Source organism: Actinoplanes xinjiangensis (genome assembly GCF_003148685.1).
Taxonomy (GTDB): Bacteria; Actinomycetota; Actinomycetes; order Mycobacteriales; family Micromonosporaceae; genus Actinoplanes; species Actinoplanes xinjiangensis.
In genome coordinates this window covers 1-57,671 of record NZ_QGGR01000015.1, presented here as the reverse complement: position 1 = coordinate 57,671, position 57,671 = coordinate 1, and the positions used below count along the sequence as shown (strand labels likewise).

Sequence of the window (57,671 nt, the reverse complement as noted above, 5' to 3'; positions counted from 1 at the left end):
GGCGGGCAGGTCGATGACCGCCGACGCGACGGTGGCGAACACCTCCCGGGCCCGCCGTTCGGACATCAGCACCTGCTCCAGCGAGGAGAGCACCTGCTCGTCGGGCACCCCGGCCAGCACCAGGGCCCGCCAGGCGACCCGTAACTCGACGCCGAGGGCCGCCTCGTCGACGCCGTGCCCGCACACGTCGCCGACGATCACGTGCAACCGGTCGTCACCGATCTGCACCACGTCGTAGAAGTCGCCGCCGAGCAGTCCCATGGCCCGCCCGGAGCGGTAGAACGGCTCGACCGCGAGCCCGAAGTCGTCGCGTTTGAGTGGTTTCGGCAGCAGACCGCGTTCGAGGCGGGCGGATTCGGCCTCCCGCAGCTCCGCCTCCCGGAGCCGGCGGGCGTTCTCGAGAGCACGTTTCCGCTCCACCGCGTAGCGCAGCGACCGGATCAGCAGCACGCCGTCGACCTGGCCCTTGACCAGGTAGTCCTGGGCGCCCTCGGCGACCGCCTGGACGCCGAGGTGCTCGTCGGAGCGGCCGGTCAGCACGCAGACCGCGGCGCCACCGGCGACAGCGAGAAGGGTGCGCAGCCCGTCAATGCCCTCGGCGTCGGGCAGACCCAGGTCGAGAAGCACGCACTCGACGCCGACGAGCAGGCCGCGGGCCTCGCGCAGGCTGGTGGCGACGGTCAGCTCGAACGGGGCGCCGGCTTCGGTGAGCAGCTCACGCACCAGGAAGGCGTCACCCTCGTCGTCCTCGACGAGCAGGATCCGCAACCGTTCCAGCTGCTCCGTCGCGTATGTGCGGGGCGCGAGCGACCGCTCCGTCATTCCGATTCCCCACTCGACGCATAGGTGACCCGCAAATCGTGTACCACTACGCCGCGCTGCACAACTTCGGTCATCACGATGCACCTTCGTCGGAGGCGGCGACCCGTCGCGCGTGCTCGGCGATCACCTGACCGAGGATGCCGTGCAACTGCCCGCAGTCCCGGCAGTGCAGGTTCTCGTCGAGGTGGCGGCCACCGCATTTGGTGCAGTTGCCCCGGTCCTCCGGGTCTCGATAGGACTCCAGGGCCCGGCACAGCGCCCGGATCACATGGTCACTCAGGGTGAACACATCCTCGCCGAGCGCGGTGCGCACGCCGATGACGGCCACCGGAGCGACGTCCGGGTGAGGATTGTACGGCGACACCCGGTCGATGAACGCCCCGATGACGGCGGCTGGGTCAAGCGGCGTAGTCACCCGGACAACGCTATTGCACGGCCCGATGGATCTTCGGGGTACCCGCCGGGCATACCCGGACTGTTAGATGTCCCCATGCGTGACTCCGCTCCCCTCCGGCCGGCTCGCCGCGGTCTCGCCGCGGCGGCGGTCCTGGCCGTTCTCGCGCTGGCCGGGCTCGCCGCGATCCGATCGATTCAACCCCCCGCGGCGCGGGCGGAGACGGCCCCGGCGAGCGACTTCAGCGCGGAGCGGGCTTTTCAGACGGTACGCACGATCGCGTCCACCCCGCATCCGGCCGGGAGTCCCGCCAACGATCGGGTACGCGAGCACCTCATCGCGGCGCTGTCCGGGCTCGGCCTGTCGCCTGAGGTGCAGGACACGGTGTCGGTGCAGGGTGCCGGCCTGTCCTCGTCGGCGGGCGGGACGGGTCTGGCCCGGGTCCGCAACGTGGTCGCGGTGATTCCCGGCACGGCGTCCACCGGCCGGGTGTTCCTGATCGCGCACTACGACTCGGCGCAGGTCGCCCCGGGCGCCAACGACGACGGCTCGGGCACGTCGACGATCCTGGAGACGGCACGGGCGCTGACCTCCGGAGAGCGGCCCCGCAACGACGTGGTGCTGGTGCTGACCGACGCCGAGGAGGCCTGCCTCTGCGGGGCGAAGGCGTTCGTCGACCAGCATCCGCTGGCCCGGGAGGGCGGCGTGGCGCTGAACCTGGAGGCGCGGGGCAGCAGCGGCCCGGCGATCATGTTCGAGACGTCCGAGGGCAACCGGCGGCTGGTGGAGACGTACGCGAAGACGCCGTACCCGGTCGGGACGTCGTTCGCGGTGGAGATCTACCGGTTGCTGCCCAATGACACCGACTTCACCCCGTTCCGGGAGTCCCCGCTGTTCCAGGGCCTGAACACTGCCTACATCGACGGGGCGGCGGTCTATCACGCGCCGACCGACCGGCCGGAGACGATGGACCGGGACAGTCTTCAGCATCACGGGGACAACGCGCTCGCCCTGGCCCGCGAGTTCGGCGCACGGGACCTGCGGGAACTGAAGGGCGGCGGGGACGCCACCTACTTCCCGGTGCCGGGTCTGCTGGTGCGCTATCCGGGTGCGCTGGTGTGGCCGCTGGCGGTGCTGGCGCTGGTGGCGGTGGCCGCGCTGGGCTGGGTGGTGCGGCGCCGGCTGTTCTCCGCGATCGGGCTGGCCCTGCTGCCGATCATCGTGGCGCCGGCCCTGGCCCAGGGGCTGTGGGCACTGCTCGTCCTGGTCCGGCCGGAGTACGGCGGGATGCCGATCGACCCGTACCGTCCGATGTGGTATCGCCTCGCGGTGATCGCCCTGGCCGCCGCGACCGTCCTGGTCTGGTATGCCCTGCTGCGCCGCCGGATCGGCCCGGCGGCCCTGGCCGTCGGTGGCCTGACCTGGCTGGCCGTCCTCGGTGTGGCGCTGGCCGCGCTGGCACCGGGCGGCTCCTACCTGGCCGCGCTGCCGGCCCTGTCGGTCGCGGTGTCCGCCCTGCTCGCGACCCGGGCGAGCGGGAGAACCGGGCTCGCCGTCGCGATCCTGATCATCGGCGCGCTGACTCCGGTCGTCATCCTGCTGCCGACCGTGGTGATGCTCTTCCCGGCGCTCGGCATGCCGATGGCCGGCGTCGGTGCGTTCCTCACCGTCCTGCTCGGGCTGGCGCTGCTGCCGGTGCTCGACCTGATCCACCCGGCACCGAGCGGTGCTCGCGGAATGGACGCGCTCAAGGCCCGCCGTCTCGGCGCGCTGCCCACGCTGGCCGCGGCGGTGGCGGCGGTCGTGTGCACGGCGACCGGCCTGGCCGTCGACCGGTTCGACGAGGAGCACCCGTCGCTCACCCATCTGATGTACGCGCTGGACGCCGACAACGGCACGGCCCGCTGGCTGAGCGAGGAGGCCACACCGCAGGAGTGGACCGGGCGGTCGGTGAGCGGTGATCCGGTGACGGTCACCGACACCCTCCCGGCGTTCGGCGCGGAGAAGTTGCGCACCGGCCCGGCCCGTGCGGTGGCGCTGCCCGCGCCCACGCTCACCCTGGTCTCCGCGGAGACGTCCGGCGACCGGCGCACCATGAGACTGCTGCTCGACCCGCAGCGCACCGTCCGGTTCACCACGCTGCACGTGTCCGCGGAGGTCGTCTCGGCGACCGTCGGAGGCCGTACCCTCGCGGGTGGCCCCTCGGGGTGGGGTTTCGTCTTCCACGCGCCCGCCGAGACCGGCGTGGAGATCACCCTCACGGTCCGGGCGTCCGGCCCGGTCACCTTCCGGGTGATGGACGGCAGCGACGATCTGCCCGCGATCCCGGGCTTCCCACCCAGGCCTCCGGGGGTCGGTGTGCTCGGTTCGCACAGCAGCGAACTGGTCGCGGTCGCCAAGACCTACACCCTTTGAGGGGTACGGTCTACGCGTCCCGTTTCGGGCAGGATGTCATCATGGCGAAGCTTCTCTACTCGGTGACCATGTCGCTCGACGGCTTCATCGCCGGCCCGGGCGGCGACATGTCCTGGCTCACCCGCTTCCTCGGCCCGAACCCGACGGCCGAGGCCCTGGTCCCCCGGATCGGCGCGATGCTCGTCGGCAAGCGCACGTTCGGCGGCGACGACCCGAACCGGGGCACCGACAAGGAGGGCGCGATGTCGGGCGCCTGGCACGGCCCGGTGTTCGTGCTGACCCACAATCCGCCGCCGCAGCCGGTCCCGGACGTCACGTTCCTGTCCGACCTGCACGAGGCGGTCACCGCCGCGCGGAAGGCGGCCGGGGACCGCTATGTCAACGTGCTCGGCGCCGACGTGGCCCGGCAGGCGCTGGCCGCCGGGCTCCTCGACGAGATCCTGGTGTTCGTCGCCCCGGTGCTGCTCGGCGACGGCACCCGTCTCTACGACCTGCCGGGCGGTGCGGAAGTGACCCTGGAGCGACTCAGCAGCGCCGAGTCGCCCCTGGCCAATGCCCTCTGGTTCACCGTCGTCAGCGACAACGGCCGCGCAGACCGATAGGCGCAGGCCTCAGCAACCGCAGCCGCGCCGACCGGTGGGCGCGGGTTTCAGCGACCGCGGCCGCGTCGACCGGTCGGCGCGTCGAACCGGAAGTGGACGAAGAGCCGCCCCCAGTTGTCGCCGTCCTTCTCGACCCGGTGATAGAGCTGCTTGATCTCTTTCTGGTCGAGGAAGCGGATGACCTTCTTCTTCAGGGCGCCGCTGCCCTTACCGGGGATGATCTCGACGAGGGTGACCTTCTTCTGGATGGCCTCGTCGATGATCCCCCGGAGGGCGCGGTCGATCTCCTGACCCTTGTTGAAGATGTCGTGCAGGTCCAGCTTCAGCTTCACGATCGAGACCCTACGCCGCCCCGGACTTGCCGAGCCACGTCTCGACCCGGCGCAGCGCCTCCTGGTAGTCGGTCTGCGTCTTCATCGCCGCGGCCAGCCGCAGGTGCGGCAGTGCCTCACGAAAACGGCCGGCCCGCTCCAGGGTCCGGCCGAGCACGTGGTGCGCGTAGTGATCCGAAGGATCATGCTCGACCAGCACTCTGAGCTGGGCCTCGGCCCCGTTGAGCTGAGCCGAGTTGAAGTAGGCCCTCGCCAGCAACTGCCGGACCGCGGTGTTGTGCGGCTCCGCCTCGACTATCGGCTCGAGCAGTCGGGCGGCACCGAGCGGGTCGCCGGTCTCGAAGAAGAAGGTGGCCCTGCGGTAGTCCTCGAGAAGATCCATCGTGCAACTCCTCACCCTCGCGCCGCGCTTTGACCAACGCTCGCACAACATCGCCCGGACATCGAGTGTTCCCGCGATACGAGGTTGTCAACAACCCGGCTGGTCGTCACCGCTGTCTCGACGGCGTCGAGACAGCGGTGAGAACCAGCCGGGGGTTCAGCGGCGTAGCAGGAGTAGGGCCAGGCCGCCGGTGAGGAGGTAGCCGCCGATCGCGGCGAGCAGCATCGGGCTCAGGCCGCCGCCGGGCAGCTCGTCCGGGTCCGGCGCCCCGGCGGTCCAGCCGGCACGCTCCGGCCGGCGCGGCTCGGCCGGCTCGGCGCGCACCGACGGCGACAGCAGGATCATCACCATCAGGACCAGGGCGGACAACACCGCCAGAAGTCGACGCCCAAGCATCACATGCGCAGTATGTCCCTTTCGTTGACGATGCTCGTTGCGCCACTCCGCTCCCCCGGATCCTCATGCACCGGATTCACCGTGCCGAAAACCATGACGGACCCGGATGTGTACGAACTGTGCGGCCGGCGGGACGCGGCTGTGTCAGAGGCACAGCTGGTACACAGCAAACGGAAAGCCGGCGCTGAGCGTCAGGCACCACAGTGGGGACATGACGATGGCGAACACAGAACCCGGCACCGAGCTCCGCCGACCCGACGGGACCCCGGTGCGGGTGCTGGTGGTCGATGACGAACCGACCCTGGCCGAGCTGCTCTCGATGGCGCTGCGCTACGAGGGCTGGGACGTGAAGAGCGCCGGCGACGGCATGACCGCGGTCCGCACCGCCCGTGACTTCCGCCCGGACGCCGTCGTCCTCGACATGATGCTGCCCGACATCGACGGCCTGGAGGTGCTGCGCCGGCTGCGCGGCGAGTCTCCCGAGGTGCCGGTGCTCTTCCTGACCGCCAAGGACTCCGTGGAGGACCGGATCACCGGCCTGACCGCGGGCGGCGACGACTACGTGACCAAGCCGTTCAGCCTCGAAGAGGTGGTGGCCCGGCTGCGCGGCCTGATGCGGCGGATGGGGCACGCCCCGATGCGCACCGAGTCGCAGCTGGTCGTCGGCGACCTCACGCTGGACGAGGACTCGCACGAGGTGCGCCGCGCCGGCGACCTGATCACGCTGACCGCGACCGAGTTCGAACTGCTGCGCTACCTCATGCGTAACCCGCGCCGGGTGCTGAGCAAGCCGCAGATCCTCGACCGGGTCTGGAACTACGACTTCGGAGGGCAGGCGAACGTGGTCGAGCTCTACATCTCCTACCTGCGCAAGAAGATCGACGCCGGCCGGGCGCCGATGATCCACACCATGCGCGGCGCCGGTTACGTCCTGAAGCCGGCCGACTGACCATGCCCTCCGCCGCCTCGACCCGATCCCCCCGCCGCGCTCGCTGGCGTGACCCCGCGGGATGGCCGCTGCGCACCCGCATCGTCACCACCATGATCGCGCTGCTGGCGGTACTGGGCCTGGTCGTCGGCGGCACCGCCGAGCTGTATCTCTACCAATCGCTCCACCAGCAGGTCGATACCGACTTGGACGAACTGCTGAACCGGCTGAGAGGCGGGCCCAACGGCGGCAAGGGATTCAGCCCTCCGGACAGGCCGGAGAACGACCCGAACGGCGGCTCCTACATCAGTAAGCCGCCGAACAGTCTCCGCGAGAACTCGATCATCGTCTCGGTGAGCACCAGTGGATCAGCCACGGGCTTTCGGATCGTGGGAACGCAAGGCTCTCTGGACAACGATTTCGATGAGCTTACCGAATCCGCCATCGCCGCGATCCGAGCCGACGTGGTGCAGAACGGCGCGGCGGTCGATGTCGACCTCGGCGGCGACCTCCCCGAGTACCGGGTCAAGGCCGTGGTCAAGTCCGACGGCAGCATCCAGTACATCGGGCTCCCCTTGGATGCGGTCAACTCCACCCTGATCACTGTCGCGGCGTTCACCGGGTGCGTCGTCGCGGGGTCACTGTTGATCGCGGGCTGGGGTGGGGCGCTCATCGTCCGCCGTACCCTCAAGCCCTTGGATCGGGTCGCAGCGACCGCGACGCGCGTGTCGGAGCTGAAGCTCGACGCCGGTGAGGTGCGCCTCGCGCAGCGGGTCCCCGAGCCGGACACCGACCCGCGCACCGAGGTCGGCCAGGTCGGCGCCGCCCTGAACCGGATGCTCGATCACGTCGGCAACGCCCTGGAGGCCCGGCACGCGTCCGAGATGCAGGTCCGCCAGTTCGTCGCGGACGCCAGCCACGAGTTGCGCACCCCGCTGGCCGCCATCCGGGGGTACGCCGAGCTGAGCCGCCGCAGCCGCCAGGTCGTCCCGGACGAGATCGCGCACGTGCTGAACCGGGTCGAGTCCGAGGCGAAGCGGATGACCGCCCTGGTGGAGGACCTGCTGCTGCTGGCCCGCCTGGACGCCGGCCGCCCGCTCGCCCAGGACCCGGTCGATCTGACCATGCTGGCCGTCGACGCGACGAGTGACGCGCACGCCGCCGGCCCGGCCCACTACTGGCAGCTGGACCTGCCGGACGAGCCGGTGACCGTGATCGGCGACGGCGCCCGGCTGCATCAGGTGGTGGCGAACCTGCTGGCCAACGCACGTACGCACACCCCGGAGGGTTCGACCGTCACGGTCAAGGTGGGCGCGGTGCCGAATGCCGCCGTGATCCAGGTCGTCGACAACGGGCCGGGCATCCAGCCGGACGTGGTGCCGCGCATCTTCGAGCGGTTCGCCCGGGGGGACAGCTCACGCTCGCGGGCGGCCGGCAGCACCGGTCTGGGTCTGTCGATCGTGCATGCCGTGGTCACCTCGCACCGGGGCAAGGTGGGTGTGCAGAGCCGTCCCGGCCAGACGATCTTCACCGTGATGCTCCCGCTCGGGCCGCCACCTGTCGTCCCAACAGCTGAACAGGGACCACAGATGCTGCATTCGGTCGGCTGATGTCGCTATGCTGGCGGGCATGTCTCAGACGTGGTCCTTCTATTGGTTTACGAGGCCGGCTCAAGCCGGTGCCTCGGCCATGACCGCATGACCTGAGACACCCGCCAGAGCCGGCTGAGGCAGCGACGACGTCGCTGCCTTTTTGTTTGCCCCGAGCAAACCGGCTCTGACGCAGGGCCGGTCGAAGGAGAGAAATCACCATGACCGCCCCAGAGGTGCAGCGCGTCCGTGACCAGCGGATCGAGAAGGTCGTCCCGCTGATGAGCCCGGCGCTGCTGCACCACGAGCTGCCGCTGACGACCGAGTTGCACGACACCGTGCTGGCCGGCCGTAAGCAGGTCGAGGATGTGCTGAACGGCCGAGATCAGCGCCTGATCGTGGTCGTCGGCCCGTGTTCGGTGCACGATCCGAAGGCCGCCGGCGAGTACGCGGACCGGCTCAAGCTGGAGGCCGAACGGCTCAGCGAGGACCTGCTGATCGTGATGCGGGTGTACTTCGAGAAGCCGCGTTCCACGGTCGGGTGGAAGGGCCTGATCATGGACCCGGCGCTGGACGGCTCCGGTGACGTGGGTACCGGTCTGCGGATCGCCCGCAAGCTGCTGCTCGAGGTCGTCGCCCGGGGGCTGCCGGTGGCGGTGGAGTTCCTCGACCCGATCACCCCGCAGTACATCGCGGACACCGTCGCCTGGGGCGCGATCGGTGCCCGGACCGTCGAGTCGCAGGTGCACCGCCAGCTGTCGTCGGGCCTGTCGATGCCGATCGGCATGAAGAACCGCCCCGACGGCAGTGTCTCGACCGCGGTCGACGCGATCCAGGCGGCCGAGGCGACGCACGTCTTCCCCGGCATCGACTACTCGGGCACCCCGGCGATCCTGCACACCACCGGCAACCCGGACTGTCACCTGGTGCTGCGCGGCGGCGGGGGCAGGCCGAACTACAGCGCCGAGGACGTGGAGGCGTCGCTGGCGCTGCTGCGCAAGGCGGGCCTGCCGGAGCGACTGGTGATCGACTGCTCGCACGGCAACAGCAACAAGGACCACAAGCGCCAGCCGATCGTGGCCGACGACATCGCGCGGCAGATGGAGGCCGGGCAGCACGCGATCAGCGGCGTCATGCTGGAGAGCTTCCTCGAGCCCGGCCGGCAGGACCTGGGCGAGGAGCTGACCTACGGCCAGTCGGTCACCGACGCCTGCATGGGCTGGGACGCGACGGTGGGGGTGCTGGAGCGGCTGGCCGCGGCCGCCGCGAAGCGCCGCTCACTCTGACCGGCCGGCTTCCAGCGCTGTCTCGTCGTCACGGGGACAGCGCTGGAAGCCGACCGCTGCCGTAGGTGGGGCACTGACCGGTCTGTGCTGGTCAGCGGGGTGGCCGTACCCCATGAGGGTTTTCCGATGTGGAATGACAGGGCGTTTCGCGGGAGGCCGCGGCGGTTCGGCCGCCACGGCTGATCAACCGCGCCGTTATACCCGAAGTCAGGGGGTTTCCACAGGTCCTGTTGTCCGGAACGGAACGGACCGAAAATTCGGCACACGAAGACGTATCACAGCGGCAACTCACAGGTAACAATGGGCTCTGATCGGGATCGCCCCATCTCGATCCATGCTTCACCGGCGCGGCAGACCGGAAGGTAGCGGACATGCTCAGCAAAGAGGACACCCGGCGACTGGCCCAGCTCGAACGTCAGCTTCGACGTGACGACCCCGACTTCTGTGCCCGCATGGGCGGTGGCAACTTCAGCGTGTCATCAACCAGTCGCCCTCCGCTACCACTATTCATCCTCGCCGCTGTGATCACCGTGGCCGCGGTCGTCCTCGGCGTGGTGGGCTGGTGGATCGCCGCGTCGATCGTGAGCACCTGGGCGGTCATCACCTTCGCCACGGCGGTGTACCGCTGGCGCCGGCAGCGAGCCGAGACGGCGTACCGCCACTCCTGAGCCCCGGTCCGACCGGAACCCTCTCAGGAACTGGCCGCGGTCCGGGCCTCGAACCGCTGGACGATCTCGGCCAGAGCGCGAACCTGCCGTAGGACGGCTTCCGGGTCGGTGGAACGGTGCTGTTCACGGCCGATGTCCACGATCGCGTCGGAACGGACACCGACCTTGTGGAGTGGCCGGCGGTACAACGGCTGCTGGGTCGTCGCCCACTCGACGAACGTCCGGGACGGGTGCGGCAGGTAGACGATCCACGCCGTACCGGCCGATCCGGAGCCCGGCCGGCGGAAGTCGAAGACCACGAACTCCAGATCCTGGTAGGAGCCGCGCAGTACGGCGTACGCCCGCTGATCCGCACCGAAGTCCGGATTGTCCGCCCAGTCGGCGAGCAGCTCCCGGTCGACGTCGGCGAATCGCCAGCCGTGCCGGCGCGCCAGCTCGATCCGGTCGCCGACGCCGGTGACCGGGCGGACCGAACGGTCGGCGAAGAAGACGAGCCAGACACCGGCGGCGCCCAGCAGGCCACCGAGACCGAGAGTGAGCGGCGCGGCGGGGTGCCCTTCGGCGGTGGTCTGATCGAGGGTACGGGCAGCGCCGTCACCATCGGTGATGCACTTGTTGCCCGCGCGCATCTCGGCGGCCGCACAGCCCCCGGTGCCGTCGAGCAGGAGACCGATCCCGACCACGAGAACCGCGAGTCCGGCGAGAAGAACGATCCACGAGGATCGCACCGCCCGAGCGCCCATCCCCACACCTCCAGCCGGTGGTCAACATACCGGTAACGCCAGGTGGTACGGCCCGCGCGTACCCGTCGGCCGTATGCGTGGCGAAAGCGTTATCCGGGCGGACACGAAGGAGGCCCCCCGCCGTCCGGCGAGGGGCCTCTTTCTACTCTCTGTTACAGGACGATCCGCACGGTGTAGTAGGCGGCGGTGGAGCTGTTGCCCGCCTTGTCACCGGCCCAGTAGGTGATCTGGAGGGTGCCGCGGTCGACGCCGCTGATCGCCGTCCGCCAGTAGCCCTTGGCGTCCGGGGTGACGACCAGCACGGCCGCCTTGGCCGACGCCGTCTGCTTCGACGTCGCCCGGGTCCACTTTCCGGCGGAGTAGTAGTACCACTTGCCGGACCGCTCCTGGATCAGCTTGACCTTCACGGACGCGGCGCCGACACCCTTGTCGGAGACCGTTCCGCCGACGCTCTTCCAGGACGACTTCCACGCCTTGAACCACGGCACGTTGAGGTGGACCGTGGGCTTGTAGACGTCCTTGACGACCTCGACACTGCCGACCGTGCTCGTCCGGCCCGCGCCCGCCGCGTTCACCGGGGTGACCGTGACGGTGAATCGGCCCGCCTTGGCGTACGCATGCGTCACCTTGGCGTTGTTCGCGGACGTCCTGGTCGTGCTGCCGTCGCCCCAGTTCACCGAGAGCTCCGAGGCGCCGGTGACACCGGTGGCGCCCAGGGTGACCGACTGCGACACCCAGATCGACTTCTTGTCGAGGCGGAACGAGCCGGTCTGCGCCGTGACCACGACCGTGGACGCTCCGGAGAGCGTCGCCGGGCCGCTGTTGCCGGCCTCGTCGGTCAGTTTGACGCTGACCTGGTAGCTGCCCGCCGCGGCGTAGGTGTGCGCCGCGGTGGTGGCGCCGGCGGCCAGGGTCACGGCGGCGGTGCCGTCGCCCCAGTCGACCACCCGGGTGATCTTCGAGTTGTCGCTGACGTCGTCGTCGAGCGCGGTCTCGGTCAGCGTCACCGTCTGGCCCGGCCAGATCGCGGCCGTGTTCAGGGCGTAGCTGCCCGTCGGAGCGGCGGCGTCCAGCTTGCCGGCGATGGCCCGCGGTGCGGGGTCGGCGGTGATCGGGGTGTTCTGGGCGAAGTAGTTCACCAGCATCGTCAGGTCGTTGTCACCGGTGGTGACCACGCCGATCTTGCTGACCAGCGACGGGAAGTTGTCCCCGCCACCGGCGAGGAACGAGTTCGTCGTCACCCGGTAGTTGCCGTTCGGGTCGATCGTGACCCCGTTCAGCTTGATCGACGACGGGATGATCCGGCTGCCCTGCGGCTGGGCGGCGTCGAAGGAGTAGGTGAAGCCCTTCGAGACACCCAGGTGCAGGTACGGACGGGCGGCCCCGGTCGGCTGCCACTGCTCCTCCAGCGCACCCTTGATCTGCTTACCGGTCAGGGTTCGCGTCACCACGTCGTTGGAGAACGGCTGGACCGCGAAGGCCTGCGAGTAGGTGACCGTGCCGTCGGTGCCGTACTTGAGGTCGGCCCGCAGACCACCCGGGTTCATGAAGGCGATCTGAGCGCCGCCACGGCCCGCGTCCTTGGTCTGGTCCAGCTGGACGTCGGCGATGAGGTTGCCGAGTACCGACTCGGCGCCACGGTTCTCGCCGCCGGTGCTGGTGTAGGCCCGCAGAATGTCCGCGGTGATCTTGCCGAGCGGAGCCTTGCCCAGCTCGGTGGCGTTCGTCTTGGCCGCGGCCACGATGCCGGCGACCGCGGTGTTCGACGGGTAACCCGCGACCGTGAGCAGTTCGGCGGTGGAGGCGATGACCTCACCGGTGGCCGGGTCGTAGGTCAGGCCGATCTTGCCGAGCTTTTCGCCGTAGTCCTCGGCCTGGACGACCGGGCGGGTCTTGCCGGGCACACCGGGGACCGGGACCTGGAAGGCGTACGGCTGGTGGGTGTGCCCGCTGACGATGGCGTCGATCTCGGCGCTCACCTTGGTGAACGGTCCGAAGACCGAGTCGGCCTGCAGGGCCTCGGCCGTGGCGATGTTCTCGGTCGCGGCACCCTCGTGGGCGAGCAGCACCAGCACGTCGGCCTCACCGTTGGCGGTGTTGCCGTCGGAGAGCTGCGCGGCCAGGGTGTTCGCCTCGGCGATCGGGTCGCGGAACTCGACGCCGACGATGCCGTCCGGGTTGACCAGCGAGCCGGTCTGCTCGGTGACGACACCGATGTAGCCGACCTTCACACCGCCCAGGGTCTGCACGTCGTAGGCGGGCAGCACACGCCGGCCGTCCTTGTAGACGTTCGCGCCCAGCAGCGGGAAGTTCGCCCGGTCGCTGACCCTGCCGGTCAGGTCGGCCAGACCCAGGTCGAACTCGTGGTTGCCGACCGCCGAGACGGCCAGGCCGCCCGCGTTCAGCGCGTCGATCGTCGGGTTGTCCTTGTCGATCGCGGAGATGAACGTGGAGGCGCCGATGTTGTCACCGGCCGAGATCCACGCGGTGTTCGGGTTCGCGGCCCGCAGCTGGTCGACCAGCCCGACGAGCTGAGCGGCGCCACCGACGGCCTGGCCGTTGACGGTGGACGGCGACTCGAGCCGGCCGTGGAAGTCGTTGATGTTGAGCAGCTGCAGGTTCACCGGACCGGCTGCACCGGTCTCCAGGCCCACCACGACCGGGTCGTGGTCGCTGGAACGGAACGGGCCGTTCTCGTAGAACGGCGCGTAGCCGTCGTACTCGAAGGCGAACGACTCGACCGAGTTGATGTTCCAGATATCGACGCCGGTGATCCGCTTCGCGAACTCGCCGGTGACCAGGGCGTGGTCCAGCGAGCCGGACTCACCGCCGAAGACGTACGAGGACTTGCCGTCGGCGTGCGCGTCCGAGTAGCCCTTGTCGTAGAAGACCTGGAGCGGGTCCTCCTTGCCGTACGCGTTGAAGTCGCCGAGCAGGATCACCTTGTCGGTGCCGAGGCCGTCGACGAAGGTGGCCAGCGACTTCGCCTGACGGATCCGGTCGCCGTTGTAGGCGCCCTGCCCGTCACCGGTGTCCGCGTTGTCGCCGGTCGGGGCGACCGACGCGCTCTTGGACTTGAAGTGGTTCGCCACCACGGTGAAGTCGATGCTGCCCGAGGTGAAGGTCTGCGCGATCGGCTCGCGGGCGTTGCCCCAGACCGTCTCGTCGTTGATCGACTTCGACGCGCCCTTCGGCGTGGCCTTGGCCGGCTTGTAGATGATCGCGCTGGTGATGACGTCCTGCTGCGCCGGGGCGGGCAGCTCGGCGGGCGACCGGACGTAGTCCCAGGTACCCGCGCCGTCGACCGCGTTGAGCTCGCCGACCAGCGTCTTCAGTGCCAGCTGGGTCTCGGTGGCCTCGAAGCGGACCGAGTTCTCGATCTCCATGAGCGCGACGACGTCGGCGTCCAGGGCGGTGATCGCCGAGACGATCTTCGCTTCCTGCTTCTCCTTGGCCGCCTCGTCGGTCGCGCCGCGCGCCTCGCCACCGAAGTGCACGAAGTAGTTCAGCACGTTGAAGCTGGCGACCTTGATGTCGCCGCCGACCTCGGCCGGGGCGCCGGTCCGCGGGTTGGTGGCCTTGAAGGTGGTACGGGAGATCGCCGGGGTGGTCGTGTCGACCGGGGTGGCCGGCTGGATCCGCCACTCGCTGAAGCCGTAGCCCAGCACGCTGGGGCTGAACTTCTCGACGGTGTCGCCGACCCGCAGCGGCTGGTCCTTGGTGATGTATGTCGGGGGCAGACCGGCCGTCGCGAGGTTGGTCGTCCGGCCGTCGTCGAGCAGGATGCGGCCGGCCTTGTTGGCGGCCTTCAGGGCGATCGCGGCGTCACTGCCGGGCCGGGCGACGTCGGTCGGGATCCGGGCCGGGGTGTTCCCGGCGGCCAGGACGACCTCGCCGAACCGGTTGGTGTTGTAGACGTCCGAGACGGTGAACGCGCCGACCGGGGCGACCAGCATGCCCTCGGCGGACTCACGGGCCTCGTCGGTCAGCGGGAGGGCCAGCGGAACCGGCGCCGGCAGGGTGCCGTCGGTCGAGCAGACCTGCACGTCGGTCTTCGCGCCGATGGTGATCTGGGTCAGCGCGTTGAACTCGCTGACCGTGCCGGTCACCCGGATCACGTCGCCGATCGCCACCGCCGGGTGGTTCGCGGCGGTCGCCGTCAGGTAGACGAAGATGCCGTCCGAGGCGGTGCCCGCGGCGACCGGCCGGTCGCCGCCGCTGCCCGCGGTCTGGAGGTAGACGCCGTTGTAGCCACCGGCACGGTGGTCGGCGGTGACGACGCCCTCGACGGTCACCACGGAGCCGGCCAGGCCGGTCGCGGTGCCGGTGCCCTGCACCTGCGCGATCGTGTGGGTGACCGTCGCCGCGCAGCCGGTACCCGGCTCCTCGGGGTCCGGATCCTCCGGCGTGGACGCGGTGTTCAGCACGCCGAACGTGCTGGTCGCCGCGGTCTTCCACACGCCGTCGATCTTCTGGAGCGACTGGCCGGCGAGGGTGGCCTCGGTCTCGGAGACTCCGATGTCGACGCTGGTCCGGCCGTTGGCCGGGCCGCCGACGGCGGTGACGACGCCCTCGTAGCTGAGGAACTCGGCGACCGAGCCGTCCGGCTTGACCAGGGCGATCGCGTCGGGGGCACCGTTCTGGACGCCGTTGGCGGGATAGGTCTGCACGACCACACCGGACGCCGGGACGGCTCCGCTGAGCGTGTAGGTGGGGGTGTAGACGGCGCCGTTGTTGCCGTTGTACAGGTACAGCTGCCAGCCACTCAGGTCGTAGCCGACCGGGGCCTCGATCTCGACGGCCTCACCGCTGTCGGCGCCCGTGTTGTCGTAGTGGATCTCGCTGATGAACGGCACATCGGTGGCCGCGGAAACCGGGCCGGTAAGGCTGAGACCAAGCGCAGTCGCCATGACGGCAGCACCCAGCGCACGGAACCCGGCAGGGCTCGGTACGGGGAGAGACCGTCCGGCGGTACCCACGCTGCGTATATAGGAACGCATCGAGGTTGACCCTCCGAACGAAGTAGATCCGCCGGAGCGTAGGTATCGATGGTGACGATAAAGGCTCGGGAAGGTAACGGAAAGGCTATCGACGACCCTCTAGGTCAAGGGTTTTCCGGCCGTTCATCGTTCGCCTTTGTACAGTCGCCGAATAGTAGACCCCTCGTCATGTCCCGGAAAGTGGGCCCGGCACTCCACCTTGCACCTCTCCGACCAGGGCATCCATCGACGACGGGACGGGATAGGTCCGTTCTGTCGCGCCAGAACCAAGAAACGAAGGATCGCCGGTATTGCGATGCTCGCGGGCACGTTACCGGCAGATTTCGCAGATAACGGCGAGCGCTCGACCGCCAGGGGCGCGATCCACGCCGCGCCCGGCCGGCACCTCACCGAGAGTGTCCGACGCTTTGGGACGTATGCCCGATGTAAACAAGCCATAAGGACATCCCTGACGATCACCGGACGGCCCGTACCGGACAATGCCCGGATGCAGAGTTCCAAGGTACGGGTCGCGGTGATCTTCGGAGGCCGGAGCGCGGAGCACGAGGTCTCGTGCCGCTCGGCCGCATCGGTGTTCCGTTTCCTGGACCGGTCACGGTACGAAGTGACGCCGATCCGGATCACCCGGGACGGCCGCTGGCAGGTCGGCGTGGACACCGGCCCGGAGACCGCCGACGCGATCGTCTCCGGAGCGGCCTACCCGGACGACGGCCGGTCCCTGCCCGGCAGCCTCAGCGACGCCCTGGACGCGCTGGCGACGGTCGATGCCGCGTTCCCGGTCATGCACGGCCCGTATGGCGAGGACGGCACCACCCAGGCCCTGCTCGACCTGGCCGGTGTCCCGTACGTCGGCAGCGGTGTGCTGGCCAGCGCCGCCTCGATGGACAAGGAGTTCACCAAGAAGATCGTCGCGGCCGAGGGCATCGCCGTGGCGGACGGTGTGGTGATCCGCGAGGACGACGGCGACGACATCGGCCCCGAGGACCGGGCCCGGCTCGGCCTGCCGGTCTTCGTGAAGCCGTCGTGCAGCGGCTCCAGCGTCGGCGTCTCCCGGGTCGACGACTGGGCGGACCTGCCGCGTGCCGTTCGTCACGCCCGCGAGCACGACACGAAGGTCCTGATCGAGGTGGCGGTCGTGGGCCGTGAGGTCGACCTCGCGGTGCTCCAGAACCCGGACGGCACGATCGAGGTCGGGCCGGCCCTGGAGATCAACCTGAAGTCCTCGGAAGGCTTCTTCGACTTCGACGCCAAGTACACTTCCGGCATGGTCGAGTTCCGCATCCCGGCCGAGCTCGACCCCGCGCACCTGGAGCTCCTCTCCGACGCGGCCCGCCGGTCCTTCAAGGCACTGGGCTGCGCCGGTCTGCTCCGCGTCGACTTCTTCCTGGCAGAGATCGACGGCGAGGCCGTGCCGGTGCTCAACGAGGTCAACACCCTGCCCGGGTTCACCGAGCTGTCGCAGTTCCCGCAGATGTGGCGGGCGGCCGGCGTGGAGTACCCGGAGTTGCTCGACCGCCTGTTCGCCACCGCGCTCGCAGCGGGCGCACGCCGATCGTGACCGGGGCGGCCATGACCCGTGCGCTGATCGACCTCGACGCGATCGCGCACAACACCCGGCTGCTGGCCCGTGCCGCGGCCGGATCGGGAGTGATGGCCGTCGTCAAGGCCGACGGGTTCGGTCACGGCTCTGTTCCGGTCGCCCGGACGGCGCTCGCCCACGGCGCCTCCTGGCTCGGCGTCACCTCACTGCGGGAAGCCGTGGAACTGCGGTCGGCCGGCATCACGGCGCCGATCCTGATGTGGCTCTACGCCCCGTTCGAGACCCTGGACGAGGCCGTGCTCGCCGACATCGACGTGTCGGTGGCATCGACCGGCGGCCTGGAGACCCTGGCCGGGGCGGCGCAACGCACCGGCCGGGCCGCCGCCGTCCACCTGAAGGCCGACACCGGGCTGTCCCGCGGCGGTGCCACCGCGGCGGAGTGGCCGGACCTGCTCACCACCGCCACGAAGCTGCGCGACGCCGGGCTGATCGAGATCCGCGGCGTCTGGTCGCATCTGGCCCACGCCGAGGATCCCGGCGACCCGGGCCTGCGGCGGCAACTGGCGGCCTTCGATCAGGCGCGGGCCGCGGCCCGCGACGCGGGCGTCACGGCACCGCTGACCCATCTGGCCAACTCGGCGGCCGTCCTGCAACTGCCGGAGACCCATTTCGATCTGGTACGCCCGGGTATCGCCCTCTACGGCGCCGAGCCGGTCCCCGGCCGGGTGTTCGGCCTGCGCCCCGCGATGACACTGGAGTCCACGGTCATCCTGACCAAGCGGGTCGGCCCGGGCACCGGGGTGTCCTACGGCCCCGAGTTCGTCACCGACCGAGAGACGACGCTGGCCCTGGTGCCGGCCGGTTATGCCGACGGGGTGCCGCGCAGCTCCGGCAACCGGGCGTGGGTCGCGATCGGCGGGGTCCGTTGCCCGATCGTCGGCCGGGTGGCGATGGACCAGGTGGTGGTCGATGCCGGCGACAACCCGGTCGTCGCCGGTGACCGCGTGGTGATCTTCGGCAACGGGGAGAACGGGGAGCCGACGGTCAGCGAGTGGGCCCAGTGGTCGGGCACGAACGCGCACGAGGTCCTGACCGGTATCGGGACGCGGGTGCCCCGGGTCCACTACTCGGTGGAGTCGCCGAACGAGACCTCGACCCGCAGCCCGTCCCGTCCGGTGGAGTGCGCCGAGATGACACCGTCGTGAGCCCGGGTGATCGCCCGCACGATGGCCAGGCCGAGTCCGGCGCCGCCGCTGTGGTCGATCCGGGTGCCGGACAGCCGGCGGAAGGGTTCGAACAGCCCGACCACGGCGTCGGGTGGCACGTCGTCACCGGTGTTGACGATGGCCAGAGCCGGCCGCGCACCGACCTCCACGGTGATCGTGCCGCCCGGCCGGTTGTACTTGATCGCGTTCTGCACCAGGTTGTTGACCAGCCGCTCGAGCAGCACCCGTTCACCGCGGACGGTGCGTTCGGCGAGCCGGCGGCTGATCGTCACGCCGGCCTCGGCGGCCCGCGCCTCGTAGTCGTCCAGAATCGTGCCGACCACGGTGTCCAGCCGTACCGGCACTCGGGCGGCCAGGCCCCGGTCGCACTCGCTGAGGACGAGCAGGCCCTCGATGAGGCGTTCGTTGCGCTCGTTGGTGGCCAGCAGCTGCGCCGCGAGTAGGTCCAGTTTGTCCGGTGTGGTGGCCCGGCCGAGCCCGACCTCGATCAGCGTGCGCTGCACCGCCAGCGGGGTACGCAACTCGTGCGCCGCGTTGGCCGCGAAGTGCCGCTGCGCCTCGTAGCCCGTCACGATCCGGTCCATCATCGCGTCGATCGCCCGGGACAACTCGGCGATCTCCTCACGGCCGTCACCCGCGTTGATGCGGTAGCCGAGGTTCTGCGGCCCGACGCTGGCGATCGCCGGGACCAGGCGACGGAACGGATCGAGGGTCCACCGGACGCCGGTCCGCGCGACCAGCGCCAGCGCCGCCACGGTGACCGTCAGCGCGATCAGCATCTGCCAGCTCTCGTGCTCGGCGATCGAGCGGCAGATCGGGCCGCGCTCCTCGGCCTGCCCGCAGACCACCACGCCGGCCAGTCGCAGCACCTGCGGGAGCGTGGGCGCCGCGACGCCGGCCAGGAAGGCCAGTCCGCCGACCAGCAGGACCCGCCGGCTCGGCGCGAGCACCGTCATCGCCCCAGCCGGTAACCCACCCGCGGCACGGTGTGGATGACGGCCGGTTCACCCAGTTTCTTCCGCAACGTCATGATCGTCACGCGCACCGAGTTGGTGAACGGATCGGCGTTCTCGTCCCAGGCCTGTTCGAGCAGCTCCTCGGCGCTGACCACCTGTCCACCGGCGCGCAGGAGCACCCGGAGGACGGCGAACTCCTTCGGTGTCAGGTTCAGCGTCAGACCGTCCCGGGAGGCGAAGTGCCGGATCGTGTCGAGCACCACGCCGTCCTGCTCCAGCACCGGTTTCAGCCGGGCCGTGGAGCGCCGGGCCAGCGCCTGCACCCGGGCCACCAGTTCGGCGAAGGCGAACGGCTTGGTCATGTAGTCGTCGGCGCCGAGCCCGAGGCCCTCGACCCGGTCACGGATCCCGGCCGCGGCGGTGAGGAGCAGCAGCCGGGTATCCAGCCCGGAGTCCACGACGCGGGTGCACACCTCGTCGCCGGTGATGCCCGGCATGTCGCGATCCAGGATCGCCACGTCGTACCGGTGCACGCTGATCCTCTCCAACGCGCTGTCACCGTCGTAGACCACGTCGACCGCCATGGCGAACTGGCGCAAGCCGTCCGCCACCGTGTCCGCGAGTATCCGTTCGTCGTCAGCCACCAGCACGCGCACGCTCTGTTACCTCCCCCGCCTATCGTCGCCGATCCGGCAGCCACCATAACTTCACGGGGAAAACCCGGAAGAATTTCCACCCGCGGGCGCCCGCACCCAGCTTGCGACAGGGTGTCGAACACCTCTCCGGCTTTTCCTGACTGATTCCAGAAAAGCCGGTCGAAGGTCTTCACGGGGGCCGGTCGAACCGGCACTGGTGGTCTACGGCGGCGACGACGCCGAGGAGGAGCTGATCACCGACTTCGTCAAGGCGTGGGCCGAGGTCGCGAAACCTGGACCGCTTCGACCTGGTCTGATCGCCGGGAGTTTCCCGGGTCGCCCGGGTCGGCCGCACCGACCCGGGCAACACCGGCTGGTACCCTCAGCAACGTCGGGCTCGTAGCTCAGTGGATAGAGCAACCGCCTCCTAAGCGGTAGGTCGCGCGTTCAAATCGCGCCGGGCCCACTCTCACAGCTTCAACCGCTGCCCCACCCGCAGGTGGTGTGGGCTGCGCAGCACGTCCGAGTTCGTGCGGTAAAGCGCTCGCCAGCCGCCCCGCACGTCGTGGCGGGCCGCGATCCGCGCCAGGGTGTCACCGGGCCGCACCACGTAACCGCCCGACGACCGGTGCACCTTGCGTACGCCGCCGCGCGACGCCGCCGTGAAGGCGTGCCGCCGGCCGCAGGTCGGCCACGCGCCGATGCCCTGCCCGCGCAGGACACGCTCGGCGATGCGGATCTGCTCGGACTTCGACGCCCGGTTCGCGGTGCTCGCGTACCTCGTGCCACCGTATGCGCGCCACGTGCCCCGGCTGAACTGAAGTCCCCCGTAGTAGCCGTTTCCGGTGTTGATCCTCCAGTTGCCCCCGGATTCGCAGCGCGCGATGGCCTCCCAGTTGATGTCGGCGTGCGCGGGCCCGGCCAGGACCACGCTTCCGGCGAGACCGGCGGCCAACATGCCGACCGCGCGATGGAGTTGTTTTCCGATCTGAACCATGAGCTTGTCCTCCACGCCTACGAGGTCAGCTGTCGGGTTCGGGCAGAGGTGCCCGGCCGCGGTGGCGGCTTCACCCCGAGGCGCCGTAGCGCCGAGGAACCTATGGGTCCCCCGCTCCATGCCTTGGGTTTCGTTGAACCGTGGTCGGCGGCTGGACTCGGCGTTCCGCCCACGGTGCCCACCTTTGTGCGGGCTTCCGATTCGCCGCGTTGCTGGTTGATGATGTGAGACGCGGCAATGGAGTTGTAGGTCACAAATTAGCCGCTTTGATCTTCCTTTGTGCGGCTAACGTGCTGAATTCGGCGTGGCGCACCAGGTGCGGACGCTCCACCGAGGGTGCACAATCGGCAGCCATGAGCGATCAACAGCGCGAGTTCGACGTGCTCGTCTACGGCGCCTCGGGTTTCGTCGGCGCGCTGGTGGCCCGGTACCTCGCCGAGCACGCACCGGAGGGCGCACGCCTCGCCCTGGGCGGTCGCTCCGCGACGAAACTGGAGGGTCTCGGTCTCGGCTGGCCCGTCGTGATCGCCGATGCGGGCGACGCGGAAGCGCTGACCACGATGGCCGGCCGCGCACGTGTCGTGATCACCACCGTCGGGCCCTATGCGAAGTACGGCAGGGCACTTGCCCGCGCCTGCGCCGAAACCGGCACCGACTACGTGGACCTCACCGGTGAGGTGCTCTTCGCCAGGGACAGCATCGACGAGAACCACGAGACCGCACGGCGCACCGGTGCACGGATCGTCCACTCCTGCGGCTTCGATTCGATTCCATCCGATATCGGCGTGCACGTCCTGCATGAACAGATCAGCCGGGACGGCGCCGGCGAGCTCACCGACACGACGCTCGTGGTGACCAGCATGCGCGGCGGCGTCAGCGGCGGCACCATCGACTCGATGCGTCACCAGGTCGACGTGATGAAGAAGGACACCCGGCTGCGCAAGATCGGCGCCAGCCCGTACTCGCTGAGCCCGGACCGGCACAGCGAGCCCGACCTGGGCCGGCAGCCCGACATGCCCACCCTGCCCGGGTCCGACGTGGACCCCAGTGTCCGCGGGTATCTCGCCCCGTTCGTGATGGCGTCCTACAACACCCGGGTGGTGCGGCGCAGCAACGCGCTGCGCGGCTGGGCGTACGGCCGGAGTTTCCGCTACCGCGAGGTCATGCGCGTGAAGAGCAGACTCGCCGCCACAGTCGTCAAGACCGGGATGAGCGCCCTGGTGATCGGCTTCGCCGTACCGCCGCTGCGGTTCGTGCTCGACCGTCTCCTGCCCGCACCCGGCGCGGGGCCCAGCGAGGACACCCAGCGCAACGGCCACTTCACCATGGACCTCTTCACCACCACCACGTCCGGAGCCCGCTATCGCGCGCGAGTCAAGGCCAAGGGCGATCCGGGGTACGCCGCGACGGCGGTCATGCTCGGTGAATCCGCTCTCGCGCTCGCGTTCGACACCGACGAGCTGCCGAAGGTCGAGGGCGGCGTGCTCACCCCGGCGACCGCGATCGGGAACGCCCTGGTCGGGCGGCTACGTGACGCCGGATTCGAGATCACCGCTCAGCGCCTCTGAGCCACCACGTGGAACCGGATCACTGTCCACAGGCGATCGAAATCGTGCCGGGTCTGGAACGCGAGCGAGTATCCGGCGTACACCGGATCGGCGTCGGGTAGGTCGTCCGGATCGTCGGTGCGCATCGGTGTGGACATGATGCGATTTTGCACCGCGAAATGGTGTCCGTGATCCGACCGGTGGACGGTAAGGAATCGTGCACGCCTTTCATGTCGATCGCCACTAGCACCAAAGCCGCTCTTACCGGCACGATTGGACAGGTGACCGTCAGCCCGCTGCCCTACCCGCTGAGGTTGACGGGGACCGGCGTCGTCCTGCGGGAATGGCGTTGGGAGGACCTCGACGATCTGGTCGCCCTCCTCGACGAGCCGGGCATCGCCCGCTGGACACTGATGCCCTCACCGTTCGACGTCGAGGCCGGGCTCGCCTATCTGCGCCGTGCCCAGCAGGGCCGCATCGGCGGCAGCCGGATCCAGCTCGCGATCACCACCGACGGGGGCCGGCCGCTCGGCGAGGTGCTGCTCTTCAACGTCCGGCCCGAGGCACCCGAGGCTGAACTGGGTTACCTGATCGGGCTGCCGTACCGGCGGCGCGGTCTCGCCTCGGCGGCGTTGTCGCTGCTCAGCACGTATGCCTTCGACACCCTGGCACTGCGGCGGCTGCTGCTGCGCATCGACCGGGGCAACACGGCCAGCACCTCGGTGGCGCGCCGCTGCGGATACCGTCCGGCGGCCGAGCCGCCCATCCAGCAGGACGGGCCGTACGGGCCGGCCACCCTGGACACCTGGGAGTACGTGGAGAACCGGTCCGCGCCACAGGACGATCGCCGGAAGAATGTCGCCTCCCGGCGGTACGGTCGGCGCTGAGGAGGTGCTGATGATCGACGTGGATCGTGAGCGCGTCATGGCGTACCGGATCGCTGTTCAAGGCCTGGCCGATCGCTCCGGCGACCGGCCCGCCGACCTGCCCGTGCTCGACCTCGGTGTCCAGGAGTACACACCTGACTCCACCCGGGTCGCCCTCGCCGCCCGCAGTGGCGCCGAGCCCGAGGACGACCGGCTGATCACCGTGTGGGCCGCACGCGGCGCCCCGCACCTGCACCGCCGCGCCGACCTGCCCGCGCTTGTCGAGCAGTTGTGGCCGGTCGGTGACGACGACGCCGCGGCCCGGATCAGGAGCGGCCAGATCCCGGAGGCGGCACCCCTCGGGGTGCGGGCGTTCACCGTGACGGCCGAGGCGTTCCGCGAGGTGGTCACCGGCCCGATCCCGCGCGGCGAGGCCAGCACCGAGATCAGCCGCCGGGTCCCGGCCGAGCTGACCTACGACTGCAAATCCTGCGCGGCCCGTCACATCGCCGGCAACGTGTGGCAGCATGCCGGGCTGGCCGGTGGCGTCGAGGTCGTCTCCCGCGGCAAGGACGCGATGCTCGGCCCGATCCCGGACGCTCCGGCGATCCCGGCCGCCAACCGGGGGGTGGACCGGATGATCGAGACCTACCTGCGGTTCCTCGGCCCGGCCGGGCCGGGCGAGGTGGCGAAATACCTGGGCAGCAGCACCACGCCGATCAAGGCGGTGTGGCCGTCCACGGGTCTCACCGAGGTCCGGGTGGCCGGGCGGCGGGCCTGGCTGCCCGCATCGGGGGTGGCTCTTCTGGAGTCCGCGCCCGATCCGCGGGGGGTGCGCTGGCTGCCGCCGATGGACCCGCTGCTCCAGGCCCGTGACCGGGATCTGCTGGTGCCCGGCCGGGAGCGGCAGAAAGAGGTGTGGCGGATCCTCGGCAACCCGGGGGCCCTGCTGGTCGACGGTGAGGTCGCCGGGGTGTGGCGGGCCCGGATGGCCGGGCGTAAACGGGTCGATCTCACGGTGACCACGTTCGGGCGACTGACCGCCGAGCAGGTCACCCGGGTCGAGGAGGAGGCGGCGCAGGTGGCACGGGCACGTGGTGTCGCGGAGGCACGGGTGATCCACGAGTGACCACGATCGGATTCCTGCACACGGCCGAGGTGCACGTCGCGACGTTCCGGGGGCTCTTCGCCGAGCTGGCGCCACCGGGGCTGGACGATCTGCATCTGGTGGACCCGTCGTTGCTGGCCGACGCCCGGCGTACCGGATCGGCGCCGGGCCTGGGCGCACGGCTCGAGGAGCTGGCCGGCGCCGGGGCCGATCTGATCGTCTGCACCTGCTCGACGATCGGCGCCGCCGCGGAGGCCGCCCGCCCGGGTGTGCCGGTGGTGCGCCTGGACCGGCCGATGGCCGAGGCCGCGGTGGCCGCCGGTGACCGGATCGCCGTCGTCGCGACTGTCGAGTCGACCATGGGGCCGACGATGGATCTGATCCGGGCGACCGCCGGGCGACCGGTGACGTTGATCCCGTCGCCCTGTCTGACGGCCTGGCGGCACTTCGAGGCCGGCGACCTCACCGCGTATGACGAGGAGATCGCCGCCCACGTCCGGGCGATCGCCGCCGAGGCCGACGTGATCGTGCTGGCCCAGGCCGGCATGGCCGGAGCCGCCGCGCTGCTGCCCGGCCTGCCGGTGCTGACCAGCCCCCGCGCCGCCGTCGAGGCGGCCGTCCACCGGGCCGTCCACAGCACCACCGGCGGGTCTGCGGACCGGCCGTGACCTGGCGCTCCCCGGCTTGAGATTTTCTTCCGGTCCGCGAGCAACCTTCTGCGGCCTGGAGATCACCTAACGATGTCCCCCCGACTCGCATAGGTGGTCGCATGTCCCTCCCCTCGCACCGTCGCCCCGCTTCCCGAAAGCGCCGTAGGGCTCTGGCCGCCGGTCTCGCCTCCGTGGCGGTCCTGGCCGGTGCCGGCCTGCTGGGTGTCGGCCAGCCGTGGGCGAACGCGGCCGCGAACGTCAGCTTCGACACCGGCACCGGGCTGGCGTTCACGATCAACGGCACCAACGGCGACATGACGTCGCTGAAGCACCACGGCACCGAGCTGGCCGCGTCCGGGTACGCCGCCGGCCAGTTCCAGTCCGGCTGGTCGTCCGCCACCGTGACCGGTAAGACCTTCAACAACGGCAGCTCGATCCTGGTGAGCGTGGCGAACACGTCGATCGGTGTGACGCAGTACTACTTCGCCCGCAAGAACGACAACACCGTCTACATGGCGACGAACATCACCAAGGCCCTGAACCCGGGTGAGGCCCGCTTCATCGCCCGGCTCAAGCCGTCGCTGCTGACCACGTCACCGGCCGCGGCGAAGACCGGCGGGTTCGGCACCACCGTCGAGGGTTCGGACGTCTTCGCGAACGGTGCCGGACGGACCGCGTCGAAGTTCTACAGCTCGCAGCGGCTCGTCGCGCAGAAGCCGTTCGGCGCGAGCGGTACCGGGCACGGGGCGTTCATCCTTCCCGCGTACACCGACATGACCTCCGGTGGCCCGTTCTTCCGCGACATCGAGGTCAACGACACCGGCAGCGCGGTCAACATCACCCACTACATGTTCAGTGGGCACCAGCAGACCGAGGCGCTGCGGCTGGGCCTGCACGGGCCGTACGCCCTCAGCCTCACCGACGGCGAGGCGCCCACCGCCCGCAGCATGGACTTCCTGGCGTCGTTCCTCCCCGGGATGCTCTCCAACGCGCAGCGGGGCGGGGTCAGCGGCACCGCGTCCGGCACCTGGAACGGGCTGACCGCGACGGTCGGGCTGGCCGGCGCCACCGGGCAGTACCGGGGTCAGGTCAAGTCCGGCAGGTTCGTGATCGGGCACGTGAAGCCGGGCACCTACACCGCCACTCTCTACGCCGGTGAGCTGGCCGTGGGCGCCACCAGGACGATCACCGTGACGGCCGGCGCCACCACGGCGCTCACGATGTCCGGCAGCGTCCCGGCGGCCGGCAAGCTCTTCCAGCTCGGCGCGTTCGACGGCACCCCGGCCGGGTTCCTGAACGCCGACCGGATCGAGACGATGCACCCGTCGGACAGCCGGATGGCGGCGTGGAAGTCGAGCGGCTACACGGTCGGGGCGGGCCCGGCGAAGTTCCCGATGGCCGAGTTCAAGTCGGTCAACTCGCCGGCGGCGCTGAGCTTCTCCCTCGCCTCCGTCCCGGCGAACGGCGTCAGGTTGCGCATCGCCACCACGTCCAGCTTCGCCGGTGGCCGGCCGGCCGTCGCGATCGGCGGCTGGACCTCGCCGGCGTCGGCGTCACCGGCCCCGGCGAACCTGAACTCGCGCAACGTCACCCGCGGTACGTGGCGCGGCGTCAACACCACCTACACCTTCACGATCCCGGCGAGCGCGCTGAAGACCGGCGGCAACACCCTGTCGATCTCGGTGGTCAGCGGCAGCAGCGGAGAGACGTTCCTCAGCCCGAACTTCATCTTCGACGCGCTGGCCCTCGACCCGGCGTGAAGACTCCGGATCGGCCGTGCCGTCCCGCCAGGCAGCACGGCCGATCCGGACCCTTTCCGCCACTTCGGACCGATCCTTCTCCTCCTCCGAAAGGTTGAGCCGGTTCCGGAACGTCGTAACGAAGGCGGATCGTCGCCCAACCGTGATCTACCGGCTGGTCACCGGGGTACACACGTCTCTCCACGAATGCGTAATCTGCTGCTCCCAGCAATGAGGAGCACCCATGAGGTACACGCGTAGCGTGCTCGCCGCGGCCGTCGCCACCACCACCGTGCTGGCGTCCACCCCCGCCGCCGAGGCCGCTCTCCCGGCCCTGTCGCCGACGACCACGCACACCGTCCAGCATGGTGTCACCCTGTTGCTGGAGCGCACGCCGGTCACCGCCCGGCCGGCCACCGGCAAGGGCGCGACCCGTGCCGACTTCGACGGCGACAACCGTGACGACGTCGCCGTCTTCAGCAACTCCGGCCTCGCCGTCGCCTACTCGTCCGCGGCCCACCGCGACGTGCTGCGGACCGAGGTCCCCGGCGGTTCCACCTCTCTCGGCACGTCGATGGAGGCCGGCAACTTCAACGGCGACCGGTACGACGACCTGGCCGTCGGCGACTACAACGAGCCGGACCTGCGCGCCATGGGTTACGCGGCCGGCGCGGTCTGGATCATTCCGGGCGGTCCCGGCGGGCTCCGGATCGACCGGGCCCAGCACTTCAACCAGAGCACCGCCGGTGTGCCCGGCACCTCCGCGCAGTCGGACTTCTTCGGGATCTCTCTCGCGGCCGGCGACATCACCGGTGACGGCCGCGACGAACTGGCCATCGGCATCCCGCTGAAGGACGTCAACGGCCGGAACGACGCCGGCGCCGTGGTGGTGCTCAAGGGCACCGCGAACGGGGTCAGCAGCGGCGGCACGCGATGGATCAGCCAGGCCACCGCCGGGGTACCCGGTGCGGCCGGGAGCGGGGACCAGTTCGGCTGGAGCCTCGCCATCGGCGGGATAGACAGGAACCGTCACCAGGACCTGGTGATCAGTGCGGTCAACGAGCGGCCGGACACCAATCACCTGGGCAGTGGCACCATCACCCAGTTCTGGGGTGGCCCGTCCGGGGTGTCGATGTCGAAGGTCACCATGATCGCCGGGGGCCAGATCACCAAGAAGATCAACAAGAGCAACCTGTACCTCTGGCAGATCGGCCTCGATCTCGCGATCGGCGACGTCAACGGCGACGGGTACGGCGAGGTCGTCTCCGGGGTCTCCGGTGCGCAGGCGGGCGCCAACGGCAACATCTACGGCGGCGCCGTCCTCACCGTCCCGGGCCGGGCCACCGGGCTCTCCGCCACCGGCGCCGTCGCGGTCACGCAGGAGAGCACCGGCGTGGCCGGCGGCACCGAGAACGACGACCGGTTCGGCGACAGCATCGCGGTCGGTGACGTGACCGGCGACGGGCGCGCCGACGTGCTGGCCGGGGTGCCCGGGGAGAACGCCGGGGCCGGCACGGTCGTCCTGCTGCGCGGCTCGGCCACCGGCCTGACCGGTGTCGGATCCCGCACGATCAGTCAGTCGACGGCCGGGGTGCCGGGCGGCGCCGAGCGCGGCGACCGGTTCGGCGCCGCAGTGGCGCTGCTCAACCTGAACGGCTCCGGCGGACTCGACGCCCTGGTGAGCAGCCCCAGCGAGGAGATCCCCGGCGACCCCAAGGGGTATCCCACCGGCACCGTCACCCGGTTCCTCGGCTATCCCTCCGGGCTCGGCAGCGCCACCCTGACCGACGGCCGTCTCCTCGGCGGTCTCGCCGGCATGTACGGCCAGACCCTCGCCTCATGAACAGGACCTCGATGAACTCACTCCGGGCCGGCCTGGTGGCGGCCACCGTTCTGACCGGTCTGGCGATCGGTGGCCCGGCCGAGGCCGCGACCACCGGCACGGCGCAGGTGGTCAACCGGACCCAGATCCTGTTCAAGGCCGCCGCCAAGCGGGTCAACCACGTGACGATCACCCGGTCCGGCAACACGGTGATCATCGACGACCGGGTGACGATCAAGCCGGGCGCGGGCTGTCGGCAGGTCACCGGGGACAAGACCCGGGTCCGCTGTACCACCTCGGGCACGCCGACCTGGGGCAGCATCCAGACCTACGACCTGAACGACACGATCGTCAACCGCGCCGATCTGGGCCTCTCGATCCGGCCCGGCAGCGGCACCAACACGGTGGTCGGCGGTCCGCGCCGCGAGGACCTGTACGGCGGCGACGAGCGGGACACCATCCACGGCGGCGGCGGCAACGACTACATCTACCCCGGCTACGGCACGAACGTGGTGTACGGCGGGCCCGGCGACGACAACATCAAGGGTGGCGGCAACACCGACACCATCCACGGCGAGGCCGGCAACGACCGGATCGACCCGGGCGCCGGCAACGACGTGGTCCGTGGTGGTCCCGGCGACGACATGTTCGACGAGGGCACCGGCCGGGACGCCCTCTACGGTGACGACGGCTCCGACAGCTTCTGGCAGGGCGGCTGGAACGGCGTGGCCCGCGACGGCATCCACGGCGGCACCGGGTGGGACACGGTCGAGTACATGGCCCGTAGCCGGGCGGTCGCCGCCGACCTGGACGGCAGGGCCGGTGACGACGGTCAGACCGGCGAGGGCGACTCGATCGGCACCGATGTGGAGTCGCTGCGCGGCGGCAAGGGCAACGACTGGCTGGCCGGCAACGCCGCGAACAACGGTCTGGAGGGCGGCGAGGGCCACGACACCCTGTACGGACTGGGCGGCGACGACCAGCTGTCCGGCGGTGAGGGTACGGGCAACGACCGGCTGTACGGCGGTGCCGGCGACGACCAGATCTCCGCCGACTACGGCAACGACCTGCTGTACGGCGGATCCGGCGTCGACACCGCCGACTACGGTTACCGCCTGGTGCCGGTGGAGGCCGACCTGGACGGCCAGATCGGTGACGACGGCTCCGGCAACGAGCAGGACACCATCGGTGCCGACGTGGAGAGCCTGTGGGGCGGCTGGGCCGCCGACCTGCTGACCGGCAACGGCGGCGACAACCTGATCCACGGCTCGGCCGGCGCGGACGTTATCCGCGGCGGCGCCGGCAACGACACCCTGCACGCCGACGACAGCTCCCGCACGGGTCTCGACCGCGTCTTCGGTGAGGCCGGTGACGACACCCTGTACGGCGGCGGTTCCGAGACGTACAGCCGTTACTCGCTCGACGGCGGTGACGGCACCGACGCCTGCCTGCACGAGTACTACGGCACCGGCGACCGGGCGAACTGCGAGAGCACCAGCGCGAGCTGATCACCCGTCAGCGCCCAGAGGGGGCCGGTCGATCGACCGGCCCCCTCTCCGCGCGTCAGAGGTCGAACTCTCCGTCGTGCACGCCGCCGGTGAACGCGTCCCACTCCGCCTTGGTGAAGAACAGGATCGTCGCCGGATCGGTCGAGTTGCGCATCGCGGCGCCGCCGTCCGGCAGCCGGGCGATCTCCACATACTCCCCGCCGGGTCCCCCCGACCGGAGCCACTCGGCGGCCTCGGCATCGAACGACGCGGCATAGGTCTTCTCGCTCACGGTGCCCCCTCAGGAAAGTCACTTCCCAGCAAACAGCAGCCTCCCGCGCCGAGGGAGGCCGCGTTCAGGTGAACGCTATCGAGGCGCCCTCTTTCGGGGGAGTGACCTGACATGTTGTGGATAGACCGCATGCGGCCTCTCCCGTTCGGGAGAGGCCGCATGCCGAGAACGGTCCGGTCTACCTGCTGACGGTGAAGTACTGGTAGGCCGTGTACGTCGTGTAGTTGACGCTGTCGCCGGAGGCGCCGTTACGGTACGCGGCGCGGATCCGGAACCGGTACCCCGCGAGTCCCTTGACCGACGAGATGTACGCGCCGGCCTGGCCCTTGGCGTTCACCGGGACGTCGCCCTCGAACGCGAGGTGCCACCGGCCCTGGTACCAGATGTCGGCACGGATGTACGCCGTCCGTTTCGTGTAACGGGGCATGGTGACGAGGAAGGTCGGCTTACCGGTCTTCCGGTAGTACCGGTAGGTCCGGCTGCCGATCTTCCCGGTCCTGTAGTACTTGCTGAGCTTCAGCGAGACCGGCACCCGGCTGTACACGGTGGCCGCGACCGTCCGCGGCGCGAACCGGGTGTCACCGGCGAAGACGGCCTGGACGCCGGTGTTGCGGTACACCTTCAGGGACGCGTAGGCGTACCCCTTGCTGTTGACCGTCGCCTTGCCGATCCGGCGCCGGCCCAGGTCGCCGCCCCACGGGTCGGCGTAGAACTCGACGACCCGGTTCTTGTAGGTGGCGCCGAGGTACGCGGTGAACGGAACGTTCTGGCCGTAGTGGTAGACCTTGCCGTTGTTGTTCAGCGCCAGCGACGGCGTGGTCCGGGCGACCTCGACGGCGTGGGTGGCGCTGACCGCGAGACGGGTCTCGTCACCGGCGTAGGCGACCCGGTAGGTGACCCGGCCACCGGCCTGCGGGGTGTCGGTGAACGAGAAGCCGCCGGACGCGGTGATCGTCCTGGTGCCGAGCGAGACACCGCCCGGCGTCTCGGCGTCGGTCCGGGTGACGGTCACCGGGGTGCCGGCGGGCAGGGCCAGCGACGCCGCCAGGGTGCCGCTGACGGTGAGCGCCCGGGCCCGGGCCGCCGTCGACGGTCCGGTCAGGGCGAGGGTGGGCTGCGACTTCCGCGGTTCGGTGAAGACCCGCAGGGTGAACTCGCCCTCGTGGTTCGAGGAGATCGCGAACAGGCGGCTGCCGCCGGGCTCCCAGGCGACCGCGTCCCTGGCGAGCCGGTCCCCACCGCTGCTGTTGTCGCTGGAGTTCCCGAACTCGTAGTTCCGGACCGCGGTGCTCGATCCACTGGCGAAGACGTACACGTCAGGGTCATAGACGCCGCCGGCGCCGACCGCCACGGTGCCGTCGGCGGCGAAGTCGAGCGCGGTCGAGCCGCCCTCGACCGGCAGCCGCCGGACCTCCTCCAGATCGGACGTACGCCGAAGCCTGGCGGCGTACTCGCCGTAGACGGTGGTCGCCATCAGCTCGCCGTCCGGCGACAACCCGACGTCCTGCTTCTCACTGCTGACGCTGATCGCGTCGACCCGGGCGACCACCTTCGCGGTGCCGTCGGACACGTCGAGGACCGCATCCTGCTGCACGCCGGCGACGGCGATCCGGCCGGCGTCGCCGGCGGCGGCCGCGAGCCGGGGCGCCTTGTCGTACCAGGGGTCGTCCCATTTCGGGTCGCCCAGGTCCAGCGCGACGACCGGGGACTCACCGGACACGTCCAGCGATCCGATGTTCTCCTTGCCGGAGAACGATCCCGCCGGCTTGTCGCTGTATCCGAACCAGATCTTCCCGCTGGTGGCGACCAGGTGGTACGGCAGGACCGTGTCACCGACCGGGTAGTCGCCGACCCGCTGGAGGGTCTCCGCGTCGAGTGCCACGATCTTGTGTTCGGCCGGGACGGCGGCGTAGAGCCGGGCCGCGTCGCGGGTCAGGAAGAGGTCGCTGACGCCGGGCAGCGCGTACCGCCCGGCGACCGTCCCGTCGTAGCCGAGAGCCACGATCCCGGACGATTCGTCGCTGAGCAGGAGCCGCTGGCGGCCACTGTCGACGATCAGGTTGTCGGCGGCCCGGATCGGCAGGAGCTTGGTCGAATCGGCGGCGGCCGGTGCGGCGCCGGCGAAGACGACCGTCCCGAGAACGGCGGCTGCCGAGGCGGCCGCAATCGTCGTTCGCATGGTGATGGGTCCCCCGTGGATGGTTTGGTGACGGTGAAGCACTCGGGCATCGCCCAGGGGACCCCGAACATCGATTTCGGCAGATGGCCCCGTGCGCCGAGCCTAGGCCGGAAACCACGGTTTGTTGATCATCCGAACGGATGAGTCGGTCCCGTAGCGACGCGACGTCCCGGAGCACCTGAGGATCTTGCAGATCGACGGGTAGCTGTGAGAGTGCTGGGTATGCCGTGAGGCACATCACGCAAGTGGAGGTGCGTTCATGGCGCAAACCGTCCCGGCCTCCGGATCGGAGACCATTCGCAGTCTCATCCCGGCACGTATCGACCGGCTCAGCTGGTCACCGTTCCACACCCGGATCATCCTCGCGCTCGGGACCGCCTGGGTCCTCGACGGACTCGAGATCACCGTGGCCAGCGCGGTCGGCCCGGTGCTGGCCGAGCAGGAGACGCTGGCCCTGAGTTCGACACAGGTCGGCCTGATCGCCACCGTCTACCTGCTCGGTGAGGTCTTCGGCGCACTGTTCTTCGGTCGGCTCTCCGACGCCCTCGGCCGCCGGAACCTCTTCATCGTCACCCTGGCCGTCTATCTCGGAGGCAACGCGCTCACCGCATTGACCTGGGGTAACGGTCCGGCAGCTCTGGTCTTCCTGTATCTCACCCGGTTCATAGCGGGCGCCGGCATCGGCGGCGAATACGCCGCGATCAACTCGGCGATCGACGAGATGATGCCGGCCAAGTACCGCGGCCGCGTCGACATCGGGGTGAACGGCACCTACTGGGGTGGCGCCATCATCGGCACCCTCGGCACGTACATCCTGCTCAACAACGTGGACCTGAACTGGGCGTGGCGGATCCCTTCCTGATCGGCCCGGTCATCGGTGTGGCGATCTGGGGTCTGCGCCGGCACCTGCCGGAGAGCCCGCGCTGGCTGGTCATGCACGGCCGGGAAGCGGAGGCCGAGGAGAACATCGCCCGGATCGAGCGGGCCGCCGAGGCCGCCGGGCAGACGCTGGAGCCGCTGGACGACTCGAAGGCGATCGACATCCGGCCCACCAGGCCGCACGGTTACCTGTCGTTGCTCAGGGTGCTCTTCCGGGTCTATCCGGCGCGGTCGACGCTGGGTGCCACCCTGATGATCACGCAGTCGTTCCTGTACAACGCGATCTTCTTCACCTACACGATGGTGCTCACCAAGTTCTTCGGCGTGGACGAGAAGGCCGCACCGCTGTACCTGGTGGCGTTCGCGGTCGGCAACCTGGTCGGCCCGCTCACCATCGGCCGGCTCTTCGACACGGTCGGCCGCCGCAAGATGATCTCCGGCACGTACCTGCTGTCCGGCGCTCTGCTGGCGATCACCGCGGTGCTCTTCCACCAGGGCGCACTGAACGCGATCACCCAGACGATCGCCTGGAGCGTCATCTTCTTCTTCGCGTCGGCGGGGGCCAGTTCGGCGTACCTGACGGTCAGTGAGATCTTCCCGCTGGAGATCCGTGCCCAGGCCATCGCGGTGTTCTTCGCGATCGCCCAGTGCTTCGGCGCGATCGGCCCGGTCTTCTACGGCGCACTGATCGGCGAGGGCGACGACCCGGGCAAGTTGTTCATCGGCTTCCTGATCGGCGCCGGGGTGATGGTGGTCGGCGGCATCGTCGAGGCGTTCATCGGCATCGACGCCGAGGGCAAGTCCCTGGAGGAGGTGGCCACGCCGCTGTCGGCGGTCACGACGCGGCCACGCGCCACCGGCTGAGTGGTCCGGTCACACGAGGCCGGCGCTGCCGGCGACAGCGGCGGCCTCGGTGCGACTGGAGACGTGCATCTTCCGCAACAGGGCGGCGGTCAGGCGTTTGACCGTACGGTCGGAGACGTGCAGCACGCCGGCGATCTCGCTCGTCGAGGACCCGGAGGCGATCAGGCGCAGCAGCCGCTGGTCGTTCTCGTCGAGCTGGGCCGTCGTGGCCTGCGCGGGCGGCCGGCCGGGCCGGTCCACCAGCGACGCGAGCAGCGCGGTCGGCACCACCGCCCAGCCCTCCAGAGCGGCCAGCAGCGGTGGGACCGCCTCGTCACCGCGCGGCAGGATCCCGGACGCCCCGGCGCGCAGAGCCTCCAGCTCGGCCGCCGGGTCACCGTCGCCGGCCAGCGCCAGGATCCGGGTCTTCGGTGCGGCGGCCCGGGCCGCCGCGATCGCCGCGACCCCGCCCGGTGGCATCAGATCGACGAGAACCAGATCGGGTACGGGTTCTCGCAGCAACCCGGCCACGTCGGAGCCGTCGCCCGCTCCGGCGACGGCGGCCCGGCCCCCGGTGGCCTCGGGGATTGACTGTTCGAGGTCACGCACCAGGGTGGCGTGACCGGACACGATGGCAATCCTGATCCCGTTCCGCATGGCCCCGGGATGCCCAGTCGGCGGCGAATCATTCCTCACCGGCCCGGAACTCCGTTTCAGCGGGGGTGTGCGGCCACGAACTCGGCGATGTACTCGTCGAGCCGCTTCTCCGGGTGCCAGCCCAGGCCGTTGGCCTTGGTGGTGTCGGCCTGACCACGGACCCGCTCGCCGCGCCGTTCCGGGATGAGCGTGAACTCGGTGCCGAACATCTCGGCGACCTTGGCCAGCGGCCACTCGCAACCGGTGCCGAGCAGGTAGCCGTCGCCGGTGCCACCGCGGGCGACCAGCACGAGGCCGCGGACGATGTCGTCGATGTGGGTGAAGTCGCGGGTCTGGGTGCCCGGGGACACCACGGTCAGCGGCTCGCCGGCGAGGAACTGGCGCTCGAAGATGCCGATCACCGTGGCGTACTTGCCCTGGGTGATCTGGCCGGGGCCGTAGACGTTGTAGAAGTACGCGATCGCGTAGTCCAGCCCGTACCAGTTCGAGTAGTTCTTGATGTACTCGATGTTCTTGGCCTTGGTCCACGCGTACGGATTGAGGTTCTCGTCCTCACCGTCGTTGCCGAATTTCGAGCTGGACCCGGCGTAGATCAGTTTCGCGCCGTGCCCCGCCGTGAACTTGACCACCTCCTTGGTGCCGAGGAGGTTGAAGTCCCAGGTCAGGTCGTGGTCCTCGAACGACTGCGGAATGCGGGAGTACTCACCGAGGTGGAAGACGAGCTCCGGCGCGGGGAGACCACGATCCGCCCAGATCTTGGCGATGTCGCTGGTCGACCCGTCGATGTAGGTGATCCGCGGATCGTGGACGTGGTTCTCCGGCGTGCCGGTGAAGTAGTTGTCCAGCGAGACGACCGTCGCATCGGGGAAGTCGTTCAGCAGCGACCTGATCAAGGAGCTACCGACGAATCCGGCACCACCGGTGACCAACAGGGTTCGGCTCAACGTACTTCCCATCTTCCGGTCCACGCAGCGCCGACCAGGCTACCTGTGGCAGGTGCCCGGAACCCAACTGCTCGTACCGTTATTACCCGGAGCGGCCGTGGCGACACTCTGTGGTCGCCACGGCCGGGCGAGGACGTCTCGCCTTTCACCAATCCGAGGGCGGCGGCGGCGCGACGACCGGCGGGCGGTCGTCACACGTGATGGCGTTCGGCAGGTACGGCGCGAGCCAGCCGCCGTCGTTGCCGCCGAGATCGGTGAGACCGAACTCGGAGCCGGTCGCGGGGAACCCGAACCGGCCGCAGTTGTTCACGCCGACCGCCCCGACGTTGCGGGCGTCGACGTTCTCGAAGGACGCGGACCCACCGGCGCGGGCGCTGAGCACGCTCGTGCCCGTACCGTCGACCCGGATGTCCTTGAACCTGATCCCGTCGATCGAGTGGAGATCCTTCACGCCCCACTCGGCGACCAGCATGATCGCGTTGTAGGTGCTGTCCAGGTAGTGGTCGCCGGTCACCCGTACGTCCGCGTCGAAGCCGTCCTCCAGGCTGTAGAACCAGATCGCCCCGAGCCCGATCCGCCAGTTCAGCTCGAACGTGCCGGCGCGTGCCGTGGTGTTGTTCGTGAACCGCAGGAACCCGGTGAACGGCTCGGCGGCGAACCGGGTCCCGGCGTGCAGCGCGCTGCCCTCCCGGACCGGGTCGGCGATCAGGTTGTTCGACACGGTGGTGTCCCGGCCGCCGTAGATCGCGATGCCGTTGGCCAGGGTCGGCGACTGGACGGTGTTGCGGTCGAAGGTGTTGCCGCTGTTCGTGGTCTTCTCCGCCCACATGGCCAGCGCGTCGTCGCCGGTGTTCCGGACGAAGTTGCCGCGGGCCAGCGAGCCGGTGACCCCGGTGTGGAAGTTGAGGCCGTCGGCGATCTGGTCGACGATGACGTTGTTCGTCACCCTCGTGTTCGACATCGGGCCGTCGAACCAGAGGCCCACCTTCGTGTGCTGGATGTACAGGCCGTCGACGGTCGAGTCGCTCATCGCCCCGCCGACGCCGTTGACCTGGTCGGTGTCGATCCGCTCCCGTACGTCGCCCTGGATCGCGAATCCCGACAGATGCACGTTGCGGCTGCCGCCCTCGGCCGCGCTCCTGCCGTAGAAGCCGACTCCGGTGTGCACCGACCCGTCCGGCGCCGGCTGGTCCAGGGCGACCTCGCGGCCCTTGATGATCGTGTACCAGTTGCCGGCCCCGGTGATGGTCACGTCGTCGACGACGATGTGCCGGTTCACCTGGTAGACGCCCGGCGGCAGGTAGACCTTGCGGTGGGCCTTCCCGGCGTACGCGATGGCCCGCTCGATGGCGGGTGCCGCGTCCCGGCGCCCGGTCGGGTCGGCGCCGAAGAACAGCGGGTTCACCGCGGTCAGGTCGACCTTCGGTGGCCCGACGAGCTCCGAGTCGAGCAGGTCGATCGTGGTGGGCACGCTGCGCGCGGTGAGCCGGATCCGGTCACCGGCCCGGTGGGTGTGCCCGAGGAGCAGCCGCTGCTCGTCGTAGAAGTGGGCCGGCCGGAACGGTCTGGCGATCACCGGGGCCGGGGTGGTGGCGGCCGGCACGCACTGGCACTCGGTGATCCACCAGTCCGGGTGCAGCAGGTCCGCCCGCGGGTCGTTCGTGAACGGGTACTGGTTGTAGAGCCAGGAGTACTGCGAGGTCAGCGTCATGGTGCGGGTGCCGTGCCGGGTACCGACGGTCAGCGGCGCGGTGATCCCGCCACCGGCCGGAGCGTCCGGGATGCTGTAGCGCACGGTGATCGCGTTGGCCGCCCGGGGCAGGGTGAACTCCACCCACTCGCCCGGGTCGAGGGTGACCGCGGACCGGCCGGAGGCCTCGGCGGGCAGCGTGTACGCGGTGCGGTCCGGCCCGATCACCGTTCCGTTGGTGGCCGCGTGCTCGGCCTCCTGCTCCAGGAAGGCGACCGGTGCACCCCGCCCGGTGAGCAGTGCGGGATCGAGCGCGGCCCGGGTGATCTCGGTGGCGGCGGGAGCGGCCTGGGCGGCGTACGGGATGCCGGTGGCGGCGAGCACCACGCCGAGAAGAAGGACGGACCAGCGCGGTGGAACGCCGGACCGCCTCTCGTCAGAGGACATCGAAGGCTCTTTTCGTCGAGGAAGGTGAGCCGACGATAGATGTACGGAGATCTACCTCACAATGACCTGTCGCAGTATTTCAAGTTTCTGCCTCCTTCTTGCAGTGACTCGCAATTTACCGGCGCCTCTTGATGTTTTCTCGCTCCATCGCGTGACGGTTCGAACCCGCGCTACGCTGCCCGCGTGCGCGTCCTCTCCCGCAAGAACGATCATGGTGTCGAGGTCTACGACGCCGAGCTGAACCTGGTCCGGACCTTCCCCGTCCCGCCGCGAAGCACCTTCAAGGAGCCGGGGAGCGAGGGGCACGCCGTCCCCGTCTCGCGGGACCGGCTGTTCTACGCGACCGACACGGCCGTGCTGAAGGTCGATCCGGCGGGGCGCGAGGAGTGGCGCTTCGAGCTGGGCGCCCGCGGGCCGAAGTGCGGCGTCTCCTACACCGATGTCGCGCTCTCCCACGACGACAGCCTGGTCTGGGTCTACGCGCCGAACGCCATGGCCGACCGCGGCCGGGACGACGAGTGGATCGCGCTGGACGCCGCGACCGGTGCGGTGCGCACCCGGCACGAGCTGCCGACCGTGGGCCACGGCGGCGACCAGTTCGCGCTGCGTGACGGCCGGATGCTGCTGGAGGTCGGCGAGGGACAGGACGGCATCCAGATCTACCTCGCCGGGCCGGACTCCCGCCCGCACGACTACGGCTGGGGCGACCGCTCACTGCACGGCGTCTCCCCGGACGAGACCCGGTTCGTCACCGTCGGCCAGGACAGCGACGATCTGATCGTGCACGAGTTCCCCAGCGGGGACACCCTTTTCAAGGTCACGCTGCCGGACTTCGGTTTCGGCGAGGACGAGGACGACCTCTTCCTGGAGTGGAGCCCCGGCTTCCTGGACGACGACACCGTCATCGCGGTCGTCTTCGGGGTGGACGAGGCGGAGGACACCGATTGGTGGCGGCATTTCCGGATCGACGCCCGCACCGGCGAGGTCCTCGGCGAGCTCGAGGTCACCACCATCAACCAATACGATCTGGATACGCTTGGTGACGGAACGTATGTGATTACGGACACCGACGGAACACTCCGGCGGATGTGATCTTGCCGGACGCGCGTTAAAGTGGTTTCCGGCTCTACCGAGAGGCGCTGCAACGGGCTCCGCTGTCGATGAGACGGCCGCCCGCCACGCTCGGTTGGGGTTTCTTGACGCAAGGGCGCCTCCTGAGAGGGAGGAGCCCTCTTTTCATGAGCGACAAACTTCGATCCGTCAACGGTCTCGACTTCGCGGTCGCCGACCTGTCGCTGGCCGAGGCCGGCCGCCACCAGCTCCGTCTGGCCGAGCACGAGATGCCCGGCCTGATGTCGCTGCGCACCGAGTTCGGTGACAGCAAGCCGCTCAGTGGCGCCCGGATCGCCGGCTCGCTGCACATGACCGTGCAGACCGCCGTCCTGATCGAGACCCTGGTCGCGCTCGGCGCCGAGGTCCGCTGGGTGTCCTGCAACATCTTCTCCACCCAGGACGAGGCGGCCGCCGCGGTCGTCGTCGGCCCCACCGGGACGGTCGACGCCCCGGTCGGTGTCCCGGTCTTCGCCTGGAAGGGCGAGACGCTGGAGGAGTACTGGTGGGCGACCATGCGCCTGTTCGACTTCGGCGACGGCCGCGGTCCGAACATGATCCTCGACGACGGCGGTGACGCCACCCTGCTGGTGCACAAGGGTGTCGAGTTCGAGGCGGCCGGCGCGGTGCCGCAGACCACCGAGAACGACAACCACGAGTACTCGATCATCCTGGAGACGCTGCGCGCGAGCCTGGCCTCCGACAAGGGCCGTTTCACCAAGATCGCGGCCGAGATCAAGGGTGTCACCGAAGAGACCACCACCGGTGTGGCCCGGCTCTACAAGCTGGCCAAGGAGGGCACGCTCCTCTTCCCGGCGATCAACGTCAACGACGCGGTCACCAAGAGCAAGTTCGACAACAAGTACGGCATCCGCCACTCGCTGGTCGACGGCCTCAACCGCGCGACCGACGTGATGCTCGGTGGCAAGCTGGCCGTGGTCTGCGGTTACGGCGACGTCGGCAAGGGCTCGGCGGAGACGCTGCGCGGCCAGGGCGCCCGCGTCGTCGTCACCGAGGTCGACCCGATCTGCGCGCTGCAGGCGGCGATGGACGGCATGCAGGTCGTCCGGCTCGAGGACGTGGTCGGTGAGGCCGACATCTTCATCACCACCACCGGCGGCACCGACATCATCACCGTCGAGCACCTGTCGGCGATGAAGCACAACGCGATCGTCGGCAACGTCGGGCACTTCGACGACGAGATCGACATGGCCGGGCTGGCCAAGGTCGCCGGCATCGAGAAGGTCGAGATCAAGCCGCAGGTGCACGAGTGGCGCTTCCCGGACGGGCACTCGGTGATCATCCTGTCCGAGGGTCGCCTGATGAACCTGGGCAACGCGACCGGCCACCCCAGCTTCGTGATGTCGAACTCGTTCACCAACCAGGTGATGGCCCAGATCGAGCTCTGGACCAAGCCGGAGGCGTACGAGAAGCAGGTCTACGTGCTGCCGAAGCACCTGGACGAGAAGGTGGCCCGGCTGCACCTGGACGCGCTCGGCGTCCGGCTGACCACCCTCACCAAGAAGCAGGCGGAGTACCTCGGCGTCGACGTCGAGGGCCCGTTCAAGCCGGAGCACTACCGGTACTGATTCGCGCACCGCGACGCGCCCGGTCATCCACGGATGATCGGGCGCGTCCCTTTTCACCCGCTTATGCTGCGATTATGCCTTTCAGTCACAAGATCTTTACGTGGGGTGTCGTAGCCCTGATCGGCCTCTCCTCCGGTCCCGCGATGGCATCCCCGGCCCGGCCGGAGAACGGCCGGCACACCGCCGTGGCGGCCCGGCCGGTCAGCCCGGAGGCGGAGTTCCTGATCGCCGTGCACCAGGGCAACCTGGCCCAGATCACGGCCGGCAGGCTGGCCGCCCGCAAGAGCGACAACCGGACCGTCCGCAAACTCGGCAAGCGGTTCGCGACGTACCACAAGAAGCTTGATGTGCAGGTCAAGCAGGTTGCCGAGGCTCTCGGGGTGCGCCTGCCGACGGAGCCGAACTCGGAGCAGCTGGCGCTCGCCGAGCAGTATCTGGCCGCGTCCGGCGCCGGATTCGACTCGCTGTTCATCGATACCCAGCTGTCCGGCTACGAGCGGGCGGCCAAGCTGGCCCGGCTCGTGCTGACTGTCAGCACCGACCCGTCGATCGGGAAAATCGTCGCGGACGCCACTCCGACGATCGAGCAGAACCGTGCCGCGCTGACCGCAGCCCGCGACCGACTCGCCGCAGAGCAGCCGCGACAATGATCGAATGAACTACGAGCCGATCCTGCTATTCGCGCTGGGAGCAGTCGCGGTGATCATCGTGGTCCACTGGATCACGGAGAGGACCGGTCTCCCCGCCGCGGTTCTGCTGACACTGGTCGGCGTCATCTACTCCTACACCCCGTTGCCCAACCTGCGGCTGGACGAGGACTTCATCCTGATGTTCGTCCTGCCGCCGCTGCTCTACAACGCGGCGCTGGATTCTTCACTCCTCGACATCCGGCGCAACATGCGTACGGTGATCAGCCTGTCGGTCTTCCTGGTCCTGATCACCGCGTTGCTCATCGGGTTCGGTTTCTCGTTCTGGGTGACCGGGGCGACTCTCGCCACCGGCATCGCGCTGGGTGCGGCGGTCGCCCCGCCGGACCCGGTCGCGGCTCTCGCGGTCGGGCGCAAGGCCGGGCTGCCGGGCAAACTGATCACTCTGATCCAGGGTGAGGGCCTGCTCAACGACGCGACCGCGCTGACCCTGCTCACCGTGGCGATCGCCGCGCAGAGCAACGTCGACGAATTCTCCTACGAGAACGCGGTCGGCAAGTTCGTCATCTCGGCGGCCGGCGGTGTGCTCATCGGTGTCGCCACCGCCTACATCGTGCGGTTCCTGAAGCCGTTGCGGGCGGATCCGCTGAGCGCCAACGCACTGTCGATCATCACGCCGCTCGCCGCCTTCGCGATCGCCGAGCACAACCACATGTTCTCCGGTGTGCTGGCGGTCGTCGTGGCCGGCCTGATCATCGGCCACGACACACCGCGCTACACCACCGGGGCGAGCCGGCTGCAGACCGCCGCGGTCTGGCGGCTGATCGACTTCCTGCTGGAGGGCGCGGTCTTCCTGCTGATCGGTATCCAGGTCAAGGACGTCCTGATAGCGCTCAAGCCCTACACGTGGACCGAGATCGGCATCGCGGTGGGCATCACGCTCGGTGTCGTGCTGCTAGTCCGCCCGATCTGGCTGGTCCTCACCCAGCTGCTGCCCCGCCAGTTGCACCTACGGCTCGGCGGGCAGCAGGACGACGACCTCGACGTGCCCGAGGGCAAGGCCAAGGAGGAGCCGCTCTCCGCGCGCGAGGTGACCGCTCTGAGCTGGGCCGGAACCCGTGGTGTGATCACGCTGGCGGCCGTCTGGATCATTCCGACATCGTTCCCCAACCACAGCCTGATGGTCTTCTGTGCCCTGATCGTCGTGCTGGTCACCCTGGTCGGCCAGGGCCTGACCTTCGCGCTGCTGGTTCGCCGGCTGGGCCTGCGCGCCAACCAGAAGGACAAGGCCCGGCTGCGCAACGAGGCCCGCTCGGCCGCCGTGCAGGCGGCGCTGCACCGGCTCGACGACATCCAGGAGGAGCAGCACGACCACGTCGAGGACGAGGCGATCGAGACGATGCGCCGACAGCTCCAGGTCCGCCTGGACCGCTACCGGCGGCGACTGGATCTGCTGGACCAGGTGGAGTCGACCGACCTGCCGAAGTCACCGCAGTACGAGGCGGCCCTGATGGTCCGGCAGGCGGTGATCGACGCCGAGCGCGAGGAACTGCTGCGCTGGCGGGACGCCGGCCGGCTCGCCGACGAGAGCCTGCGGGTGCTCAACCGGGAACTGGACCATGAGGAGCTGGTCCTCCCGAAGCGGCCGAAAGAGTGATACATCCGTAATACGTTGTGGAAGTGCGAAGAGCGCCGACACTCCTGGCCCTGCTTCTCGTCGGCCTGGTGACGGCCTGCGGGGGCGGCGAGGACGCCGCCCCCGGGGGAGCCGGGCAGGACGGCGTCCGCCTCGGGTTCTCCCAGGTCGGCACGGAGAGCGCCTGGCGGTTGGCGAACACCCGATCGATCGAGCACGCGGCCACGAACGCGGGCGTACGGCTGGACCTGCGGATCGCCGACGGGAAGCAGGAGAACCAGGCGGCCGCCATCCGCGAGTTCATCAGCGCCGACGTCGACGTCATCGCCTTCTCCCCGGTGGTGGAGACCGGCTGGGACACGCTCCTTCAGGAGGCCAGGGACGCCGGCATCCCGGTGATCGTGACCGACCGGATGGTGGACACCACCGACACCTCGCTGTTCGTCACGATGCTGGGTTCGGACTTCACCGCCGAGGGGCGCAAGGCCGGCGAGTGGCTGGTCGAGCACTATCGGGACCGCCACGGTCGGGTCCGGATCGTCGAGATCGAGGGCACCGCCGGGTCCGCACCGGCCAACCAGCGACGGGCCGGTTTCGCCGAGGCGATCAAGGCCGATCGCGACCTTCAGGTGATCGGCTCGGGGGACGGCGACTTCACCCGGGCGCAGGGTGAGCAGGTGATGGCCGGCTTCCTGGCCGCGCACACCGGCATCGATGCGGTCTTCGCGCACAACGACGACGAGGGCCTCGGCGCGGTCGAGGCGATCGAGGCCGCCGGGAAACGGCCCGGCACGGATATCAAGATCATCACCGTGGACGCGAGCCGGGACGGTCTGGCCGCGCTGGCCGAGGGCCGGCTGAACTACGTCGTCGAGTGCAACCCGCTGCTGGGCTCGCAGCTGATGGAGCTGGTCGGCAAGGTGACGACCGGGCAGACCGTTCCGCGGCGGGTGGTCGTGGACGAGACCGCCTTCGACCGCGAAGCCGCAAAAGCGGTCCTGCACAACCGGCAGTACTGAGAGTTCGCCGGCCGTCCCGCACGGGCGGGACGGCGGGCGCCTCAGACCGCGCCCACCGCCGTTCCGGATGCGGCTCCGGCCAGCCAGGCGGTCAGGTCGGCGGCCGGCAGCGGACGGCTGATGTGGTAGCCCTGCGCCTCGTGGCAGCCCAGCTCATCCAGCGCCTGCAACGCCGACTCGGTCTCGACCCCCTCGGCGACGACCCGCAGCCGCAGGTTCCGGGCCAGGTCGACGACCGCCCGCACGATGGTCTCGTCCCGGCTGTTCTCGCACATCTTCATCACGAAACTCCGGTCGATCTTGAGTTCGTGCGGCGGCATGTCCCGCAGGTGCGCGATCGAGGAGTATCCGGTGCCGAAGTCGTCGATCGAGATGTTGACGCCCTGCTCGCGCAGCCCGCCCAGGACCTCTCCGGCGCGCATCATGTCGGCGATCACGGCGCTCTCGGTGATCTCCAGGGTGAGCAGTTCGGGGCGTACCCGGTGGCGGTCCAGCGCGGCCGCGACCGTCGCCGGGAAGGTGGCGTCGGACAGTGAACGGGCCGGGATGTTCACCGACACCGGCAGTTCGTGGTGCAGCTCCGCCCAGCGGGCGATCTGCGCCAGCGCCTGGTCCAGCACCTCCGCGGTGATCAGATCGATCAGGCCGGTCTCCTCGGCCAGCGGGATGAAGACGTCCGGCGCGAGCAGCCCGCGCTCCGGGTGCTGCCAGCGCACCAGGGCCTCGGCACCGCACGGCATCCGGGTGGCCACGTCCACTTTGGGCTGGTAGAAGACGACGAGTTCGCCGCGCTCGATGCCCTGCCGGAGTTCGCTCTGCAGGCTCAGCCGGCTCGCGTCGCCCTCGTCCAGCGACGCGTCATAGCCGGTGACCCCGCCGTGCCGGCGCTTCGCCGCATACATCGCGACGTCGGCGTGCTGGAGCAGCGCTGCGGCGTCCACACCGTCGCGGGGGTAGACGGCCACACCGATGCTCGCGTCGATGTCGACCGACAGGCCGTTGAGCCGGACCGGCCGGCGCAGCGACTCCAGGATCCGATGGCCGGCCTCCACCGCCTCGGGCTGGTCCGGTGTGGTCGGCATGACCAGAGCGAACTCGTCGCCGCCGAGGCGTACCACGATGTCGCCGCCCCGGCAGCCGTGATCGAGACGCTGTGCCACCTCGACCAGCAGTTCGTCACCGACGTGGTGGCCGAGGGTGTCGTTGACCTCCTTGAACCGGTCGAGGTCGATGAGAAGCAGGCTGAACGGTTCGCCGGTCTCCTCGCCGTGGCGGACCGCGACGTCGAGTTCGTCGTGCAGCATGGCGCGGTTGCCGAGTCCGGTCAGCGGGTCGTGGGTGGCCTCGTGCAGGCGCCGCGCGGCCTGCCGCTCGGCCCGGCGCCGGTAGCCGCCGAGCACGAGGACGCACACCGCGAACAGCACCGAGACGGTCGGGGCGGTCACCTGGGCCACCGTCCGGAGCACACCGGCCCGGCTGTCGACGGCGGCCAGGTCGTCGGCGCCGCCGCTCGCCAGGTATTCCCGCAGCACGGCGTCCTGGGCGCCGACCGGCACCGGGTTGTCGGTCAGCGCCTGGACGACCTTGTGGGCGCGGCGGACCTCCCGGGTCGCCTCCGTGGTGCCGGCGACGGCGAGCACGGCCGTGACGGCCAGGGTGACGATGCCGACGGCGGTGCCGGCCACGGCGACCCGGGCGGTCGCCCGGCGGGCCAGCAGGCGGCCCCAGCGGATCCGTGGTCCGGTCCGGCCGATGGATGTGCTCGCGTTCACGCCAGTCCTCAGTCGGTTCCCCGGGCGGCGACCTGACCTTTCGGCCAGGTCGCACCGGATTGCTACACGGGGACGTCGCGACGGCGCAGGGCGATCAGGCCGGCGCCGCCCAGTGCGGCGGCGATCAAGGTCAGCACCAGGAGGGGTACGACCGTGAAGCTCGCACCGGGCAGGTGCGGGACATGGGTGAACGGGGACAGGTCGAGCACCCACTGATCGACCTCCAGCAGCGGCCCCACCATCAGGATCAGCAGCGCCGCGGCGACGACCGCCCATGCGGCCGCGGCCAGTTTCGGCGCCACCCCGATCAGCAGCGTCGTCACCCCGGCCAGCACCCAGACGGCCGGCAGCTGGGCCAGCGAGGACGCCACCACCGGACCCGGATCGCCGTGCACCAGCCCGGCGACCACCCCCTCGGCGAGCAGCGCCACCGCCGGGCCGAGCAGGGCGAAGAGCAGGTGGCTCGCACTCCACGCCCACCGGCTCACGTCGGTGCTCAGCATCGCCTCGGCGTGCCCGCTCTGCTCCTCGTCGCGGATCCGCAGCGCGGCCTGCACGGCGTAGCACGAGATGATCAGCGCGCAGGTCTGTGCGATGGAGGCGAAGTAGGCGTCCATGATCGAATCACTCCCGCCGAGCTGGCTGAAGATCCTGCTCATCGCGCTGGAATCCGCGGCGATCTGGGCCACGCTGGTACTCACCCCACCGAAGACCAGGCCCAGCGCCGCGAACCCGGCCGTCCAGCCGATCAGCAGGCCGCGATGCAGCCGCCAGGCCAGAGCGATCGGTGACCGCAGGGACCCCGCCGCCCTGGCCGGCCCGAGCCGTCCGGCGAGCAGGCCGCCACCGAGGTCGCGGCGCGTCAGCAGGTACGCCGCGACACCCACCGTGGCCGACGTGCCGACGACTGCCGGCACCATCGGCCACCAGTCGTCCGCCCCGAACGGGAAGACCCGGTGGATCCAGCCGATCGGCGACAGCCAGGACATCCAGTCCAGCCGGCCACCACCGAGCGCCGAGATGTCGCCGCCCATGCGCAGCACATAGGACACGCCGAGGACCAGCACCGCGATCGCACGGGCCCCGCGGCCGCTGTCGCCGAGCTGCGCCGCGACCGCACCGACCCCGGCGAAGAGCCAGCCGCTGACCGCGTAGGACGCGCCCAGCGCCACCGAACCCCCGGCCGGCAGCCCGTGGCCGATCAGGGTGACCGCCACGAGCACGCCGATCACCAGGCACGCCAGAACCGTGGCCAGCACCGCGGCGGCCAGCGGCGCGAACCGGCCGACCACGCCGGCCCGGACCAGCTCGGTGCGCCCGGCCTCCTCGTCGGCCCGGGTGTGCCGGATGACCGTGAGCAGCGCGGCGAGACCGATCATCACCGGCAGGAATCCACCCCGCCACACGGTCAGCTCACCGAGGCTGTCGCCGTGCAGTGGGCCGTAGAGGCCGACGAAACCGGCGTTGGCGGCGCTGATCTGCGCGTAGTGGATCCGTTCCTGCACGGTGCCGAACAGGGTGTCGAAGCCACTGACGTAGACATACGGCAGGACACCGAACAGCAGCACCCAGAGCGGCATGATGATCCGGTCGCGGCGCAGCACCAGCCGGAGCAGGCCGGTCGTCCCGGTCATCGGGCGGCCTCGGTGTCCCGGGCGTAGTGCCGCAGGAACAGCTCCTCCAGCGACGGCGGCTGACTGACCAGACTGCGCACCCCGGCCTCGACCAGCGACTTCAGAGCCGGCTCGAGAGCCTCGGCGTCGACGTCGAAGGCCACCCGTCCGTCCTCGGTCTTCAGGTCGTGCACCCCGGCGATGGCGGCGAGCCCGTTCACCGGACCGGTCAGCTCGGCGCGGATCGTGGTGCGGGTCAGGTGGCGCAGGTCGGCCAGGGTGCCGGTCTCCACCGCCCGGCCGGCCCGGATGATGGTCAGGCGGTCACACAGCGCCTCGACCTCGGAGAGGATGTGGCTGGACAGCAGAACCGTACGGTCACCGCGCCTCTTCTCCTCGAGGATCACCTCCCGGAAGACCTCCTCCATCAGCGGGTCCAGCCCGGAGGTCGGCTCGTCGAGGATCAGCAGCTCCACATCGGAGGCCAGTGCGGCGACCAGCGCCACCTTCTGCCGGTTGCCCTTGGAGTAGGCGCGGCCCTTCTTGCGCGGATCCAGCTCGAATCGCTCGACCAGGTCGTCGCGCCGTTTGCGGTCGACGCCGCCGCGCAGCCGGCCGAGCAGGTCGATGACCTCGCCGCCGGTCAGGCTGGGCCAGAACGTGACGTCGCCCGGGACGTAGGCGAGCCGGCGGTGCAGCGCTGTGGCGTCGGCCCAGGGATCGCCGCCGAGCAGCCGCGCCGTGCCGCCGTCGGCCCGCATCAGCCCCAGGAGCACGCGGATGGTGGTGGTCTTGCCGGCCCCGTTCGGCCCGAGGAAACCGTGCACCTCCCCGGTCGCGACCCGCAGGTCCAGCCCGTCCAGAGCGGTGACCGCCCCGAACCGTTTGATCAGTCCTTCGACATCGATGGCATCCGCCATGACCCCTTCTCTCCGATCAGAGAATCCTCAAGCCGATCCAGCTCCTTACGAGCCTGGTCGGCCTGCTCCGGGGTGAGTAGCGGCTGGGTGAAGATCTCCACGGACGCGCGGATCATGCGCAGATAGCCGGGCATCTCGCCGACGTCCTGCCCGAGCACGGCGGAGAGCTGGTCGCGCATCAGGAACATGCCCATCTTCATGGCGCCGAGCACGGCCGCGAACGCCCGAGGGTCGGACGCGTCCAGCCCGGCGGCCTCCACCCAGCGCTCCCCGTGCACCACCGCCTGCGTGAACATGGCCGAGCCCCGGGGGGAACCGTCCATCAGGGAGCGCACCAGGTATTGCTGCAGGGCCATGGCCTCGGGGGCCAGGGCGCCGACCGCCTGGTTGTCGGTGAACCGCATCTGGATCTGCGCGATCTGGCCCATCGCCCACTCGTCGCAGGCGTCGCGCAGACCCTCCTTCGACCCGAAGTGGTGCCGCAGCAGGCCGGAGGAGACACCGGCGGCCTGGGCGATGTCGCGGATCGTGGCACCCGCGATGCCGCGCTCGGTGAAGAGCGCGATCGCGGCGTCCCGGATCCGGGCCCGTGCGGTCAGGTCGCTGTCACTACTCACACGTGTAGCGTACTACACGCGTGTGTAGCCGAGCATCGTCGTCTATATGCCGTTCACTGTCGCCTTGGTGACTCCGCTGGCGGTCAACTCCCAACGGGCCAGCAGATCGCCGTACGTGCCGGAGTCGATGAGCCGCTGGAGCGCGTCACGCAGACAGTCCCGCAGTGCGGCGTTCCTCCTGTCGACCGCGATCCCGAAGAGGCCGGGCTCGTACTGCTCGTTCGAGGCCAGCTGGAAGAAGGCACTGGTCCGTTCGTCGCTGGCCAGGTACGACGCGGGCGGATAGTCCTGCAGCGCCGCCACCACGCGGCCGAGCCGGAGCTCCACCAGGGCGTCGGCGTTCGTCGGCAGGCTGATGATCCGGAGCGGGGCGGTCCCGCACTTCTTCGCCGCCTGCACCAGCATCGTCTCCTGGTAGGTGCCCTTCTCGGTGGCCACCGCGTGCCCGCAGAGATCGTCGAGGCCGGCGATCCCCTTCGGGTTCCCGCGCTGCACCAGGATCGACGTGCCGGTGGAGAAGTAGTTGACGAAGTCCGCCTTGTCCCGCCGGTCCTCGGTGTCGGTCATCGACGAGAGCACCCCGTCGTACGTGCCGGCCGAGACCTCGTCCAGCGCCGTGTTGAAGACGCCGACCACCATCTCGACCCGGACCCCGAGCACCTGCCCGAGCGCGGCCGCCAGATCGGGCTCGAACCCGATGATGGTGCGCCCGTCGGCGGCGAAATACTCCATCGGCGCGTAACTGGCGTCGGTCACCAGGCGCACGAATCCCCGCGTCCGGACGGCCTCGGGCAGCTTCGCGTGCAGCGCCGCGTCCATGGCCACGGCGCCGACCTCGTCCACCGCCCCGGCCGCGACGACGGCGTTCTCGCCCCCGGTACAGCCACCCGCCGCGAGGGCGAGCGCGATCCCGGCGGCGGCCGCGGCACGGCGTAGGAAGATCATCGAGGTAGTCCTTCGATCATGGTGGCGGATACTTCTTCGGACACTGCTCCCGGCACTGCGAACATCGCCGGATCGACCTGCGGCCACGGCACGGGCCGGCCGATCAGGTAACCCTGCGCCTCGTCACAGCCGGCCTCGATCAGCCAGCGGTAGACCTCGGCCGTCTCGACGCCCTCGGCGGTGGCCCGGCTGCCCAGCGCGTGCGCCAGCTCGATCACCGACCGGACGATCGCCCGGCTCTGCGGGTCGTGCGCCACGTCCGCGACGAACTTCCGGTCGATCTTGATCTCGGCGACCGGCTGCCCGCGCAGGTGGGACAGGCTGGTGAACCCGGCACCGAAGTCGTCGACCGAGAGGCCGACGCCGAGCGCCGCCACCCGGGCGAGCACACGTTCCACCGTGTCGACGTCACCGGCCAGCGCGGTCTCGGTCACCTCCAGCACCAGACGGTCCGCCGGGGTGCCGGTCCCGGCCAGCAGCTCGGCCACCAGGTCCGGGAACCCGGCCACCTCCAGGTTGCGTACCGACACGTTCACCGACACCGCCCACGACTGTCCGGCCGCGGTCCAGCCCAGCCGGTCGGTCAGCGCCCGGCGCAGCACCCACTCGGTGAGCGGGACGATCAGCCCGGAGTGCTCGGCGGCCGGCAGGAAGTCACCCGGCGGCAGCAGCCCGCGTTCCGGGTGCTGCCAGCGCACCAGGGCCTCCAGCGCGGTCACCTCGCCGTCCGGCAGGCCGACCTTCGGCTGGTAGTGCAGGACCAGTTCGTCGCGTTCCAGGGCGTGCCGCAGCTCGGCCTGCACCACCAGCCACTGCTGCGAGTGGGAGATCCCGTCACCGGAGTAGACGACGATGTCGGCGGTGCCCCGCTTGCCCTGGTACATCGCGACGTCCGCGTGCTGCTTCAGCTCCTGCAGACTGACGCCGTGCTCCGGGTAGAGGGCGATGCCGAAGCTCGCCTCGATGCTCAACGGCACACCGTCCAGCACCATCTCGGCGGCCAGCCGATCCCGGACCTCCTCCAGCAGGGCCACCGTCTCCGGGCCGGTGCGACCCGGCAGCATCAGGGCGAACTCGTCACCACCGAGCCGGGACAGGATGTCGTGCGGGCCCAGGCCGGCCCGGAACCGCTCGGAGACCTCCCGCAGCAGTTCGTCCCCGGCGTGGTGCCCCAGGGTGTCGTTGACCTCCTTGAACCGGTTGAGGTCGACGAGCACCACGGCACCCGGCGCACCGTCCCGCCGCGCCCGCTCCAGGACGTCGTCCGCCCAGGTCCGGAACGCGAGCCGGTTCGGCAGCCCGGTCAGCGCGTCGTGCAGGGCACTGTGCCGCTGATCCGCGGCGTAGCGCCGCAGCGATCGGGTGGTCCACCAGGCCAGCAGCGCCAGCACCAGATAGAGGACGGCGAGACCGCCGCCGATGCGCCGGACGGTCTGGGTCACCTGGTGGTCCAGGCGGTCGGCGATCGGCTGGTACGGCAGATACACCTCGAGCACACCGACCGACTGACCGGTCGCCCCGGCGAACAGCGGCTGCACCACCCGGATCGTCTGCGTACGCCCGGTGATCACCTTCGCCCGCGGATGGCCCTGCACCGCCGCCTGGAAGTCCGGGTCGGAGGCGGGCACGCCGTTGCTCGTCGAACCGTCGTCCGCGAAGATCACCCGGCCGGTGAAGCCACGCAACCGCAGGTGCTGCACCGACCCCCGGTACACGGCCAGGCCGGTGGACTCGCGCATCCGGTCGTACTGCTCGGCGGTCAGGCCCCGCCGGCTCAGATCGCCCCCGAGAGTGTGCGGCTCACCGCTGTTCAGCGCGGGCGCGACCACCATCTGCGCGATGACGTCGGCCTGGGCCAGGCCCTGCGCCCGGCCCTGTTCGGCCGCGTCCCGCCGGTAGTCCTGCACCACCAGCGCACCCAGGGTGACCACCGGAACGAGACTGGCCGCCGCGAAGGTCGCGAACAGCCGCGAGGTGCTCCGCACTCGCGGACGTGCCCGGCGTAACCACATGTCGACCCAGATCGACGCGGTCCCGGATCGGTTGAGGAAAACTAGCCCTCCGGCGGCGGCGCCGCTCCCGTCATGATCGCCACCGCGTCGGACATCGAGTGGGATCCCGGCGTGATCACCGCGATCCGACGGCCGAGGCGCTGAATGTGGATCCGGTCCGCGATCTCGAAGACGTGCGGCATGTTGTGGCTGATCAGGATGACCGGCAGGCCCCGGTCCCGGACGTCGCGGATCAGCTGGAGGACCCGGTTGCTCTCCTTCACCCCGAGCGCGGCGGTCGGCTCGTCCAGGATCACCACCTTGCTGCCGAAGGCCGCCGACCGGGCCACCGCGACCGCCTGCCGCTGACCACCGGAGAGCGACTCCACCGCCTGGCCGATGTTCTGCAGGGTGCCGACACCGAGCTCACTCATGTGCCGGGCCGCCTCGGACCGCATCGTCTTGCGGTCCAGCATGCGGAAGACCGATCCCAGCACACCGGGACGGCGCTGCTCCCGGCCGAGGAACAGGTTGTCGGCGATGTCCAGGCCGGGCGCGACCGCGAGAGTCTGATAGACGGTTTCGATACCCGCGGACCGGGCGTCCATCGGATTGCGGAAGTGCACCGGCTCGCCGTCCAGCCGGATCTCCCCGGCGTCCGGGACGATCGCGCCGGAGAGCGCCTTGATCAGGCTCGACTTGCCCGCGCCGTTGTCACCGATGACCGCCAGAATCTCGCCGGGCAGCAACTCCAGGTCACTGCCGTCGATCGCGACGACCCGGCCGTACCGTTTGGTGAGGCCCTTCGCCTCCAGCACCGGAGTGGTCATCGGAGCAGCACCCCCTCGCCATGCCCGCCCGGCCCTTGCTGCGCTGCGGTGCAGTCGGTCATGACTTGACCTTTCTGATCCACTGGTCGATCGAGACCGCGACCAGCACCAGCAGGCCGATCGCGAAGCCCTGCCAGACCACCTCGACGCCGGCCAGTTGCAGGCCGTTGCGGAAGACGCCCACGATCAGCGCGCCGACCAGCGTGCCGATCACCCCGCCCCGGCCACCGAAGAGACTGGTGCCGCCGAGCACGACCGCGGTGATCGAGTCCAGGTTGTACTCGGTGCCGACGTTGGGGCTGGCCGACGCGAGCCGCCCGATCAGGATCCAGCCGGCGACCGCGTAGAGCAGGCCGGCCGTCGTGTAGACCGAGAACAGCACCCGCCCGGTCCGGATACCGGCGAGCCGGGCCGCCTCGATGTCGTCACCGGTCGCGTAGACGTGCTTGCCCCAGGCCGTCGAGCTCAGCGCGTACGCGAAGAACCCGAACAGCAGCAGCATGATGATCGACCCGTAGCTGAGCCGGAACGACCCGATCGGGATCGCGTCACCCGTCCACGTCATCAGGGCGGGCATGTCCGCGCCACGGACCGTCTCGCTGTTGCTGACCACCGCGTTCAGCGAGAAGAAGATCGTCAGGGTGCCCAGCGTGACGATGAAGGGTGGCAGCTTGATCCGGGTCACCAGCAGGCCGTTGAGCGCACCCATCGCCGTGCCGCAGGCGAACCCGAGCAGCAGCGCGAGCGGCGCCGGCACTCCCGCGTCGGTGGCGAAGAGCGCCATCAGCATCGACGAGAACACCGCGATCGCGCCGGCCGACAGGTCGATGCCGGCGGTCAGGATGATCAGCGTCTGACCCAGCGCCAGCATCGCGATTACGGTCACCTGAAGCAGCACCAGCGACAGGTTGGCGGCCGAGAAGAACCGGCCGTTGACGATCGAGAACGCCACGATCGCCAGGACCAGGACGGCGAGCGGGCCGAGAACCGGGTTGCCGTGCAGCAGATGCTGAAGCCGCCTGCCCATCGAGTCCTGACGCCGCACCTCGAAGTCGGCGGCGGTGGTGGTTGTCATACTCACCCCCAGCAGTTCTGCTTGCCCCACGCGGAGTCCTTCGCCTCCACGCCGGCCTGCGGATCGTCGGTGATCAGTTGCACGCCGGTGTCGACGAAGCTCTTGCCGGCGGTGTTCTGCGGTTTGGCACCGGTCTTCGCGTACTCCGCGATCGCGGCGACCCCCAGCTCGGCCATCTTGATCGGAAACTGCATCGAGGTCGCGCCGATCACCCCGCCGGCGACGTTGTCGACGCCCGGGCAACCGCCGTCGACCGAGACGATCGTGACGTCGCGTTCACGGCCGGCGGCTTTCAGTGCCTCGTACGCCCCGGCCGCCGCGGGCTCGTTGATGGTGTAGACCAGATTGATCGTCTGATCCTTCTGGAGCAGGTTCTCCATCGCCGTACGCCCGCCCTCCTCGTTGCCGTCGGTGACGTCGTGCCCGGCGATCCGTGGATCGTTCTCGTCGCCGATCCGGGCCGGGTCGCCGACGTCCACCCCGAAGCCCTCCAGGAAGCCCTGGTCGCGCTGCACGTCCACGGAGACCTGGTTGGCGTTGAGGTCGAGCATCGCGATCCGGGCGGGGGTCCCGGCCTTGTCGAACTTCGCCTTCGCCCACTGCCCGATCAGCCGCCCGGCCTGATAGTTGTCGGTGGCGAAGGTGGCATCCGCGGCGTCGGCCGGCTCGACCGGTGTGTCCAGGGCGATGACGAGCATCCCCGCCTCGTGGGCCCGGTCGATGGCGGGCACGATGGCCTTGGAGTCGTTCGGCGTGATCAGGAAGCCCTTCGCCCCGAACGAGATCAGGTTCTCGATCGCCAGCACCTGGGCCTCGTTGTCGCCGTCCACACGGCCGGCGAAGGTCTGCAGGTCGACCCCGGCCGTACCGGCCGAGCCCTGCGCGCCCTCCTTCATCGTGACGAAGAAGGGATTGGTGTCCGTCTTGGTGATCAGGCCGACCACCGGCTCACCGGTACCGCGGTTACAGGCGGCCGTGCCCGCGATCAACAGGGTCACGCATCCGAGGGCCATGAGGGATCTGGATCGCTGGCGCACGTCCACCTCCGGCGGGCATCGATGGACACCGTTGCCATGGAGTAGACGCCCACGCCAACCGGGGTGTCAACAGCGAGTTTCCATCGAGTTACATAGCGAGACGGTCGCCGATGCGCCCGCGGAGCGCACCGGCGACCGTCCGAAAACGACCTGCGGGAAGTTCACGACGTACGACGGAACGGTCGCCATACCCTGCACCGGACCGCCCGTGGTGTTGACCTCGTTGTCGATGACGCCGTTGCCACCGGACCCCCGACTTGACCGGAACCTCGAAACCCCGTCCGCGTGGATCGACAGGTTCACGTCGAAGTAGCAGTAGCGGCCCATCGCCCACGCTTCATGCGTAAGCACCGATGGCCGTGTACCAGCTGTAGGTGCCGGACACGCGGGATCATCCAGCGTTCCCTAAACCCTTCCCCGGAACCGGTTCCGCCGCTCGCGAGAACAGCCATGCGAACATTCACCGGACAATTAGCATCGAGTGCATGCGGCTCGTCCTGATCAGCGACACGCACGTCCCCCGGCGCGCCCGCGACCTGCCGGCCGTCCTCTGGACCGCGATCGACCAGGCCGACGTGGTGGTCCACGCCGGCGACTGGGTCGACGTCGGCCTGCTCGACCGGCTCGAGGCACGGGCGGCGCGCCTGATCGCCTGCTACGGCAACAACGACGGGCCGGCACTGCGGGCCCGCCTGCCCGAGATCGCCCACGCCGACCTCGACGGGGTACGGCTCGCGGTCATCCACGAGACCGGCCAGGCGACCGGCCGTGAGCAGCGCTGTGCGGCCCTGTTCCCCGACACCGACGTCCTCGTCTTCGGCCACTCCCACATCCCGTGGGACACCACCGCCCCGAGTGGTCTGCGCCTGCTCAACCCGGGCTCCCCCACCGACCGCCGACGCCGGCCGGACCACACGTACATGAGCGCCCACATCACCGCCGGGGCCCTCCACGACGTCACCCTCCACCGATTGCCCCCGCGCCCGCCAACACGCCCCTGAACAGGCCAGACACACCGAACGGCACGAACCCGCCGGGACCGGCTGACAGCCGGGCGGCGGGTTCGCGGTGGATTTCCGGCTGGTTCCCACCGCTGTCTCAGCGACCTCGAGACAGCGGTGGGAACCAGCCGCGTTCGGGGTCAGCCGAGGTCGACGGACGGGTAGAGCGGGAACGGGGCGAGCAGCTCGGTGGCCTGCTTGCTGATCCGGTCGGCGAGCGACGGGTCCAGGTTGAACTTCGCCTTCGAGCCCTCGGCCGGGGTCGTCGCCCCGAGCACGGTGTGGATCAGGTCGGCGATCTGGTCCATCTCGGCGACGCCGAGACCGCGGCTGGTCAGAGCCGGGGTACCGACCCGGATGCCGGACGTGTACCAGGCACCGTTCGGGTCGTTCGGGATCGCGTTCCGGTTCGTCACGATGCCGCTGTCCAGCAGGGCCTGCTCGGCCTGGCGCCCGGTGATGCCGAACGGGTGCACGTCGAGCAGCACCAGGTGGTTGTCAGTGCCGCCGGAGACCAGCTGCACACCCCGCTTCAGCAGACCCTCGGCCAGCGCCTGGCTGTTCGCGACGATCTGCTGGGCGTAGGTCGCGAACTCCGGCCGGCGCGCCTCAGCGAACGCGATCGCCTTGGCCGCCATCACGTGCGGCAGCGGGCCACCGAGCACCATCGGGCAACCCCGGTCCACCTGCGGGGCGAGCTCCGGCTGGCAGAGGACGGCGCCACCACGCGGGCCACGCAGGCTCTTGTGGGTGGTGGTGGTGACGATGTGCGCATGCGGGATCGGGTTGTAGTCGCCGGTGAACACGCCACCCGCGACCAGACCGGCGAAGTGCGCCATGTCGACCATGAAGGTTGCGCCCACCTCGTCGGCGATCTCGCGCATCTTCGCGAAGTTCACCTTCCGGGGGTACGCCGAATAACCGCCCACGATCACAGCGGGCTTGAACTCCTTGGCACTCTCCCGGAGGGCCGCGTAGTCGATCTGACCGGTCGCCGGGTCCACCCCGTAGCTGCGCTGGTCGAACATCTTGCCGGAGATGTTCGGGCGGAAGCCGTGGGTGAGGTGACCGCCGGCGTCCAGGGACATGCCGAGCAGCCGCTGGTTGCCGAACGCCTGCCGCAGCTCGGCCCACTCGGCATCGGTCAGGTCGTTGATCTGCCGCTTCTCGAACTTCTTCAGATACGGCACCTCGACCCGGTCGGCCAGGATGGCCCAGTAGGCGACCAGGTTGGCGTCGATCCCGGAGTGCGGCTGAACATACGCATACGGCGCGCCGAACAGAGCCTTGGCATGCTCGGCCGCCACCGATTCGACGATGTCGACGTTCTGGCAGCCGGCGTAGAACCGGCGACCGACGGTGCCCTCCGCATACTTGTCGGAGAGCCAGTTACCCATGGCGAGCAGGACCGCCGGGGAAGCGTAGTTCTCACTCGCGATCAGCTTCAGCGACTCACGCTGGTCGGTCAGCTCCTGCGCGATCGCGTCAGCGATGCGCGGCTCGACGGACCGGACCACATCGAGGGCGGAGCGGAAAGCGATGGACTCGGCGTTCAACTCAGGCATGGGACCTCCCTATCACGTAGCGAAGAGGCCCAGGCGCACGGCATACGTCATCTCGACGGAGCCGCTCCCCGATGGTCAACCATCCGAACGCGCCAGTCACGGCCCGGGCCCAGCATACCGCCGGCGTACGCCGAGGCGCTCACCGGTGCAAAAAGAAAAGGCCCACCCGTTACCCGGGTGGGCCTTTCCTTACGTTGAGTCCGGCGGCGTCCTACTCTCCCACACCCTCCCGAGTGCAGTACC

50 protein-coding genes, 1 tRNA gene and 3 riboswitches (1 of these 54 running past the window's edge) are annotated in these 57,671 nt (G+C 69.9%); of the genes, 24 read left to right on the top strand and 27 right to left on the bottom strand.

Annotation, left to right across the window (positions count from 1 at the left end; all coding sequences use genetic code 11):
- Positions 1–822, bottom strand: partial view of a PP2C family protein-serine/threonine phosphatase gene (locus BC793_RS29565; RefSeq protein ID WP_109598471.1) — the 5' portion only. The gene continues 378 nt to the left of window position 1, outside the view; the window shows 822 of its 1,200 coding nt (coding positions 1–822); it begins with the start codon at positions 820–822; its stop codon lies beyond the left edge, outside the window.
- A 73-nt stretch (positions 823–895) separates the two neighbouring features.
- Positions 896–1,237 (bottom strand): hypothetical protein, encoded by a 342-nt coding sequence (locus tag BC793_RS29560; RefSeq protein WP_109598469.1) that lies wholly within the window; start codon positions 1,235–1,237, stop codon positions 896–898.
- A gap of 75 nt (positions 1,238–1,312) precedes the next feature.
- Here BC793_RS29560 and BC793_RS29555 point away from each other — a divergent pair, with 75 nt between their 5' ends.
- Entirely contained in the window at positions 1,313–3,631 is a 2,319-nt protein-coding gene (locus BC793_RS29555) for a M28 family peptidase (protein WP_109598467.1), read from the top strand.
- 41 nt (positions 3,632–3,672) lie between these two features.
- A complete protein-coding gene (locus BC793_RS29550) occupies positions 3,673–4,233 on the top strand; it encodes a dihydrofolate reductase family protein (protein ID WP_109598465.1) in 561 nt (186 codons plus the stop codon).
- 47 nt (positions 4,234–4,280) lie between these two features.
- Here the strand turns inward: BC793_RS29550 and BC793_RS29545 are convergent, their stop codons facing one another.
- The 3 genes from BC793_RS29545 to BC793_RS29535 form a co-directional block, all read right to left on the bottom strand.
- Positions 4,281–4,565 (bottom strand): Smr/MutS family protein, encoded by a 285-nt coding sequence (locus BC793_RS29545; RefSeq protein ID WP_109598463.1) that lies wholly within the window; start codon positions 4,563–4,565, stop codon positions 4,281–4,283.
- Positions 4,566–4,575: 10 nt separating this feature from the next.
- Positions 4,576–4,947, bottom strand: a complete 372-nt coding sequence (locus BC793_RS29540) for a tetratricopeptide repeat protein (protein WP_109598461.1) — start codon at positions 4,945–4,947, stop codon at positions 4,576–4,578.
- A 156-nt stretch (positions 4,948–5,103) separates the two neighbouring features.
- Positions 5,104–5,346, bottom strand: coding sequence for a hypothetical protein (locus tag BC793_RS29535; protein ID WP_146246496.1), 243 nt, complete (start codon positions 5,344–5,346; stop codon positions 5,104–5,106).
- Positions 5,347–5,554: 208 nt separating this feature from the next.
- Here BC793_RS29535 and BC793_RS29530 point away from each other — a divergent pair, with 208 nt between their 5' ends.
- From BC793_RS29530 to BC793_RS29515, 4 genes are all read left to right on the top strand, one after another.
- On the top strand, positions 5,555–6,292 hold the full coding sequence (locus BC793_RS29530) for a response regulator transcription factor (protein ID WP_109598457.1): 738 nt from the start codon (positions 5,555–5,557) through the stop codon (positions 6,290–6,292).
- A gap of 2 nt (positions 6,293–6,294) precedes the next feature.
- Positions 6,295–7,881, top strand: a complete 1,587-nt coding sequence (locus tag BC793_RS29525) for a sensor histidine kinase (protein WP_203896353.1) — start codon at positions 6,295–6,297, stop codon at positions 7,879–7,881.
- Positions 7,882–8,081: 200 nt separating this feature from the next.
- Positions 8,082–9,146 carry a 3-deoxy-7-phosphoheptulonate synthase gene (locus tag BC793_RS29520; protein ID WP_109598455.1) on the top strand — a complete coding sequence of 355 codons (1,065 nt, stop codon included), beginning with the start codon at positions 8,082–8,084 and terminating at the stop codon, positions 9,144–9,146.
- Positions 9,147–9,517: 371 nt separating this feature from the next.
- Positions 9,518–9,814, top strand: a complete 297-nt coding sequence (locus tag BC793_RS29515) for a DUF3040 domain-containing protein (RefSeq protein ID WP_109598453.1) — start codon at positions 9,518–9,520, stop codon at positions 9,812–9,814.
- Positions 9,815–9,837: 23 nt separating this feature from the next.
- On the opposite strand, the gene BC793_RS29510 is transcribed toward BC793_RS29515, so the two are convergent.
- Together BC793_RS29510 and BC793_RS29505 are read right to left on the bottom strand one after the other, a co-directional pair.
- On the bottom strand, positions 9,838–10,557 hold the full coding sequence (locus BC793_RS29510) for a hypothetical protein (protein WP_109598451.1): 720 nt from the start codon (positions 10,555–10,557) through the stop codon (positions 9,838–9,840).
- A 152-nt stretch (positions 10,558–10,709) separates the two neighbouring features.
- Positions 10,710–15,467, bottom strand: a complete 4,758-nt coding sequence (locus tag BC793_RS29505; RefSeq protein WP_239170290.1) for an ExeM/NucH family extracellular endonuclease — start codon at positions 15,465–15,467, stop codon at positions 10,710–10,712.
- Positions 15,468–16,044: 577 nt separating this feature from the next.
- Between BC793_RS29505 and BC793_RS29500 the strand changes: the two genes are divergently transcribed.
- Positions 16,045–17,115 carry a D-alanine--D-alanine ligase family protein gene (locus BC793_RS29500; protein ID WP_109598447.1) on the top strand — a complete coding sequence of 357 codons (1,071 nt, stop codon included), beginning with the start codon at positions 16,045–16,047 and terminating at the stop codon, positions 17,113–17,115.
- A gap of 11 nt (positions 17,116–17,126) precedes the next feature.
- Positions 17,127–18,302 carry an alanine racemase gene (gene alr / locus BC793_RS29495; protein WP_109598776.1) on the top strand — a complete coding sequence of 392 codons (1,176 nt, stop codon included), beginning with the start codon at positions 17,127–17,129 and terminating at the stop codon, positions 18,300–18,302.
- Here alr and BC793_RS29490 read toward each other — a convergent pair.
- Positions 18,221–19,279 carry an ATP-binding protein gene (locus BC793_RS29490; RefSeq protein ID WP_109598445.1) on the bottom strand — a complete coding sequence of 353 codons (1,059 nt, stop codon included), beginning with the start codon at positions 19,277–19,279 and terminating at the stop codon, positions 18,221–18,223. The genes alr and BC793_RS29490 overlap by 82 nt on opposite strands.
- Positions 19,276–19,935 carry a response regulator transcription factor gene (locus BC793_RS29485; protein ID WP_109598443.1) on the bottom strand — a complete coding sequence of 220 codons (660 nt, stop codon included), beginning with the start codon at positions 19,933–19,935 and terminating at the stop codon, positions 19,276–19,278. The genes BC793_RS29490 and BC793_RS29485 overlap by 4 nt, the downstream gene beginning before the upstream one ends.
- A gap of 372 nt (positions 19,936–20,307) precedes the next feature.
- Here BC793_RS29485 and BC793_RS29480 point away from each other — a divergent pair.
- A tRNA-Arg gene (locus BC793_RS29480) sits at positions 20,308–20,380 on the top strand.
- A 3-nt stretch (positions 20,381–20,383) separates the two neighbouring features.
- On the opposite strand, the gene BC793_RS29475 is transcribed toward BC793_RS29480, so the two are convergent.
- Entirely contained in the window at positions 20,384–20,911 is a 528-nt protein-coding gene (locus tag BC793_RS29475) for a LysM peptidoglycan-binding domain-containing protein (protein WP_109598774.1), read from the bottom strand.
- Positions 20,911–21,057, bottom strand: a riboswitch (cyclic di-AMP (ydaO/yuaA leader). It overlaps the preceding gene by 1 nt.
- A gap of 207 nt (positions 21,058–21,264) precedes the next feature.
- Between BC793_RS29475 and BC793_RS29470 the strand changes: the two genes are divergently transcribed.
- Positions 21,265–22,479, top strand: a complete 1,215-nt coding sequence (locus BC793_RS29470) for a saccharopine dehydrogenase family protein (RefSeq protein ID WP_109598441.1) — start codon at positions 21,265–21,267, stop codon at positions 22,477–22,479.
- On the opposite strand, the gene BC793_RS49800 is transcribed toward BC793_RS29470, so the two are convergent.
- Entirely contained in the window at positions 22,467–22,616 is a 150-nt protein-coding gene (locus BC793_RS49800) for a hypothetical protein (protein ID WP_158319408.1), read from the bottom strand. The genes BC793_RS29470 and BC793_RS49800 overlap by 13 nt on opposite strands.
- Before the next feature lie 123 nt (positions 22,617–22,739).
- On the opposite strand from BC793_RS49800, the gene BC793_RS29465 reads away from it, so the two are divergent.
- The 6 genes from BC793_RS29465 to BC793_RS29440 all read left to right on the top strand — a co-directional run bounded on the left by BC793_RS29465 (position 22,740) and on the right by BC793_RS29440 (position 30,151).
- Positions 22,740–23,345: a GNAT family N-acetyltransferase gene (locus BC793_RS29465; protein ID WP_109598439.1), complete on the top strand. Its 606-nt coding sequence runs from the start codon at positions 22,740–22,742 to the stop codon at positions 23,343–23,345.
- A gap of 10 nt (positions 23,346–23,355) precedes the next feature.
- Positions 23,356–24,453: a DNA glycosylase AlkZ-like family protein gene (locus BC793_RS29460; protein ID WP_109598772.1), complete on the top strand. Its 1,098-nt coding sequence runs from the start codon at positions 23,356–23,358 to the stop codon at positions 24,451–24,453.
- Positions 24,450–25,100 (top strand): aspartate/glutamate racemase family protein, encoded by a 651-nt coding sequence (locus tag BC793_RS29455; protein WP_109598437.1) that lies wholly within the window; start codon positions 24,450–24,452, stop codon positions 25,098–25,100. The genes BC793_RS29460 and BC793_RS29455 overlap by 4 nt, the downstream gene beginning before the upstream one ends.
- Positions 25,101–25,201: 101 nt before the next feature.
- Positions 25,202–26,842, top strand: a complete 1,641-nt coding sequence (locus BC793_RS29450; protein WP_109598435.1) for a rhamnogalacturonan lyase B N-terminal domain-containing protein — start codon at positions 25,202–25,204, stop codon at positions 26,840–26,842.
- A 223-nt stretch (positions 26,843–27,065) separates the two neighbouring features.
- Positions 27,066–28,664 carry an FG-GAP repeat protein gene (locus BC793_RS29445; RefSeq protein WP_109598433.1) on the top strand — a complete coding sequence of 533 codons (1,599 nt, stop codon included), beginning with the start codon at positions 27,066–27,068 and terminating at the stop codon, positions 28,662–28,664.
- Complete coding sequence (locus BC793_RS29440; protein ID WP_109598431.1) at positions 28,661–30,151, top strand: calcium-binding protein; 1,491 nt, start codon at positions 28,661–28,663, stop codon at positions 30,149–30,151. Before BC793_RS29445 ends, BC793_RS29440 begins: the two co-directional genes overlap by 4 nt.
- Before the next feature lie 55 nt (positions 30,152–30,206).
- On the opposite strand, the gene BC793_RS29435 is transcribed toward BC793_RS29440, so the two are convergent.
- The gene (locus BC793_RS29435; protein WP_109598430.1) at positions 30,207–30,422 is read right to left on the bottom strand and encodes a DUF397 domain-containing protein; all 216 of its coding nucleotides are present in this window, start codon (positions 30,420–30,422) and stop codon (positions 30,207–30,209) included.
- A 178-nt stretch (positions 30,423–30,600) separates the two neighbouring features.
- Positions 30,601–32,601, bottom strand: a complete 2,001-nt coding sequence (locus BC793_RS29430) for a WD40 repeat domain-containing protein (RefSeq protein WP_109598428.1) — start codon at positions 32,599–32,601, stop codon at positions 30,601–30,603.
- Between the two features lie 259 nt (positions 32,602–32,860).
- On the opposite strand from BC793_RS29430, the gene BC793_RS52425 reads away from it, so the two are divergent.
- The gene (locus BC793_RS52425; protein ID WP_275416243.1) at positions 32,861–33,463 is read left to right on the top strand and encodes an MFS transporter; all 603 of its coding nucleotides are present in this window, start codon (positions 32,861–32,863) and stop codon (positions 33,461–33,463) included.
- A complete protein-coding gene (locus tag BC793_RS52420; protein WP_275416242.1) occupies positions 33,445–34,344 on the top strand; it encodes an MFS transporter in 900 nt (299 codons plus the stop codon). The genes BC793_RS52425 and BC793_RS52420 overlap by 19 nt, the downstream gene beginning before the upstream one ends.
- A gap of 9 nt (positions 34,345–34,353) precedes the next feature.
- Here the strand turns inward: BC793_RS52420 and BC793_RS29420 are convergent, their stop codons facing one another.
- From BC793_RS29420 to BC793_RS29410, 3 genes are all read right to left on the bottom strand, one after another.
- The gene (locus tag BC793_RS29420; RefSeq protein ID WP_239170289.1) at positions 34,354–34,953 is read right to left on the bottom strand and encodes a LuxR C-terminal-related transcriptional regulator; all 600 of its coding nucleotides are present in this window, start codon (positions 34,951–34,953) and stop codon (positions 34,354–34,356) included.
- Between the two features lie 83 nt (positions 34,954–35,036).
- Entirely contained in the window at positions 35,037–35,924 is an 888-nt protein-coding gene (locus BC793_RS29415) for an NAD-dependent epimerase/dehydratase family protein (RefSeq protein ID WP_239170288.1), read from the bottom strand.
- Between the two features lie 145 nt (positions 35,925–36,069).
- On the bottom strand, positions 36,070–38,061 hold the full coding sequence (locus tag BC793_RS29410; RefSeq protein WP_109598424.1) for a glycosyl hydrolase family 28-related protein: 1,992 nt from the start codon (positions 38,059–38,061) through the stop codon (positions 36,070–36,072).
- A 183-nt stretch (positions 38,062–38,244) separates the two neighbouring features.
- Between BC793_RS29410 and BC793_RS29405 the strand changes: the two genes are divergently transcribed.
- The 5 genes from BC793_RS29405 to BC793_RS29385 all read left to right on the top strand — a co-directional run bounded on the left by BC793_RS29405 (position 38,245) and on the right by BC793_RS29385 (position 44,062).
- Positions 38,245–39,153, top strand: coding sequence for a hypothetical protein (locus tag BC793_RS29405; RefSeq protein ID WP_109598422.1), 909 nt, complete (start codon positions 38,245–38,247; stop codon positions 39,151–39,153).
- Between the two features lie 33 nt (positions 39,154–39,186).
- Positions 39,187–39,281, top strand: a riboswitch (S-adenosyl-L-homocysteine riboswitch).
- Between the two features lie 18 nt (positions 39,282–39,299).
- Positions 39,300–40,760, top strand: coding sequence for an adenosylhomocysteinase (gene ahcY, locus BC793_RS29400; RefSeq protein WP_109598420.1), 1,461 nt, complete (start codon positions 39,300–39,302; stop codon positions 40,758–40,760).
- Between the two features lie 74 nt (positions 40,761–40,834).
- Positions 40,835–41,410: a DUF4142 domain-containing protein gene (locus BC793_RS29395; protein WP_109598418.1), complete on the top strand. Its 576-nt coding sequence runs from the start codon at positions 40,835–40,837 to the stop codon at positions 41,408–41,410.
- A 4-nt stretch (positions 41,411–41,414) separates the two neighbouring features.
- The gene (locus BC793_RS29390) at positions 41,415–43,064 is read left to right on the top strand and encodes a Na+/H+ antiporter (RefSeq protein ID WP_109598415.1); all 1,650 of its coding nucleotides are present in this window, start codon (positions 41,415–41,417) and stop codon (positions 43,062–43,064) included.
- A 23-nt stretch (positions 43,065–43,087) separates the two neighbouring features.
- Positions 43,088–44,062: an ABC transporter substrate-binding protein gene (locus tag BC793_RS29385; RefSeq protein WP_239170287.1), complete on the top strand. Its 975-nt coding sequence runs from the start codon at positions 43,088–43,090 to the stop codon at positions 44,060–44,062.
- A 41-nt stretch (positions 44,063–44,103) separates the two neighbouring features.
- On the opposite strand, the gene BC793_RS29380 is transcribed toward BC793_RS29385, so the two are convergent.
- The 10 genes from BC793_RS29380 to BC793_RS29335 all read right to left on the bottom strand — a co-directional run bounded on the left by BC793_RS29380 (position 44,104) and on the right by BC793_RS29335 (position 55,213).
- A complete protein-coding gene (locus BC793_RS29380; RefSeq protein WP_109598411.1) occupies positions 44,104–45,834 on the bottom strand; it encodes a putative bifunctional diguanylate cyclase/phosphodiesterase in 1,731 nt (576 codons plus the stop codon).
- A gap of 62 nt (positions 45,835–45,896) precedes the next feature.
- The gene (locus tag BC793_RS29375) at positions 45,897–47,468 is read right to left on the bottom strand and encodes an ABC transporter permease (RefSeq protein ID WP_109598409.1); all 1,572 of its coding nucleotides are present in this window, start codon (positions 47,466–47,468) and stop codon (positions 45,897–45,899) included.
- Positions 47,465–48,367 (bottom strand): ABC transporter ATP-binding protein, encoded by a 903-nt coding sequence (locus BC793_RS29370; RefSeq protein ID WP_109598407.1) that lies wholly within the window; start codon positions 48,365–48,367, stop codon positions 47,465–47,467. The genes BC793_RS29375 and BC793_RS29370 overlap by 4 nt, the downstream gene beginning before the upstream one ends.
- A complete protein-coding gene (locus tag BC793_RS29365; protein ID WP_109598405.1) occupies positions 48,337–48,984 on the bottom strand; it encodes a TetR/AcrR family transcriptional regulator in 648 nt (215 codons plus the stop codon). Before BC793_RS29365 ends, BC793_RS29370 begins: the two co-directional genes overlap by 31 nt.
- A gap of 42 nt (positions 48,985–49,026) precedes the next feature.
- Positions 49,027–49,929: an ABC transporter substrate-binding protein gene (locus BC793_RS29360; RefSeq protein WP_109598403.1), complete on the bottom strand. Its 903-nt coding sequence runs from the start codon at positions 49,927–49,929 to the stop codon at positions 49,027–49,029.
- Positions 49,926–51,914, bottom strand: coding sequence for a putative bifunctional diguanylate cyclase/phosphodiesterase (locus BC793_RS29355; RefSeq protein WP_275416241.1), 1,989 nt, complete (start codon positions 51,912–51,914; stop codon positions 49,926–49,928). Before BC793_RS29355 ends, BC793_RS29360 begins: the two co-directional genes overlap by 4 nt.
- 68 nt (positions 51,915–51,982) lie before the next feature.
- Positions 51,983–52,750, bottom strand: a complete 768-nt coding sequence (locus tag BC793_RS29350; RefSeq protein ID WP_109598399.1) for an ATP-binding cassette domain-containing protein — start codon at positions 52,748–52,750, stop codon at positions 51,983–51,985.
- A gap of 58 nt (positions 52,751–52,808) precedes the next feature.
- Positions 52,809–53,825: an ABC transporter permease gene (locus tag BC793_RS29345; RefSeq protein ID WP_109598398.1), complete on the bottom strand. Its 1,017-nt coding sequence runs from the start codon at positions 53,823–53,825 to the stop codon at positions 52,809–52,811.
- A gap of 2 nt (positions 53,826–53,827) precedes the next feature.
- On the bottom strand, positions 53,828–54,823 hold the full coding sequence (locus tag BC793_RS29340) for a substrate-binding domain-containing protein (RefSeq protein ID WP_239170286.1): 996 nt from the start codon (positions 54,821–54,823) through the stop codon (positions 53,828–53,830).
- Between the two features lie 105 nt (positions 54,824–54,928).
- Complete coding sequence (locus tag BC793_RS29335) at positions 54,929–55,213, bottom strand: hypothetical protein (RefSeq protein WP_146246495.1); 285 nt, start codon at positions 55,211–55,213, stop codon at positions 54,929–54,931.
- Between the two features lie 134 nt (positions 55,214–55,347).
- On the opposite strand from BC793_RS29335, the gene BC793_RS29330 reads away from it, so the two are divergent.
- A complete protein-coding gene (locus tag BC793_RS29330) occupies positions 55,348–55,863 on the top strand; it encodes a metallophosphoesterase family protein (RefSeq protein WP_109598392.1) in 516 nt (171 codons plus the stop codon).
- Positions 55,864–56,003: 140 nt separating this feature from the next.
- Here the strand turns inward: BC793_RS29330 and BC793_RS29325 are convergent, their stop codons facing one another.
- The gene (locus tag BC793_RS29325) at positions 56,004–57,428 is read right to left on the bottom strand and encodes a glycine hydroxymethyltransferase (protein WP_109598390.1); all 1,425 of its coding nucleotides are present in this window, start codon (positions 57,426–57,428) and stop codon (positions 56,004–56,006) included.
- 20 nt (positions 57,429–57,448) lie between these two features.
- Positions 57,449–57,538: riboswitch (ZMP/ZTP riboswitch) on the bottom strand.
- Between the last annotated feature and the right edge of the window lie 133 nt (positions 57,539–57,671).

Excerpts from the sequence above, each read along its gene's own strand:
- BC793_RS29555 (WP_109598467.1), top strand. The coding sequence starts at position 1,313 with ATGCGTGACTCCGCTCCCCTCCGGCCGGCTCGCCGCGGTCTCGCCGCG.
- BC793_RS29550 (WP_109598465.1), top strand. The coding sequence starts at position 3,673 with ATGGCGAAGCTTCTCTACTCGGTGACCATGTCGCTCGACGGCTTCATC.
- BC793_RS29540 (WP_109598461.1), bottom strand. The coding sequence starts at position 4,947 with ATGGATCTTCTCGAGGACTACCGCAGGGCCACCTTCTTCTTCGAGACC.
- BC793_RS29530 (WP_109598457.1), top strand. The coding sequence starts at position 5,555 with ATGACGATGGCGAACACAGAACCCGGCACCGAGCTCCGCCGACCCGAC.
- BC793_RS29525 (WP_203896353.1), top strand. The coding sequence starts at position 6,295 with ATGCCCTCCGCCGCCTCGACCCGATCCCCCCGCCGCGCTCGCTGGCGT.
- BC793_RS29520 (WP_109598455.1), top strand. The coding sequence starts at position 8,082 with ATGACCGCCCCAGAGGTGCAGCGCGTCCGTGACCAGCGGATCGAGAAG.
- BC793_RS29515 (WP_109598453.1), top strand. The coding sequence starts at position 9,518 with ATGCTCAGCAAAGAGGACACCCGGCGACTGGCCCAGCTCGAACGTCAG.
- BC793_RS29510 (WP_109598451.1), bottom strand. The coding sequence starts at position 10,557 with ATGGGCGCTCGGGCGGTGCGATCCTCGTGGATCGTTCTTCTCGCCGGA.
- BC793_RS29505 (WP_239170290.1), bottom strand. The coding sequence starts at position 15,467 with ATGGCGACTGCGCTTGGTCTCAGCCTTACCGGCCCGGTTTCCGCGGCC.
- BC793_RS29500 (WP_109598447.1), top strand. The coding sequence starts at position 16,045 with ATGCAGAGTTCCAAGGTACGGGTCGCGGTGATCTTCGGAGGCCGGAGC.
- alr (WP_109598776.1), top strand. The coding sequence starts at position 17,127 with ATGACCCGTGCGCTGATCGACCTCGACGCGATCGCGCACAACACCCGG.
- BC793_RS29490 (WP_109598445.1), bottom strand. The coding sequence starts at position 19,279 with ATGACGGTGCTCGCGCCGAGCCGGCGGGTCCTGCTGGTCGGCGGACTG.
- BC793_RS29475 (WP_109598774.1), bottom strand. The coding sequence starts at position 20,911 with ATGGTTCAGATCGGAAAACAACTCCATCGCGCGGTCGGCATGTTGGCC.
- BC793_RS29470 (WP_109598441.1), top strand. The coding sequence starts at position 21,265 with ATGAGCGATCAACAGCGCGAGTTCGACGTGCTCGTCTACGGCGCCTCG.
- BC793_RS49800 (WP_158319408.1), bottom strand. The coding sequence starts at position 22,616 with ATGTCCACACCGATGCGCACCGACGATCCGGACGACCTACCCGACGCC.
- BC793_RS29460 (WP_109598772.1), top strand. The coding sequence starts at position 23,356 with ATGATCGACGTGGATCGTGAGCGCGTCATGGCGTACCGGATCGCTGTT.
- BC793_RS29450 (WP_109598435.1), top strand. The coding sequence starts at position 25,202 with ATGTCCCTCCCCTCGCACCGTCGCCCCGCTTCCCGAAAGCGCCGTAGG.
- BC793_RS29445 (WP_109598433.1), top strand. The coding sequence starts at position 27,066 with ATGAGGTACACGCGTAGCGTGCTCGCCGCGGCCGTCGCCACCACCACC.
- BC793_RS29440 (WP_109598431.1), top strand. The coding sequence starts at position 28,661 with ATGAACAGGACCTCGATGAACTCACTCCGGGCCGGCCTGGTGGCGGCC.
- BC793_RS29430 (WP_109598428.1), bottom strand. The coding sequence starts at position 32,601 with ATGCGAACGACGATTGCGGCCGCCTCGGCAGCCGCCGTTCTCGGGACG.
- BC793_RS52425 (WP_275416243.1), top strand. The coding sequence starts at position 32,861 with ATGGCGCAAACCGTCCCGGCCTCCGGATCGGAGACCATTCGCAGTCTC.
- BC793_RS29410 (WP_109598424.1), bottom strand. The coding sequence starts at position 38,061 with ATGTCCTCTGACGAGAGGCGGTCCGGCGTTCCACCGCGCTGGTCCGTC.
- ahcY (WP_109598420.1), top strand. The coding sequence starts at position 39,300 with ATGAGCGACAAACTTCGATCCGTCAACGGTCTCGACTTCGCGGTCGCC.
- BC793_RS29395 (WP_109598418.1), top strand. The coding sequence starts at position 40,835 with ATGCCTTTCAGTCACAAGATCTTTACGTGGGGTGTCGTAGCCCTGATC.
- BC793_RS29390 (WP_109598415.1), top strand. The coding sequence starts at position 41,415 with ATGAACTACGAGCCGATCCTGCTATTCGCGCTGGGAGCAGTCGCGGTG.
- BC793_RS29375 (WP_109598409.1), bottom strand. The coding sequence starts at position 47,468 with ATGACCGGGACGACCGGCCTGCTCCGGCTGGTGCTGCGCCGCGACCGG.
- BC793_RS29370 (WP_109598407.1), bottom strand. The coding sequence starts at position 48,367 with ATGGCGGATGCCATCGATGTCGAAGGACTGATCAAACGGTTCGGGGCG.
- BC793_RS29360 (WP_109598403.1), bottom strand. The coding sequence starts at position 49,929 with ATGATCTTCCTACGCCGTGCCGCGGCCGCCGCCGGGATCGCGCTCGCC.
- BC793_RS29350 (WP_109598399.1), bottom strand. The coding sequence starts at position 52,750 with ATGACCACTCCGGTGCTGGAGGCGAAGGGCCTCACCAAACGGTACGGC.
- BC793_RS29345 (WP_109598398.1), bottom strand. The coding sequence starts at position 53,825 with ATGACAACCACCACCGCCGCCGACTTCGAGGTGCGGCGTCAGGACTCG.
- BC793_RS29330 (WP_109598392.1), top strand. The coding sequence starts at position 55,348 with ATGCGGCTCGTCCTGATCAGCGACACGCACGTCCCCCGGCGCGCCCGC.
- BC793_RS29325 (WP_109598390.1), bottom strand. The coding sequence starts at position 57,428 with ATGCCTGAGTTGAACGCCGAGTCCATCGCTTTCCGCTCCGCCCTCGAT.